The organism is Siphonobacter sp. BAB-5405 (assembly GCF_002872335.1).
Classification (GTDB): domain Bacteria; phylum Bacteroidota; class Bacteroidia; order Cytophagales; family Spirosomataceae; genus Siphonobacter.
In genome coordinates, this window is the sequence record NZ_NJAG01000024.1 from 1 (window position 1) to 50,822 (window position 50,822).

General features: G+C 50.0%; 29 protein-coding genes, 2 tRNA genes, 1 pseudogene and 1 CRISPR repeat array. Of the genes and pseudogenes, 15 read left to right on the forward strand and 17 right to left on the reverse strand.

The window, feature by feature from the left end; translation table 11 throughout:
* The first annotated feature begins 55 nt into the window (after positions 1-55).
* Positions 56-746: a CRISPR direct-repeat array (repeat unit 30 nt; unit sequence GTCTTAATCGTACCTAGTTGGAATTGAAAT).
* Positions 747-825: 79 nt separating this feature from the next.
* The 5 genes from BWI97_RS17370 to BWI97_RS17390 all read right to left on the reverse strand — a co-directional run bounded on the left by BWI97_RS17370 (position 826) and on the right by BWI97_RS17390 (position 9,225).
* Entirely contained in the window at positions 826-3,102 is a 2,277-nt protein-coding gene (locus BWI97_RS17370) for a hypothetical protein (protein WP_102202124.1), read from the reverse strand.
* 5 nt (positions 3,103-3,107) lie between these two features.
* Positions 3,108-4,229 (reverse strand): DUF4249 domain-containing protein, encoded by a 1,122-nt coding sequence (locus tag BWI97_RS17375; RefSeq protein WP_102202126.1) that lies wholly within the window; start codon positions 4,227-4,229, stop codon positions 3,108-3,110.
* On the reverse strand, positions 4,229-6,994 hold the full coding sequence (locus BWI97_RS17380) for a TonB-dependent receptor (protein WP_102202127.1): 2,766 nt from the start codon (positions 6,992-6,994) through the stop codon (positions 4,229-4,231). Before BWI97_RS17380 ends, BWI97_RS17375 begins: the two co-directional genes overlap by 1 nt.
* A complete protein-coding gene (locus BWI97_RS17385; RefSeq protein WP_102202129.1) occupies positions 6,991-7,683 on the reverse strand; it encodes a hypothetical protein in 693 nt (230 codons plus the stop codon). Before BWI97_RS17385 ends, BWI97_RS17380 begins: the two co-directional genes overlap by 4 nt.
* Positions 7,684-8,370: 687 nt before the next feature.
* Positions 8,371-9,225 (reverse strand): sugar phosphate isomerase/epimerase, encoded by an 855-nt coding sequence (locus BWI97_RS17390; RefSeq protein WP_094815539.1) that lies wholly within the window; start codon positions 9,223-9,225, stop codon positions 8,371-8,373.
* 216 nt (positions 9,226-9,441) lie between these two features.
* Between BWI97_RS17390 and BWI97_RS17395 the strand changes: the two genes are divergently transcribed.
* Together BWI97_RS17395 and BWI97_RS17400 are read left to right on the forward strand one after the other, a co-directional pair.
* Positions 9,442-12,858: a ThuA domain-containing protein gene (locus tag BWI97_RS17395; RefSeq protein ID WP_102202131.1), complete on the forward strand. Its 3,417-nt coding sequence runs from the start codon at positions 9,442-9,444 to the stop codon at positions 12,856-12,858.
* 206 nt (positions 12,859-13,064) lie between these two features.
* A complete protein-coding gene (locus BWI97_RS17400) occupies positions 13,065-13,877 on the forward strand; it encodes an outer membrane beta-barrel protein (RefSeq protein WP_146010965.1) in 813 nt (270 codons plus the stop codon).
* 63 nt (positions 13,878-13,940) lie between these two features.
* Here the strand turns inward: BWI97_RS17400 and BWI97_RS17405 are convergent, their stop codons facing one another.
* The 7 genes from BWI97_RS17405 to BWI97_RS17435 all read right to left on the reverse strand — a co-directional run bounded on the left by BWI97_RS17405 (position 13,941) and on the right by BWI97_RS17435 (position 20,929).
* The gene (locus BWI97_RS17405; protein WP_102202134.1) at positions 13,941-15,110 is read right to left on the reverse strand and encodes a DUF6563 family protein; all 1,170 of its coding nucleotides are present in this window, start codon (positions 15,108-15,110) and stop codon (positions 13,941-13,943) included.
* A gap of 194 nt (positions 15,111-15,304) precedes the next feature.
* Positions 15,305-15,378 (reverse strand) — tRNA-Asp (locus BWI97_RS17410).
* Positions 15,379-15,421: 43 nt separating this feature from the next.
* Positions 15,422-15,495: transfer RNA gene (locus BWI97_RS17415), tRNA-Asp, on the reverse strand.
* Positions 15,496-15,654: 159 nt separating this feature from the next.
* Positions 15,655-16,632, reverse strand: coding sequence for a Gfo/Idh/MocA family protein (locus tag BWI97_RS17420; RefSeq protein ID WP_102202135.1), 978 nt, complete (start codon positions 16,630-16,632; stop codon positions 15,655-15,657).
* A gap of 95 nt (positions 16,633-16,727) precedes the next feature.
* Entirely contained in the window at positions 16,728-17,858 is a 1,131-nt protein-coding gene (locus BWI97_RS17425) for an aminotransferase class V-fold PLP-dependent enzyme (protein ID WP_102202137.1), read from the reverse strand.
* A 95-nt stretch (positions 17,859-17,953) separates the two neighbouring features.
* On the reverse strand, positions 17,954-19,858 hold the full coding sequence (gene serA / locus BWI97_RS17430) for a phosphoglycerate dehydrogenase (protein ID WP_102202139.1): 1,905 nt from the start codon (positions 19,856-19,858) through the stop codon (positions 17,954-17,956).
* Positions 19,859-19,948: 90 nt separating this feature from the next.
* On the reverse strand, positions 19,949-20,929 hold the full coding sequence (locus BWI97_RS17435; protein WP_102202140.1) for a YheT family hydrolase: 981 nt from the start codon (positions 20,927-20,929) through the stop codon (positions 19,949-19,951).
* A 116-nt stretch (positions 20,930-21,045) separates the two neighbouring features.
* On the opposite strand from BWI97_RS17435, the gene BWI97_RS17440 reads away from it, so the two are divergent.
* Together BWI97_RS17440 and BWI97_RS17445 are read left to right on the forward strand one after the other, a co-directional pair.
* Positions 21,046-21,630, forward strand: coding sequence for a hypothetical protein (locus BWI97_RS17440; protein ID WP_102202141.1), 585 nt, complete (start codon positions 21,046-21,048; stop codon positions 21,628-21,630).
* 347 nt (positions 21,631-21,977) lie between these two features.
* Positions 21,978-22,586: a trimeric intracellular cation channel family protein gene (locus BWI97_RS17445; RefSeq protein WP_102202142.1), complete on the forward strand. Its 609-nt coding sequence runs from the start codon at positions 21,978-21,980 to the stop codon at positions 22,584-22,586.
* A 224-nt stretch (positions 22,587-22,810) separates the two neighbouring features.
* Here the strand turns inward: BWI97_RS17445 and BWI97_RS17450 are convergent, their stop codons facing one another.
* From BWI97_RS17450 to BWI97_RS17460, 3 genes are all read right to left on the reverse strand, one after another.
* Positions 22,811-24,148: a PAS domain-containing sensor histidine kinase gene (locus BWI97_RS17450; RefSeq protein ID WP_102202143.1), complete on the reverse strand. Its 1,338-nt coding sequence runs from the start codon at positions 24,146-24,148 to the stop codon at positions 22,811-22,813.
* Between the two features lie 26 nt (positions 24,149-24,174).
* Positions 24,175-25,173, reverse strand: a complete 999-nt coding sequence (locus BWI97_RS17455) for a phosphotransferase enzyme family protein (RefSeq protein ID WP_102202144.1) — start codon at positions 25,171-25,173, stop codon at positions 24,175-24,177.
* Positions 25,174-25,261: 88 nt separating this feature from the next.
* The gene (locus BWI97_RS17460; RefSeq protein WP_102202145.1) at positions 25,262-26,656 is read right to left on the reverse strand and encodes a sigma-54 dependent transcriptional regulator; all 1,395 of its coding nucleotides are present in this window, start codon (positions 26,654-26,656) and stop codon (positions 25,262-25,264) included.
* A 460-nt stretch (positions 26,657-27,116) separates the two neighbouring features.
* Between BWI97_RS17460 and BWI97_RS17465 the strand changes: the two genes are divergently transcribed.
* From BWI97_RS17465 to BWI97_RS17510, 10 genes are all read left to right on the forward strand, one after another.
* Entirely contained in the window at positions 27,117-27,653 is a 537-nt protein-coding gene (locus BWI97_RS17465; protein ID WP_094813998.1) for an RNA polymerase sigma factor, read from the forward strand.
* 106 nt (positions 27,654-27,759) lie between these two features.
* Positions 27,760-29,019 (forward strand): efflux RND transporter periplasmic adaptor subunit, encoded by a 1,260-nt coding sequence (locus BWI97_RS17470; RefSeq protein WP_102202146.1) that lies wholly within the window; start codon positions 27,760-27,762, stop codon positions 29,017-29,019.
* 114 nt (positions 29,020-29,133) lie between these two features.
* Complete coding sequence (locus tag BWI97_RS17475) at positions 29,134-29,823, forward strand: ABC transporter ATP-binding protein (RefSeq protein ID WP_094813994.1); 690 nt, start codon at positions 29,134-29,136, stop codon at positions 29,821-29,823.
* Positions 29,824-30,001: 178 nt separating this feature from the next.
* Positions 30,002-32,374: an ABC transporter permease gene (locus BWI97_RS17480; RefSeq protein WP_102202147.1), complete on the forward strand. Its 2,373-nt coding sequence runs from the start codon at positions 30,002-30,004 to the stop codon at positions 32,372-32,374.
* A gap of 140 nt (positions 32,375-32,514) precedes the next feature.
* On the forward strand, positions 32,515-34,923 hold the full coding sequence (locus BWI97_RS17485) for an FtsX-like permease family protein (RefSeq protein ID WP_102202148.1): 2,409 nt from the start codon (positions 32,515-32,517) through the stop codon (positions 34,921-34,923).
* A gap of 149 nt (positions 34,924-35,072) precedes the next feature.
* Positions 35,073-37,490: an ABC transporter permease gene (locus BWI97_RS17490; RefSeq protein ID WP_102202149.1), complete on the forward strand. Its 2,418-nt coding sequence runs from the start codon at positions 35,073-35,075 to the stop codon at positions 37,488-37,490.
* A gap of 79 nt (positions 37,491-37,569) precedes the next feature.
* The gene (locus tag BWI97_RS17495; RefSeq protein ID WP_102202150.1) at positions 37,570-39,966 is read left to right on the forward strand and encodes an ABC transporter permease; all 2,397 of its coding nucleotides are present in this window, start codon (positions 37,570-37,572) and stop codon (positions 39,964-39,966) included.
* Between the two features lie 23 nt (positions 39,967-39,989).
* Positions 39,990-42,428 carry an ABC transporter permease gene (locus BWI97_RS17500; protein WP_102202151.1) on the forward strand — a complete coding sequence of 813 codons (2,439 nt, stop codon included), beginning with the start codon at positions 39,990-39,992 and terminating at the stop codon, positions 42,426-42,428.
* A gap of 223 nt (positions 42,429-42,651) precedes the next feature.
* Positions 42,652-42,948, forward strand: a complete 297-nt coding sequence (locus BWI97_RS17505; RefSeq protein WP_102202152.1) for a hypothetical protein — start codon at positions 42,652-42,654, stop codon at positions 42,946-42,948.
* Positions 42,949-43,013: 65 nt separating this feature from the next.
* The gene (locus BWI97_RS17510) at positions 43,014-45,404 is read left to right on the forward strand and encodes an ABC transporter permease (protein WP_102202153.1); all 2,391 of its coding nucleotides are present in this window, start codon (positions 43,014-43,016) and stop codon (positions 45,402-45,404) included.
* Positions 45,405-45,463: 59 nt separating this feature from the next.
* On the opposite strand, the gene BWI97_RS17515 is transcribed toward BWI97_RS17510, so the two are convergent.
* The gene (locus BWI97_RS17515; RefSeq protein WP_102202154.1) at positions 45,464-47,776 is read right to left on the reverse strand and encodes a tetratricopeptide repeat protein; all 2,313 of its coding nucleotides are present in this window, start codon (positions 47,774-47,776) and stop codon (positions 45,464-45,466) included.
* Positions 47,766-48,782, reverse strand: coding sequence for a hypothetical protein (locus tag BWI97_RS17520; protein ID WP_141217372.1), 1,017 nt, complete (start codon positions 48,780-48,782; stop codon positions 47,766-47,768). Before BWI97_RS17520 ends, BWI97_RS17515 begins: the two co-directional genes overlap by 11 nt.
* Before the next feature lie 583 nt (positions 48,783-49,365).
* Here BWI97_RS17520 and BWI97_RS17525 point away from each other — a divergent pair.
* Positions 49,366-50,822 (forward strand): annotated as a pseudogene (locus BWI97_RS17525) (hypothetical protein); the annotation flags it as partial.

The following is a 50,822-nucleotide window of genomic DNA, read 5'->3' on the forward strand; positions in this document are numbered from 1 at the left end:
ACCTAGTTGGAATTGAAATCGGTGTCAATTCGGTTAAAAACTCAGTTTGAAAATTGTCTTAATCGTACCTAGTTGGAATTGAAATCGAAGAAAGATCAGGCTAAAATTATTTTCGATGAGGGTCTTAATCGTACCTAGTTGGAATTGAAATTTCAATACTCGCTGCCAATTAGAACCGGTTTCGGTAAGTCTTAATCGTACCTAGTTGGAATTGAAATTCCGGAAACTTTTCGGTACAGTTGATTCGGAGCAGAGTCTTAATCTTACCTAGTTGGAATTGAAATTTGATAAAGTATGGAACCCGCTAAAACCCCAGAAAAGAGTCTTAATCGTACCTAGTTGGAATTGAAATCTCCGTTCGGTCGCGGCTCTACGTTCCTTGCGGCTTGTCTTAATCGTACCTAGTTGGAATTGAAATGTTCACGACCGGCATGGATCAGGCTACTCGGCAACGTCTTAATCGTACCTAGTTGGAATTGAAATGCAGGAGTCACATGCTTCCATGTCGATCTTTTGATAGTCTTAATCGTACCTAGTTGGAATTGAAATGGCACCAGCTGCGATGTCAGCCACCGCCTGATAGCGTCTTAATCGTACCTAGTTTGAATTGAAATATGTCCTGGCCTCTGGGAAGGTTTACATACTGCGGAGTCTTAATCGTACCTAATTGGAATTGAAATCCAATATCCCGGCCACGCGGGAGGTTGATGTATTGCGTTTTAATCGCACCTTTTTGGAATTGAAATGTCCACCTTCTGACTCGCTGCTGAATCATGCAGGCATCCTAATCGTACCTCATCGGAATACACCAGACTCAACCGAACCCTACTTCCCCACCTCAAACGTCATCCGCTGACTTCCGGCGTCGCCTTGGGCAGAGAGTCCCTGAATGACTACCTGATACGTACCGGACAGATCGGACGTGTAAAAATCGAGGGCCTGGGTTGCTTTTACCTGCGGAGCCCAGTACAGAAGCGTTCGAAAATCGGCCGTACGGCTCTGGCGTTGCTGAGGCGTGTCGTAACGGGGTGAATAAAACGTTCGCTGGGCCTGTACCCCCTCATAGGAAGTAATCAGTCCCTCGGGCTGAAAGCCGGCCAGGTCACCCTTATAACTCCGGAAACTGACAATTCCCTCAAACAGTAAAGGGCCCAGAAAATACCGCCGGTTCACGACATCGAGCCGTTTGATTTTCAGCGGATCAAGGGCCAGCACTTTGTTTACATCAAAGACCGGCACGCCATCCACCAGTACCAGCGGGGGTTGGGTAAAGCTGTACTCCGCCCGACCCAGCATCAGAAAGGAAAATTGTCCCTGATGCCGCCGCACGTCTACTTCGGGTACGTATTCCCGCATCACTTCCTCCAGTACCGGAAAACGCGTATAGTCATCCAGCTTGTAACTTTTTTCGGGAATTCCGTAAAAAGCCATCGTATCGCTTACGGGCACGGACTGGTACAGGGGCTGATAGGCGTTGCGTACCTGCATCTGAATACTCCGATCCAGCAGGGCATTTTTCAGCGTTCGGTCAAACGAGAAAACGGGTAACGTCCGCGAAGAAAACTGATCCGAAAACGGACTCTCCAATTCCACCCGTTTCAGCGTATCTTCCGTTTGCACCACGACTTCATTCATTGCCTCAAAGTGCTTCATCTGGAAAAAGACTCGCCCGTCCCGATCGCTCAGAGCTGGGTACAGCCAGACGTCCTTGCCCGGAGCCGCCAGATATACCGGCACGTTTGCCACGGGCTGCTGATGGGCCATAACTTTTCCGTAAAGCAAATGAGCTTCGTACTCGGGAATGTAGCGAAAGGGAACGGGATGCATTACCTGCTCCCAGGGAAAGCGACTCCAGCCGTGCGTCAGCATGACCAAGTCAACGTTGGCCGTGGAATCAGTCAGGTAAGTAGCGGGAGCTTCGACCGTACCCTTCAAATCGGAGTTCAGCCAGAGATAACTGTAAATATCTTCACTCGCTTCGTTTTGCAGGGAATCGAGTCGGTACACGGTCACCGAAACGTCCGCCGAGTCGGGCAGTTGCAGAGCCAGGGATATCTTCTCGCGTCGTGCATAAGCCGCCTTATCACTTTTAACGCCAATTTTCATAGCCGGTCGCTCCGGGCGTTTAAAGTACAACCGTTCGCAGAGGGGCTGCTGTTCGGCATTGAATAAGGTCAGGTGCGTAATGCCTTCCAGCAAATCACTTTTTTTAACCCAAAACTGGGTTTTGCCCTGACGAATCACATTGCTTTCACTCTGCTGTACCGACTGCCGGGTGTGTACCAGTAACGACACGCGGGCATCGGGTCCGGCCACGCGTACTTCCAGTTCATCTTTACCCGTATCCTGCAGGGTCAGTACGTAACCCGACTTCTGTACGTCCGGCAGTGTATAGGTTCGCTGGGTTCCGGCGGCATCTTTCACCACTGCCCGGTACGTTTCGCCGGCTTTGGGCGTCAGTACAAAAGACCCCATGCCCAGGTGTTCGGACTGGAAGGTCGCTACCGTTTCATCCGCCGCGTTGCGAATGGTTCCGCTGAAGGTACTTCCGAATCCATTTTCATTGATGCCGCGAAAAGCAACCCGGCCTGGCAGGGATTCGACCAGATGGCCCCCTTCCGGGAAAAACTGAAGATCCAGCTGAGCCTCTTTTTCCTGCGTCGGTACTTTCGTAAAGCTGTTGACAATCGTCAGGGTTTTTTCGTAGTACAAATCCGCACTGAAGTTTTTCATCCAGTTGGTATACGCCCGCACGTGATACCGCCCCGAATTCAGCGTAGCTGGTAAAATGAGCATCCCGTGCCCCTTGCCTTTTTCGAGCGAAACCTTGCTTTGCAAAACCGGCGTGTGACTCGCATCCAGCAATTCGAGATACGCAACCTTACTCAGATCGGCGGGCTGATGCGTCGTGCCATCGACCACGTAGAGTTTAAACCAGAGCGTTTCGCCCACTACGTAAAACGAACGGTCACTGTGCAGATATACTTTTTCCTGAAACGCTTTCTGACTGTATTGTTCAAAGGCCTGCCGAACGGCATCCTGAGCGACTACCGGCCCGGCCCATAACAGCAGACAAAGGCTTATTAACTTTCGTGCAATCATACCATTTAAAACCAGCTAGGTTTATTGAGACTTCCTCCCAGCGAACGGCAATCGGCACAATTACTGGGAACAAACAGGTACCGGGTAGGCATGTCGAGCATACCGATGATTTTTCTACCGTTGTCGGAGGTTAATACCGACTCTTCGAGCGACAAGGTGTCGGGTTCGACACTACAGCGAGGATAGGTGCCGGGGAACCATCCATTGAAATCGATCGGCCTTACCGTCAGGCGGAAGCTTCGTTCGGTACCCGCTGAAAAGAAGCCAAACGCCAGCTCTTCGGGATGACTTTCACAACGGATATTGCCCGTTATCAAGGAAGGCTGCGGATCGAACAGACCGCCCGTTGTTTCGGAAGTTCTGGCCAGCATGTCCCAGTATTCGTAGGCGGCCTGCGTCAGGGTGTACTGTTTCACCAGCAGACTGTATTTGACCAGCAGTTTATTGCTGGAATTATGAATCGCCACCAGCGGAAAACTCTGAATTCGATCCTCGCTAAGTTTGGCCGAAGTCCCGATCAGGATGTTTGTAGGACGGTCCGTTCGCCAGCAGGAGTATACGTCCACAACTCGCGGAACAATCTCCTGCTTCACCACCTCCAGACCCGAATAATAGGCACTCTGGTACTGGTAGGTTTCCTCAATTTTCCAGCGATAAAAACGGCTGTTGTTACTCGGATCGTGGGTATGCACCAGAAAACGCATGAGGTTGTTGGGCCGATCGGGCTGCCAGGTTACGCTGTCGATGGCCGGGCTCTGCCGGGCCGGTACGTAATCGGAGACGTAGGTTTTACCATCCCGCGTTCGAATCTGAATTCGCAGGTTTTCTTCCCCGACGAACCTCCGTGGGGTCAGTATGTAGGTTCCGGGTCTGATTTCCTGGAATACGTGTACCGTGCCCCGGTCTCCTCCCACCTGTATACTCGCTCCCGACTCCACCAGGGATGGCGTATTGTCGTTCACGGGCTGCGTTCGTGACAGCGTAATAACCGTGGTGTCCCCGCCGGTATTCAGAAATCCGCTCACCACCAGATACCGGTTGCTCAGGGAGGTATCGGCAGGTTTGAAGGGATCAATACAGCCACTGACCACCAGCAGGATTCCGAAAAAAAGTCCCCAGTATTTCATCAGAATTTAAAATTATACGTAATACTTGGAATGGGCTGACCGAAGATGGACAGTTGATACCCATTGATTTTCCCGTTTTCGGTAACGAAATAAACCGAATACGGATTTTTACGCCCGAGCAGGTTGTACACCGATAGCGTCCAGGAGCTGTGAGCCAGCTTACGTACCCGGTGATTCCCCTCGATATTGATGCCCACATCGGCCCGGATGTAATCGGGAATGCGATTCTGGTTACGGTCGGCGTAGTACGGTCGCACTACCCCATCCATGACGTACTTGCCCACGGGAGGCGTGTAGGGCCGGCCCGTACTATAGGTAAAGTTGAGCGAAAAGCTCAAACGGCGATTCACTTTATAGTTACTGATCAGGGTGAAATCGTGCGGTTTGTCGTAGTTGGCCGGATAGAATTTACCCCGGTTTGGTGCGTCGGGCGAAGTAGGATCGCTGGCCCGTAACAAGGTCCGCGAGTAGGTATAGCTGGCCCAGCCGTTGAGTTTCCCGCGTAGTTTTTTCAACAGTACCTCCACGCCGTACGCCTGTCCGATGGTTGAAATCACCGCCGTTTCGATCTGCTTATTCAGTATCAGGGAATCGCCACTTTTGTAATCCAGCACGTTTTTGAGGTCTTTGTAATAGCCCTCTACCGACAGTTCAATCACGCCCGCCCGCAGGTTTTTGTAGACGCCCAGCGAATATTGCGTACCCTGCTGCGGCTTGAGGTACGGATCACTCAGTTTCCAGACATCCGTCGGTGAAATGGCCGCCGTATTCGACAGCATCTGAATGTATTGCCGGGTGGTATTAAAACCTGCTTTGACCGATAACGTGGGCGTCGGCATGTACCGCAGGGAAAACCGGTACTCGGGCCCCATGTAATGCTGAATCACCGCTCCCGAGCCGTAAGACCGAAAGCCCGTGATGTACTGCTTGTCGAAGGGCAGGTTTTCGGCGTACTGGGCTACCTGTTTCGGACCGAGGTACTGAAACATGGATACCCGCAGGCCTCCCGTAATGGCCAGTTTCGGAGTTATGTCATACCGCTCGGAGAAATACACCGCTGTTTCCAGTCCCCGTTCAGGCTGAACTTCCTCGGGCATTACCAGCGAAGTTTCTCCTTTCGGGAAAAACGATCCCGGATGTACTTGGTACAAAATGCTGCTGATCCCCATATCCATGGTATGCCGAATGTTGGGAAGGTAGCTCAGATCAGCCTTGACGTTGTACTGACGAATGCCGAATTTGAGCTGGTAGGCGTTTTCGGGGAATTGATCCCCCTGAATATCATAGCGGTAGCGACTGTACGAAGCCGTGAACGTGCCAAACAGCTTGGGATGGAAAATCCGTTTCCACTTCAGAGCAGCCAGCTGACTCTCGTACCGATACACGGTGTCGCTGTTGAATTTAAACTGATCGTTACTGAGATAGCCCGTCAGGGTGAGGCTATTCCGTTGATTGATTTCGTGATTGACCTGTACGTTGACGTCGTAAAAGGAAGCCCGGCTCCGATTGTATCGCACGTCAGAGACCTGCTTGAGCAACCAGTTGGAATACGACGAACGACCGCTCACCATAAGCGAAGTCCGTTCCTTGATCAGGGGGCCTTCGAGCGTCAAGCGACCCGTCAGCAACCCAATGCCTCCGGAACCAGCGAATTTCTTTTTATTGCCTTCTCGCGTCGTAATGTCCAGTACTGACGACAGACGACCTCCCAGGCGGGCGGGCATATCGCTTTTGTAGAGTTCAATTTCCTTGAGAATATCGGGGTTGAAGGCCGAGAAAAAGCCGAACAGGTGCGAAGGATTGTACACCGTAGCATCGTTAAAGAGAATCAGGTTCTGGTCCGTGGACCCGCCGCGTACGTTCAGACCCGTACTACTTTCGCCCACTGATTTCACCCCCGGCAGCGTCAGTACTACCCGCAGGGCATCGGTTTCGCCAAAGGCCGTCGGTACCTGCTTCATGGTCGTAATCGTGAGCTTGGATACGCCCATCTGATTGCTGGCTACGGTAGCATCCAGATCCGATTTTACCTGAATTTCCTTCAGGGCCACGACGTTCTCAATGAGTTCGATGTTCAGCTTTCCGTTTGAATACAGGACAATCTGCCGATGCCCTTCCCGCATGCCTACACTTCGAACGTTCAGGGTATGCCGCCCGCGGGGTAAGGTCAATGTATAGTAACCCAACGCATCGGTTGCAACGCCAATGGACGGCTTTTCGATGAATACGGCCGCTCCGACCACGGGTTCGCCCGTTACGATGTTTCGAACGTAACCGCTCACAGTCGCGACACCTTCCCGAATGCGGTAGGTTTTCACGCCAATATCGTAGACTTTATTTTCGGCCGTCGAGAGCAGACGAGCGGTGATTTCGCGGTCGTGAAAGCTGTACGAAATGCTGGTGTCCACGTCCTGATCTACCTCAAATACACCGATGGGCAGGGACGTGATAATGGGTCGCTCTTTGGTAATGAAAACGTGATGCCGGGCGTCGATGGCGAATTTCAGATCGGTTTCCCGTAGTACTTCCGTCAGAAAGTTCGTCAGGGGCTGGTTCCGTACCTGAGCCGTAATCCGCACACTATCCGTATCGGCTTTGTTGTAATAGAAGTAATAGTCCGAAGAAGCTTCCAGCGTGCGTACCAGTTCGTCGAATTTCAGATCGGTACAACTGCCGTTTACCACCCGTCCATCAAACGTTAATTGTCCGAATGAACGCGATTGAAACACCAGTAAAAGAAAGATGCAGAATAAAAGTGCTCTCATTTGATCTGATCGTAATAAGCGACTACGTTGCGGATAGCGTTTTCGCGGTCCTCTCTAAAATTCAGGGTACGGGCGTATTTTCGAAGCTCTTTTTTACGATCACTCAAGGCCGTTAAAATTGATTTTTTGCTATTTACCGAAATGTATTGATCGCCTTTTAGAAGGTAATAATAATCGTGAGGGGTGTAAATAATCAGAACGCGTTGCTGCGACAAATCTTCCGTTCGATCTTTGGTTCGTTTACAAAAAATTTTCGTTTTTCCGTCGTAAACCAGTTCATAAAAGCCCGGTTTTAATCCCTGTTTTATACGTATAAAGGTATGCGTTCCGATCTTAACGTCTTCAATTAAGCTCTGATCGGGAATAAGGCGATGCAGACCGTCGTGATTTCGCAGGATAAAGAGTTCCCGGTGAATGTCATACAGCAGAGGCAGGTTGTTGTAACGATTTCCGGCATACGTCAGAGAAGCTGACAACCAATCCATTGACTCAAAAAACTGATGACCCTGCGGGCGAAATTCCTGGATGGTGTATTCTTTGCCGTTGTAATAGCTTGCCGTAGGATGGGTAGCTTTTTCGTAAAGTTGCCGGGCGTAGGCCGAAGCTGGAAGTGGGCTACCCTGACTGAATCCATCGGTAAAATGGCCCGTCAAAACGCATACAAAAATCATCCAGTAGATACGGGCCATATCCGTTTTAACGAAGGTTTAGAAGTTCCTTTTTACCAGATACCTGGTTTTCGAATGCTCGAATGTAAGTATTTTCAGGGGAAGCCGTAGGGTTTCTTTTTTGAATAGCGATGCAAAAGCTCTTTTCTGCGACGCTTTATTACACGTTAGGTACGCGACTTACTATTCGTTAAAACCGCGTGTTCAAACCCTTACTATCCGCTAAAAATCTCTTCATACATGGCCCATTCGGTTGGTAATTTCTGCTTCTTTTAAATCAACTCAGGTCTGTTATTACCGGAAATACCCACGGCCCGGCATTACCCATTTCCTGACAGCTTCCCGTTTCTTTGCCTAATTCGCCAGCGTAAGTATCCAATTGATAACATGTGAACGAATATCCGACTAGTGGAGGGCTGTCGTACGAACAAATAGCAGGCCTGCTTATGAGCGTATAGTCTAATCCGTGAAATTACGTTAGCGACGCTGGCTGCTCTTTAAAAGGCAGGAAAAGATTTCCGTCGATTTGTGGTGAATGAAGATTTCCAGAGCTAGTCTGCCCCAGCCCGATCAATGTCCGGTACCAAACGGGAAGTGCCTGCAGGAATGAGTCCTTCCCGCAAGCACTTCTTCAGGTTATGTCCACTAGCATCGGTGTAAACGCCAGCCAGGCTTTGACTACCCAGGAAAAAGCCCCCGGCGTAGCCTCTACTTGTTATACTTCTCCACCATTTTCCGCATAAACTCCAGACTGCCCTTCGCCAGTTCTTCCGCTCCGTACCGCGACGGCCGCCAGAGCGACGTAGCCGAAGCCATGCCTTCGACCTGGGAGGAAAAGTTTTCCAGCACCAGCGGGCCGCTGTAGTTGATTTCCGATAAAGCCCGGAACAGATCGTCCCAGTGTACATTGCCTTCCCCTAGCATCCCCCGGTCACTTTCCGTCATGTGTACGTGCCGTAAGTGGTTACCCGCCTGAACTACAGGTTCGTAGAAATTACGCTCTTCAATATTCATGTGAAAGGTGTCCAGGTGCAGGGCCAGATTGGGATGGTTTACTTTCGCAAGCATCGTTAACACTTCCTCAGCAGACGTGCAGACGTAGCTTTCGTACCGATTGATGGGTTCAATGGCTACGGTTATCCCTAATTGAGCGGCGTAATCGGCTACGTCGGCCCATACTTCGCATACGGTTTGTTCCTCGGCTTCGGTACGGGGCTGTCCGGTAAATACGCCGATGGCCGCGTGCAAAACGCCCACCAGTTGGGTCGCTCCTAGCCCGGCTGTTTTCTCAAGAGCCGTTTTGATTAGTTGTGTCGCTTCTTTGGGGTGAAAGGGAATGTGGTACGGTTTTGACAAATTCAGGCCGCATACGACTCCGATACCTGCCTCACGAAGCTGGGACTTCACCACCGGGGCATCAAACTCCATGCTGGTTGGCAAGAGGATTTCCAGCAGATCAAAACCAGCTTTGGCCGTTTGGGCAATGGCGTATTTTCCGGATTCAGCCGTCCAGACGGGATGAACCCAGGACAGCAGCGAAGCTCCCAATTGAGATTGTATCATGTCGCGATTGATTCGTAAATAGGCGGCAAGATACAGGAAGTCGTCCACAGATATACTCCTGCCAAAACTCCAATCCTTATTTTCACGTTTTCGTTATGATAGTATTATTTAGATTAAAAGTTTAACATTACTCACGTTAAAAGCTTGAAATCAACACCATCTTCCCGAATTTGCACGCTTATTCGATTTCTCCATCTTTCAAATCTATTTTATTCCATGAGCGTATCTACTTGGCGACGCCTGCTAGTGCTGGGGTTGTTGTGGTTGCCTACCCTAGTTTGGGCTCAGAATCTCGACAATCCGCTGAAGGGTCAGCGGGTACTGGTTTTTTCTAAAACGGTGAAGTTTCGGCATAGCTCCATTCCTCAGGGCATTCGTTGCGTAGAGGCTTTAGGTCGTAAGCACGGCTTCACGGTGGATGCTACCGAAAACTCCACCGCTTTCACCGAAGACAATCTGAAGAAATATAAAGTCGTCGTCTTTCTGAGTACGACGGGCGATGTGCTCAACGACAGCCAGCAGGCGGCTTTCGAGCGGTACATTCAGGCGGGTGGTGGCTACGTGGGTATCCACGCGGCGGCCGATACGGAATACGACTGGCCCTGGTACGGGAAAATGGTCGGTGGCTGGTTTCTCTCCCACCCCGGCAATCCGAACGTGCGGACGGGCGACATGACCGTACGTGATAAAAACCACCCGGCTACGGCGGAATTACCAACGACGTTTAAACGGACGGATGAATTCTACGATTACAAAAACGTGAATCCCGACATCAAGGTGCTGATTACAGTAGACGAAAAATCGTACGGAGATGCGAAGATGAACGCCGGCGAGAATCACCCCATGGCCTGGTACCACGAATACGACGGCGGCCGGATTTTCTACACGGCTTACGGCCACACGGACGAAACATTCATGGAGCCGCTGTTCCTGCAACACCTCTGGGGCGGCTTACGCTGGGCCGGAGCTGGGATGCCCGTCGATTATAAAAAAGCGAAGACGCAGCGGGCTCCCGAGGAAAACCGCTTCTCCCGCGAGGTACTCGATGAAAAGCTGTACGAACCCACCGAGCTGGCGGTACGCGATGGCAAGGTATTCTTCACGCACCGTCGGGGCGAGATTCGTTACTACAACCCAAAGAATTCACCCAAGGTGAAAACGCTCGATACGGTTAGCGTTTTCTCGACTTTTGAGTATGGGTTGATGGGCCTGAATCTGGACCCGAAGTTCGAAGAAAATCACTGGATGTATATGTATTATTCGCCCTCGGCCAGCCATTACGGAGCCGATACGGCGAACCGACTGGTACGGGTGAAATTCAACCCCACGCAGGAAACGATTGACTGGAAAACCGAACAGGTGCTGCTTCGCGTGCCCGTGAAACGTTCGGGCTGCTGCCACACGGGTGGTTCAATTGAGTTTGATAAAGTGGGTAACCTCTATCTTTCGACGGGTGATGATACCAACCCTTTCGATTCCGATGGATTTAGTCCCAGTGACGAACGCCCCGACCGCCGGGGCTGGGATGCCCGGGCGACCTCTTCCAACACGAATGACTACCGCGGAAAAATTCTGCGTATCAAGCCGAATGACGACGGAACTGCGGGGTACAGCATTCCCGCCGGTAACCTGTTCAAGCCCGGCACCGACAAAGCCTTACCCGAAATTTACGTCATGGGTAACCGGAACCCGTACCGGATTTCAGTAGACAAACACACGGGTTATCTGTACTGGGGTGAAGTAGGTCCCGATGCGGCGAATAATATTGAAGGTCGCGGTCCACGGGGGCACGATGAGGTAAACCAGGCTCGCCAAGCCGGGTACTTTGGCTGGCCGCTGTTTGTGGCGGACAACCGGGCGTACAACCGCTATAATTTCGAAAAGAAGCAATCCGGAGAAAAGTACGATCCGGCCAAGCCGATTAACGATTCGCCGCACAACACGGGCCTGAAGGAATTACCGCCCGCTCAGAAACCCATTATCTATTATCCGTACGCCGATTCACCGGAGTTTGGGGAAATCGTAGGTAAAGGCGGTCGTAACGCGATGGCCGGACCAGTCTTCTACGCGGAAGATTACGACGCGAATTCCAAGGTACGCTTCCCAGACTTTTATCAGGGAAAATTCTTTGCCTACGACTGGGTTCGGGATTACATCAACGTCGTAACCCTGAAGCCCAACGGTGACCTCCAGAGCATGGAACGTTTCCTGCCCGACTGGAAATTCTCCCACCCGATTGACATGCAATTCGACCGGGATGGTTCCCTGTACATGCTGGAATACGGCCCGAACTGGTTTGCCCAAAACGATGATGCCCGCCTGACGCGGATTACGTACAACGCGGGTAATCGTCCGCCCGTAGCCGTGGCCAGTGCCAGCAAAACGGCCGGAGCCGCTCCGCTACAGGTAACCCTCTCCAGCAAAGGTTCCATGGATTACGATGGCGATGCCTTGCGGTACGAGTGGACTGTAAACGGTAAAAAATTCACTACGCCAACCGCCTCGTATACATTCGCGAAGCCGGGCATCTACAAACCCGTTTTGAAAGTAACGGACGCGGCCGGAAAGGTCAGCCAGAAAACGCTGGAAATTCAGGTTGGTAATGAATTGCCGAAAGTAGAAGTAGCCGTAAAAGGCAACCAGACGTTCTACTTCGACCAGCAGCCCGTAGTTTACGAAGTAAAAGTATCCGACAAGGAAGATGGCTCGCTGGCCAACAAAAAAATCGCGGCAGAAGACGTAAACGTAGACATCAATTTCCTGGAAGGATACGACAAAACCGTCATTGCCCAGGGTCACCAGATGAATACGAGCTTCTCGACGGGCAAACGCCTCATGGAGCTTTCGGACTGCAAAGCCTGCCACGCCATTGACAAGAAATCCATTGGTCCCGCGTACCGCGATGTAGCGAAGAAGTACAAAGGCAAAAATGCCGAAGCAAAACTGGTAGCGAAAGTCATCAACGGTGGTGCGGGCGTATGGGGCGAACAACCCATGAGTGCTCACCCCCAGCTTTCAAAAGCCGACGTTAGTGAAATGGTGAAGTATATTCTCAGTTTAACGGACGACAAAAAGAAGAGTCAGCCGCTGAAGGGCAACTACACGCCGGAGGACAATGGCAAGAATGGTACGTACATTTTTGCGGCTAGCTATACGGATAAGGGCAACGGCAGCATTGCTCCGCAAACCGCCCAACAGGCCGTAACGCTACGGAGTGCGAAAGTACCCGCTCTAAGCAATGATGTATCCAAGTACATTCAAACGTCGAAGTCCAAAGAACTGAAGAAAGATCTGGCCGTAGCGACGACGAGTGGTAGCTATCTGGGATTCAGGAAAATCGATCTGTCGGAGATTACGTCTGTCGTCTTTAACGCCTATACCGCACCCGGCAAAGCCAGCGGCGGTCAGGTCGAAATCCGCCTGGGCTCCCCCACCGGAAAACTGATTGGTCAAACCAGTATTCGGGAGACGGGCCAGATTCAGGCTCTGCTCACGGGCGTGCCCACTAGTGGGTTGACGGACGTCTACTTTGTATTCCTCAATCCCGATGCCAAAGACGATCAGGACCTGTTTGCTCTGGACACCATCGAGTTTCAGAAAAAACGAACCGAACACTCATCAATGGGTAAATAAGGTACCAATTCATTGATTTAAATCCGGGCGAAGCATTCGTCCGGATTTTTTTATTTTAAACCGTTTAGTAATAAATCAAAGCCGTGACTTCCTGATTCACAACCCATTATCTTTCACAATCTTTCTACTGCATCCATTCTGTTTCAGCAAGGGTTTCGGTTTGGAATCGTTTTTTAAGTGTTTTTCCTCATTAATCCAACTCGCTTATGAAACGTTTCTCTCTCATAGCCCTTCTTTTGTTCACGGTAGTTTCTTTCGTGGAAGCTCAATCGTATCGACGGTATTCTCCGTATGACCGAGGTTATTCCTCCTACGACCGCCGGTCTTCCGATCGTCGGTACTCGTCAGATGACCGTCGGTACTCCTCATACGACCGTCGTTATTCTTCCTATGACCGTCGTCCCCGGTATGATCGCTATTCGTACTCCCGTTCCCGGTATAAAAAAGAAGATTATCGGGGTCGCAGTTACTTGGGCGTAAAGGCCAGCGGTAATCACTCGTTACTGATCAACAAAACGCTTCCGGTGGAATTGGGGCTGGCTCCCGAATATGATGGTGGGCTGGTCTTTAATTTCTCGCTGGGGAACGTACTTTCCTTACAGCCAGAGATTCTGTACAGCCGAAACTCACTGGTTACCTACAGTCGGGGTGGGGATTTGAAAACAACTACTTCCAGTATCGATGTGCCGGTATTGTTCCGGTTCTCGTTCGGTAACAAAACGCAATTCTTCATTAATGCCGGTGCAGCAGCCCGTTACGCCTTGGAAACGAAGGAACGCTTTGCCGGAGGAATGGAACAAACCACTGATTACGAAGGTCAGGATTTTAATCAACGCACGACGTACGGAGCTGCCGGAGGCATGGGTATCGCTCTCAATAGTTACGGAGGACAGTTTTTCATCGAAGCTCGCGGCTACTATCCCATGGGTAGTTTCCGGGATGGATGGCTGGAAGGCAGCGAAAACCGTCGTCTGAACGTAGGCCTTTCGCTGGGGTATCTGGCACGGTTCGGTCGCTAATTTTTTCATACTTAGTCACAAAAATAGCCGGGCAATTGACCCGGCTATTTTTATGTTCAATGATCAATGAAATGCATTCGCCGACTTCTGATACGATAGACGATTCAGGTAAACGATACAGGAACGCCAGACGGCTATGCTTCTTCGCTTTTTTTTACCTAAATATCGTTCTTTAGCCTCGGTAAACTCTTCGAGAATTTCCAGAATTCCCTTATCGTTGCAGACGTAGGTTTTTCCCGTTTTAAAGTCAATAATAAAGCCCTCCCCTGCGTTGGCATTCATTTGTGAAGCAGCCAAACCTGCGATAGCTCCGCCAATTAAGCCCCCGCCTATTCCAACAATCATCATCCCATTCGCAGCCGGATTTTGCGTTCCCAGATAATCTTCAATCAGGAAAAAACGGCCCGTTTCACGTACGGGAGCAAAGTAATGGACCATCTGTCGGGATTGATACTGAGCGGAGGAGATGTACAATTGCTGCCCATCGGAATAGGCAAACACTCGCTTTTTTCCAACCACATCTACCAGATTTTTGATCTTGATCTTGTGATCCTGAAAATCACTTATTTTCAATCGTTCAGCCGCAATACCGGGTCTAGCCTTCAATAGTTCGCCTACATTCTGATAAAGTCCAGCCGGAAAGGTTTGCATTTCGTGCAGGGATGCTACCTCCGCGTTCAATTCGACACCGATCTCGTATAATTCTCCGGGATTTTTCTTCCAGTCCGAAGTCGTAACGTTTCCCAGAAAGAGCGTTAGCCATTGCCTGATACGGTTGGGATGTGCTGCGGTTACGTCCATTCCTCCAGACTGCACCCGATCAGACAGGGTATAGAGTGCTCGTAGCTGACCCGTCGTATCGCGTCGGCATAAAGTCATGGTTGCTTCTACAAAACCCTTTTCAGAGAGGGCTTTTGTTTCTTCGCCAACCCAGAAATCGGAGATGATCAGGATCAACGGTTCACCCGTGGACGAATAGTTTCTTTCCAGATATTGATCAACATAGGACGCAAGTCCATCCGGAAAGTTGATTTCTACTTTTTTGTTCCCCAGACCTTTCTGAATTACTCCGATATGATCCCTAAAATGCCGGAGATCAATCACCGTTTCAATTTTAAAACTGTCCTGGCGAACGGGCAGAGGTTCCTCCGGTAAAGTGATGAGTTGCTGGGCATGGGCATGACAAACGGCCCAAAGAATGGCCAAAACCAGGAAAAGGTTTTTGCGTAACATGGATTAAGAAGGGGACAGTATAGGTTAGGAATGCAAAGGGTATATTGAAAGGCAAGTATAAGCAGTAACTAAAGATTATTTCTTCGGAAATGGAGGAATGGCTACGAGAAAGCTTTACCATCAATAACCTTGAGCCGGGCGACCAAAAGGCCTAACAAGCAAAAAGCCTGAGAATATACATTCTCAGGCTTTTGCGGTCCGGACGGGGCTCGAACCCGCGACCCCCTGCGTGACAGGCAGGTATTCTAACCAACTGAACTACCGGACCCTTTGGGTACTCGTACTTTACTCGTTACATGCGTCAGCTGTTGCGGTCCGGACGGGGCTCGAACCCGCGACCCCCTGCGTGACAGGCAGGTATTCTAACCAACTGAACTACCGGACCATTCTCTTTGTTCTGACGACTTATCCGTCGAACTGGGTTGCAAATATAAGGGCCTAAAAAGGCGTTTGGCAAGTCCCAGAGCAAAGAAAATTCATTTTTGACTTTATTTTCTTTCGGCCAGATTGATTACCAACCATTTACCGACGAAAAATTTTTTAACTATTTTTCGTCACCCGGATAAACCACTCCAATCTGACGGCGAATTTCTACCAGACTCTCCATTAATTCGATACTGAAGGCGTGCGGCAATAACGGACTTTCGGTCAACCCCTGACGAATGCAATCCTGCACGTGTTCGGCTTCGTAGGCATAGCCCCAGCCCTTCCGCTCCGTTGAAATGCTCTGGGGCATCGCCTCTTCCGGATAAAACGTCAGGCCCGTGGTTTCGTGAAAACGGCTTTGAATAAACAATTGCCCCTTGCTACCGTAAATCGTGCAGGTCGTATCGGTTTTCGCCGCAAAGGTGGAAAACAGACTGGCCGTTGCTCCGCTGGCATACCGCAGGGCCATGGAACAGTTCATGTCCACCCCCGTTTCGGTCAGCGTACCGACGGCTTTGATTTCGTCGGGAACGCCCAGCAGGAGCTTGCTGATGAAGAGTGGGTAGAGTCCGATGTCGTACAAGGAACCACCGGCCAGATCTCGATTAAACAATCGTTTGGTAACGTCGTATTCGGCTTTAAAGCCAAAATCAGCCTGTACGTGGACAACCTCTCCAATCTGACCCGACTGAACGATTTCCAGCGTTTGCAGGATAGCCGGATGGAAACGTGACCAGATGGCTTCCATCAGAAACAATCCTTTTTCCTTCGCCAGAGCGGTCATTTCCCGTACCTGTTGCGTATTAAAAGCAAAAGCTTTCTCGCATAGCACAGGCTTACCAGCGTTCAGACACAATAGCGTATGCTCGTAGTGTTCGGAGTGCGGCGAAGCGACGTAAATGACGTCTACCTTTGGATCAGCCACCAATTCCTCATAGGATCCGTAGGCTTTTTCCACGCCAAATTCTTCCGCGAAAGCCAGGGCCCGATCCAGGCTGCGGGAACCAACCGCCGCGATTCTAGCCCCCGGAACGTACTGTAAATCTTCCGCAAATTTGCGGGCAATGTGCCCCGGTGCAAGTATTCCCCAATTCATAGTGTTTGTTGATAGTTACTGGTTGTTTGTTGCTGGTTTGGTCAGGTACTTCGAAATCGTTCAAACATTCTCAAACGCAATCAAACCTTCGAGTGCTAAACCGGCTTCATCGCCTGTAAAAGCGTTTCTACTTGTTCCATTGATACCGCAGGGAAGTTGGCGATCCGCACCTGCGTTTCCTTCGCTTTACCGTAGCCGCTGCCCAGGATCATACCCTGCGTTTTCAGTCGTTCGATGAGTTGTTTCGAAGGTTCGGTGGTATTGGCAACGGCAACCGTAGGACTGCGGTGTTCCGGATTTTTCACGTAAGGTTCGTAGCCTTCCGTTTTTTCCAGGAAATCGTAAATCTTCTTCGCTTTGGCATCCGTCTCCTTCCGAATCGCTTCTACGCCGATGCGGTTCATGTCTTCGGCGACTTTACCCAACAAATAAATATTCCAGACGTTAGGCGTCTCGGGCGTTTCGAAGTTTTTGTAATTTTTCCAGAGACTCGGCAGGCTATGGTATGAGCCAATGCTGAGGTCTTTCTCGCGTAACTGCTCGGCTTTAGCAAGGCATTTTTCACTGGCGATCCAGACGCCCAGTCCGGCTGGCAGACCAAAGGATTTCTGAACGGAGAAAAAGGCCGAATCCACTTCTTCAAAATCCAGGGAATGATACGGAGCCGAGGAAACCATATCCACGCAGAAAAGCTTCGAACGGTAACTACGCTTGAGTTTGTTAATATCTACGCCCCGCATCTGTACGCCCGTCGAGGTTTCGTTGGCCGTCAGACATACCAGTTCCACGTAATCCGGAATTTTCACTTTTCCGTTATTCTCCTCGCCTTTCGCTGCGGTACCGTCGGTTACTTTCACGAAATCTTCGTAATCGAAGCCATGCCCCAGCGGCTTTTCGAAACGGTGCGTAAACTTTTTCAGATCATTGGCCGTATCGTAAAATTTCTGCGAAAATGAGCCATTGATGCAGTGAAAGCTTTCGAACTCTACGCAGTTCTGAATCATCCGTTCCCAGATTTCTGTGGCCGAGCCTGTAAACAGGATGGCGTGCGTCGCGGGAATATTCAGTAAGGTCCGGAGTTGCTCGTCGGTATGCTGGTAGATTTTCCGGAAAGCGGCTGAACGGTGGGAAATAGACCCAATGTGTTCGTCCAGAGCCGTTTTGATGTGCTGACTGACGGTCGGATACAATTCCGCCGGACCGGGGGTAAAATAGACTTGAGCCATGAATAATGGAAATAAAAACCGTACTGATGAAAGACCAACGTTCGCTTCTCACCTTGGAAAAGCGAACGTTGACCCGTACTCCACACTGGTACGTTTTAGTATAACATCCGAAACTTGATCGTCTCTTCGATTTCTTTCAATTCCTGTACGATTTCCTTCGAGTAATTTTTCGCTACGTCGGTAATTACGTAACCAATTTTCTCGGACGTTTTCAGGTACTGACCCACAATGTTGACGCCGTACTTGGCAAAGATGCCGTTCACTTTCGACAGTACGCCGGGTACGTTTTGGTGAATGTGCAGGAGTCGGTGAGCATCGTGCAGCGGCGGCAGGGTTACTTCGGGGAAGTTCACCACCCCGTAGGTACTACCGGTGTTGACGTAGCTGAGCAGTTTGTTCGGCACGAACTCGCCGATGCTGGCCTGAGCCTCTTCCGTGCTACCGCCGATATGTGGCGTCAGGATGACGTTGGGGAGGCCGCGTAATTCGCTTTCAAAAACCTCATCGTTGGTTTTGGGCTCCTGCGGGAATACGTCCACGGCCGCTCCGCGAATCTTTCCTGACTTGATGGCGTTGGCCAGTGCTTTCACGTCCACGACGTGCCCGCGGGAAAGGTTCAGGAATACGACGCCGTCTTTCATCTGGCTGAATTCCCTCTCACCGATGAGCATGGCGTTCGTTTTGCGACCATCCACGTGCAGGGTTACGACGTCCGACTGGCTCAGCAGTTCTTCCAGCGTATGGCACTGACGGGCGTTGGAAAGCGGAAGTTTTTCCACGAGATCGAAGAACAGTACTTCCATACCCAAAGCCTCGGCTACCACAGACAACTGGATACCGATGTTTCCGTAGCCAATCATACCAATTTTCTTGCCGCGAACTTCGTTGGAATTGTTGGCCGACTTGTCCCAGACGCCGTTGTGCAGTTTGACGGATTTCTCGTAAATGCCCCGCATCAGCAGGATCATTTCGCCGACTGCCATTTCTACTACTGACCGCGTATTGGAATACGGAGCGTTGAATACGGCCACGCCGCGTTCTTCCGCCGTGGCCAGATCAATCTGGTTGGTACCGATGCAAAATGCCCCAATGACCATCAAACGCGGAGCATTTTCCAGTACGCGTTTCGTGACCATGGTTTTGGAACGAATCCCGAGGATACTAACGTCCTTGATTTTTTCGATCAGTTCGTCTTCATCCAGTGCCCCTTTCAGGAGTTCTACCTGGAATCCTTCGCGACTGAACATCTCCACCGCCCGGGCGTGTACGTTTTCAAGCAGCAATACTTTCAGCTTGCTTTTGGGGTACGACTGACTGCGGCTTAAGTTATTGAGATACAGAAATTCATCGAGGGACGTCACGATGTGATCGGCCTTTTCGATGACTTTCTGACGTTCGATGTTTTCGGTAAAGGCAAAGAACTTATTGGCCAGTCCCGATTCGCGTAATTCGTAATCGGTATAGCCGTCGCCGATGACGTATACGTCGCCGGGCAGACTCAGTTGTTGCAACAGCCGTACTTTACCTCCGTTTTTGGAAAGAACGTTGGTATCGTCATAACCGATGATGGTGCCAGCCTCGTCGAAGCGGAAGGTATTGGCAAAGACGTGATCTTCGCGAACGCCCATTTCCGTAACGATGGGTTCGATAAATTCCCGGAAACCACTCGATACGATGTAGATCTGGTCGCGGTATTCACTGATAAAATCCTTGTTTCGGGTAAACGAATCCGAGACCTTTCCCCGCAGAAAATCCACGAGTAGCTCGACGTGTTCGCGGCTGGCACTCAGCAGTTCGATCCGCATCTGCAGAGCCTGTTCGAACGAAAGCTCGCCCGCCATACCCCGATCGGTAAGTTCTTTAATTTTTCCCACGACCTCGTCGCGGTTCTTCTGCCCGGCCAGGCTAATGGCCGCCAGCTCATCGAGTCCTTCAACTTTCGTGAACGTTGAATCGAAATCAATCACGAAGTAGGTTTGTTCCAGGGTTTTTGTCAACATAATCAAATGGACCGCTGCTTACACGGATGATTAATCAATTTTGCAGTCCCTACCTAAGGGTGTTGCATCCTGCAATAACTCTGTATTAGATTAGTACGCTTTTAATAAATACCTTAAGGCCAAGTCCTCCGACCACAGAATACCTTGATACCCGGCCTGATAAAATCCACAATGCCCCCCCTGCGGTGGAGCCTGAAACCAGACCTGTTTTAACGTTTTTATGCGTGCATACGGGTAGCAATCTCTGGAGAGAAAGGGATCGTTCTGGGCGTTAACGATCCGGGTAGGCAGCCGGATTTGATCCAGGAAGTATAACGAAGAATTGGCTTCGTAGTACTCTTCTGCGTCTTTGTACCCGTGTAGTTGTGAAGTGTAAAAATTATCGAAATCGCGAATGGTACGTACTTTATCCACGTGACTGGCATCGACCAGTTCGGGAAGCAGGGCGGCTTTCTGCCGGATTTTATCCTTCAGCGACCGATTGAAACGGTCCGTATACACCCAGGCCTGCCAGCGTTCGAGGTACGCACTTCCGCTCGACAAATGCAAAGGTACGGAGAAGACTAGTGCTTTGCGGAGTTCGGGGTACGCATTTTGTCCCAATTCACCCAAATATTTAAGCGTCAGGTTGCCTCCCAGGCTAAAACCCATCAAATACACGTCCGGATAGCCTTTGGTTAATGCGTAGCGAACAACGGTGTCCAAATCATCCGTGGCTCCGCTGTGGTAAAAACGTGGCAGGCGGTTCATTTCGCCCGAGCAACCCCGGAAATTCCAGGCCAGGCAGTCGAAGCCATTCGCGTTGAGGTGCTTGACCATACCAAGGATGTACTGGCTGGACGAATTACCTTCCAGTCCGTGACTGAGAATGACCAGCGGTGTCTGATTGAAAACGGGTTGCTGCGTGAATCGCCAGTCTAAATCCAGGAAGTCGTCGTCGGGAGTAGTGATGCGTTCGCGTTCGTACACGACCCCGGTCACTTTGCGGAATAAAGCGGGGAAAATGCTTTGGGCATGTCCATCAGGCAGCCAAAACGGGGGACGGTAATCGGATTGTTCAAGTAATGGCATGGGGAACGCCGACCAATGTACCCCACAAAGGTAGCAGCTTATTCGGTTTCCGCGGTACGTAACCATCCTGGTACATCCTTTTCCTACTGAATTTATATACTACAAGCCCTTTTGCCTTGAAAAAACTCCTCTCCTTACTGGCCTTGTGCGTAGGTACGCAACGGCCATCGAAAGCTCAAACCGAAACCCTTCGCTCCTTTGATCAGCAGCGGGTCGATCTCACCCAACGGGGTATGTACGTGCTAGGGGGCTGGGCTGTGGGAAACCTGGTCTATAGTGCTACCCAGCTCGGCAAAAGCAGCGGCGAAGCCAAAGCCTTTCACCAGATGAATATCGGCTGGGCAGCCATTGATCTGGTCCTGGCGGGGGCCAGTCTGCTCAGTAATCGCAAGCCCCTCCCCGACCGCTCCGCAGATGAAGTATTGAAGCAGCAACGGAAATTCGAGAAAATCTTTCTGATCAATACGGCTCTGGACGTGGTGTACGTGGGTGGTGGCGTGCATCTGAACCAACGCGGAGAACGTCAGGATAAAGCTCAGCTTCGCGGGTTCGGGAAGGCGGTGATCCTTCAGGGAGCTTTTCTGTTTTTGTTCGACGGCGTAATGTACGCTGCTCACCGAACGCATTACCGGAAGAACGATTCGCTCTGGAAAAACCTGGAACCGGCGGATGAAGGTGTGGGAGTAAAGGTGAAGTTTTAACCGGGGGTTAGTTTGGTTGAAAAGTTTCGCAACCCGACCCCCTGGGGTTGCACCCCAGGCTACTGATGGTTGAACCCCGCTGGGGTTCCTGGGTGTTCGGATGTGAGGTTGACTTGAAAACGTTGGTATAAACTAGCGTTTGAAGCTTATACTAGCCTGTATTCCATCATCCAATTGAACGGGTTCACACCTCTCCAACCATTCAACCCTTACACGATTCAAACTTCACCTCACATTAAACCTTACACTATCTCGAACCTCAAACTTCACACTACCCCAACCACTCCTTCCAACACGAACAGAAATACCTATTTTTGCCAAAATCCGGTCAAATCCGGTACGGGTGTATGCTGGAATATAGCTGGTTTATTGACTACGCGGGAACGGTTTCGTTTGCGGTTTCGGGTTCTTTTGCGGCGATGCAGCGTCGGCTGGACCCGTTTGGCGTGTTGATTATTGCGTTCGTAACGGCCGTCGGTGGGGGTACTATTCGTGATATACTGCTGGGCAATACGCCCGTTACCTGGATGCGAACCACAACTACGCCCCTGGTCATTCTGATGGCCGCTCTGGTTTCGATGTTTCTGCGGCGGGGTACGGAACGGCTTCAGAAACCGTTGTTACTCTTCGATTCCCTGGGACTCGGCTTTTTTACGCTGGTGGGCATCGAGCAGGCCAGTCGCTACGGCCTGCATCCGGGCATTTGCGTTGCTCTGGGAACGATTACGGGGTGCTTCGGCGGTGTGATCCGGGATATTTTATTGAATGACATTCCCATCGTATTTCGGCAGGAGATCTACGCTACCGCCAGCATTCTGGGCGGCATCTTGTACTACTTACTCCTGGAATTTTCGCTCACTATACCGCTGGCTAAACTCCTGACCATCGGATTCATTTTTGTCTTTCGACTACTGGTCGTCAGGTACCGCTGGGCGTTGCCGCGGTTTTATGAGTAAGTGTTGATTATGAGTTGTTGGTTGATGGTTATTAGTTGTTGGTAGGGAGATACTTGAATTTAGCGTGAGTGTTGAGGCCTGGAATGGATTTTAAAAGCCTGGCTTTTATTCATTCCCTGATAAATAATCAATTGATCTATCTTTCACCTCCCCTACCCCTCTCCTCGATTAATAAACAACGATCAACCATCCACTGAAAACAGAAAATTAAAAACTGAAAACTGTTAGAACCGCAACGTAAACACCGTCCGTACCCCTGGCTCGGATTCTACCCGTAGCGTTCCCCGATGTTGTAACATGATTTGTCGGGACAGGCTCAGCCCAATTCCCGAACCGCCCTGCTTGGTCGAAAAGAAAGGAACAAAGATCTTGTCCATTGCTTCAGGAATGATGCCTTTGCCCGTATCCGCTATCTGAATGGTTACCCGCTGCGTTTTGTCGTTTTCGCCAATCAGTTCCAGACGAGCGTTGGGCACTCCATCCATCGCCTGAATACCATTTTTAACGAGATTGATCAACACAAATTCCACCAGTTGCGGATCGGCCGTTACTTCCAGGGTCTCAGGTTCAACGCGTAGCACCAGTTCAACGTTTTTATCGGCTAGTTCGCTTTTGTACAAGCTTGCCACGTTCTGCAAAATCGTACCGACCGATACCACTTTGAAGTCGGGCTTGGGCAAGCGGGAAAAGCGGCGGTACGCATCAATCAACTGCATGAGGCTTTCGCTGCGTCGTTCCATCACCGCCAGCGAGTCCATTAAATCATCGTACGTTTCCTCGGTCAGTCGCTGATCGTTCTCCCACTCCGATTGCAACAACCCTTTCAGCGAGCCCGACAGCGAGTGAATGGGCGTGATGGAGTTGACAATCTCGTGCGTTAACACCCGCGTCAGGTTTCGCCAGGCGTCGAATTCCTGATTCTGAAGTTCCGATTGAATGTCTTTCAGCGATACCAGCTTGAGTTTCTGATCTTTCCGTATGAACTCCGTTACGGCGTAGGCCAGCGTTCGTTCTTCGCCCGTCAGCGTCAGTCGTAACAGACCCGTGTCGCCCGAAGAAGAGGTTTCGAGGGCTTCCACCAGAGCCGGTGAAGTACTGTTCAGGTCCTTCAAATTCCGAATTACAACCAGGTTCAGCAGCCGCTTGGCCGCCGTATTGACCGTTTCGATGTGCCCGTCTTTTCCAAACACCAGCAAACCGACGCTCAGGTGCTGAACAATCGTTTCCAGGTAACGTACCAGTTCTTCTTTTTCTGATCGGTTTTTACGGTAGGAATCGATCACTTCCTGTACCAGAAAGTCATATTCGGGCGAGCCGCCCAGATACCGCGTCGTATAATTTCGGGTAAAATCGGCGTAGCGGATGGCTTCGAACAGATCCATCACCCGCCGATTGGCCTTTTTCAGATACGAAACCAGATCAAAACTCAAATACACCAGCAGCAGTACCAGCACGCCCTTGGTCACAATCAAACGGGTATTGAACCAGAGGTACGCCAGCAGCATACTTACCAGTACAATAATGACTACCCGGAAATAAATCTGAAACGTAAAATTCCTCATGGGGTGCGGCTAAAAACGTCGATGCATTAGAAGGTACTGTATAGGTTCATATACTGTTGAATCAGGTTGATCCGGTCGTGTATATACCTGGGACTAAAGAAGGTGTTCGACCAGTCCTCAAAATTTTCGCACTGAAACCCCAGATAGAAAAGCCAGAAGGCGAAACCCAGGTACGGGATGGCCTGTAACTCCTGTTCTGAAAAAGCTTTCTTTTCCCGGTACGCGTTGATAAAGACTTCAAACTGTCGATCGGCTTCTTCCCTACTGATTTTTTTGAAGAACGTATGAAAGAAAAAGTGGATTTGAAAAGACATCAGGTCATTGGCCAGAAAGCCTTTTCCGGCAAAGTCGTAATCAAAAACGGTAAGCGTATTCTGCTCGTCAAAATGAAAGTTCTTGGGCAGATAGTCGTAATGGCAGTAGCCCGTACTGAATCCTGCCGTATCAAAACGCTCCAGCTCGTCTTTTACCCGTTGAGCGGTTTCTTCCAGATACGCGTATCCTTCCGGAAAATGCTCAAAAAAGGGCCTGATTACTTCCAGGGGACGATTCAGCGTCGTTTCCAGATCGTAGGGCTTACGTGGATGACGCAGTTCCAGCTGACTGGTGATTGTATGGTTGAACGCCATTTCATGCCCGATGATTCGTAACTGCTCGTCGGAGAAATCATAGACATTTTCACCGTTTGCGTAGGTAAATAGTACCCCGTTTCGAATGCCTTCGGCGGCCTGAAAGGACTGAATGGCTTGCCCCTTTAGATCGGGTATCGGATAGGAAACGTGGGCTCCTCCCGTCCGTAACTGATTCAACAATTCTACTTCACCCTGAATTTCCGGTAAGGATCGATGGGCATCCCGGTAGATCTTGAAAATGGCTTTTCCCTTGGCATGTTCCACCCGATAGGTGTCGCTAACGCCGCGTAACAGAAGTGCACAGCGAACGTCCGAAAACCCGTACGCTTCAGCAAGGTAGGTTCCTAAGGCACGCGACGACAAGGTAGAGTATTGAGTGGGGAACAGAGTCATTAAAGTTAATTTTCGCTACGATGGATACGAAGACGCGGAGGGTTACAAGGGTCTTTCTTTAGGCTATGGAATCGTATACTGAAAGGGATTAAAGCCCGTATTTCTCCAGTCGCCGGTACAGTGAAGCCCGCGTTAGTCCGAGTTCAGTTGCCGCTTTGGAAATATTGCCGCTGTGTTTGTTGAGTACCTTTCGAATGATGGCTTTTTCCAGTTCGTCCAGGTTGAACTGATCCAGGGAAAGCGTTTCGCCATTGGTCTGCTTTTCCGGTACTTTCTGAGCCGTGGAAATAAACAGATCTTCGGGTTGCAGCATATCCTTTTCGCACATGATAACGGCCCGCTCGATGGCGTGTTGCAGCTCGCGAACGTTACCCGGCCAGCCGTACTTGGTCATGCGTTGGATGGCCGCCGGACTTACGTCCTTGATGCGTTTGCGGTACTTCTGGGTGTACACCCGCAGGTAATGATGAGCCAACAGTTCAATGTCTTCGGGGCGTTCGCGGAGGGCCGGAATCCGGAGTTCAATGGTGTTGATCCGGTACAATAAATCCTGCCGAAACTCGCCTTTGCTCACCATTTCGGCCAGGGGCATATTGGTCGCACAGATGAGTCGAATGTCAATGGATTTAGGCCGATTGGAACCTACCCGCGTGACCTGCCGGCCTTGCAGTACCGTCAGCAGTTTGGCCTGCATGGGCAAGGGAATATTCCCGATTTCATCCAGGAAAATGGTGCCCCCATCGGCGGCTTCGAAGCGTCCGGCCCGGTCTTCGCGGGCGTCCGTAAAGGCTCCCTTCACGTGTCCAAAGAGTTCGCTTTCGAACAGATGTTCGCTGATGGCTCCCAGATCCACACTGATAAAGGCCTGTCGCGAACGATTGGAGTTTTGGTGCAGGGAACGGGCAATCAGCTCTTTTCCCGTACCATTCTCCCCCAAAATCAACACGTTGGCGTCCGTAGCAGCCACTTTCTGGATGGTACCGAAAACCTCCCGCATGGCTGAACTTACGCCTACCATTTCACCAAACCGGGCCTGCTGATCGCGGGCAATGATGGCATTTTGCGACTTGAGTTTTTCGACTTCCAGTTTCGACTTCCGCAGGGAAAGGGCGGACAACAGCGTCGCGAGCAATTTCTCGTTACTCCAGGGTTTCAGGATAAAATCCGTTGCCCCGGACTTTACAGCCCGCACGGCCATTTCTACGTCGCCGTACGCCGTAATAAGCAGCACAATCGCCGCCGGATCGATTTGCAGAATTTTATCCAGCCAGAAAAATCCCTCCGTTCCCGAGGTAACGTCCTGCGTGAAATTCATGTCCAGCATGATCACGTCGTATCCTTCCTGACGCAATAGGTTGGGCAGGTTTTCGGGATTTTTTTCAGTATCAACGCGGGTAAAATGTTGTTTCAACAGCAGACGGGCTGCCTTTAGAAGGTCTTCGTTATCATCGACGACCAGGATTCGAGCGGGGGTTAATGGCATTCTATACTTTTAGTTTGCAGTTGTCGGTTTTCAGCAGTCCCCGCATTGCATACGGGGCTTATTTACATTGAACCCCTCCGGGGTTCGTCCTACCTTATTATTCCGTTTTCGTTTGAGAAACCCAGCACAACTGGCGAGACGTGTAGTGGATAGCATTTGCTACGGACTTTTTAAGTTGGTAGGCTGTGCCTATCCTACTGGATATAACCTATCCTGTCTTCTCTTAAAATCATACCATTTCGGGAAATCACGGGAAAGCTAGCAAAAACTGTCCGAATCCGTACAGTAGCTGTACGCAGGCGTACACTATTTTCGCAAAAAAAGCCATTTCCAGCCAACTGAGGGCATTTTTAAAAGTTTGGCACACCTTTGGCATTAGAGAGGTCAAGGGTTTAGTAAGCGTAACCGGCGAACGACCCTAAACAGCCGTTCGCCGGTCTTTTTTAATTCAACTATCGAAATGGAAACTCTTTGCAAAACTGATCGTACCGCCTTAGTAGAAGCCTGCCGACAAGGGGACCGCTCGGCTCAGTACGAACTGTATCGCCTGTATTCCAAATCGATGTACAACGTTTGCTACCGAATCCTGAACCATACCGCCGAAGCCGAAGACGTATTACAGGATGCCTTTGTGAAGTTTTTTCAACGCATCCACGAATTTCGGCAGGAAAGTACGGTGGGAGCTTATCTGAAGCAGATTGTTGTCAATGAAGCTCTCAATCGCCTGCGTCAGCGTCGGGTACAGCTGGTAGAAATCGAAGAAAGTTTCGACATGCCTTACGAAGCCGCCGCCGAACCCGACGAATGGGAAATCTCACACGTACGGGCTGCGATGATGAAGTTACCCGATGGTTTCCGTACAGTCCTCACGCTCCATTTGCTGGAAGAGTACAGCCATGATGAAATTGCCGAAATGTTACAAATCTCCGCCTCCACGTCCCGCACCCAGTTCATGCGGGCCAAGAATAAACTGAGAGAGATGTTAAGCCAATATTGAGTTTTTAGTTTACCGTTTTCAGTTTCCAATTAATCAGCTTCCTGCTCAACTGAAAACGGCAAACCGACAACCGCAAACTGTATAACCAATTAACCATTTTTTCCCCGTGGATAAGAAAATTGAAAGAAAATTCTGGAACCGTAAACGTGTCTTTTTTTTAACGGGCGGTTTGCTCCTGGTGTCGCTCACGTTGTGGGCACTGGTATTCCGGGATAAGCGTACACAACTACGGGTCGAGACGGAAAAGCTGACCGTATCGAGTGTTTCGCAGGGTGCTTTTAACGAATTCATTCCCGTCAACGGTACGGTTATTCCCATCCAGAGCGTGCAGCTGGACGCCGTCGAAGGCGGTTCGATTGAGAAAATCTTCAAGCAATCGGGTGATATGGTGAAGGCGGGCGACGTGATTCTGCAACTCTCCAATACGGAACTGAAATTGAACGTACTGACCCGGGAAACGGCTTTATACGATCAGTTGAACAACGCCCGTACCTCCCGTCTGCAATTGCAACAGAATACACTGGCCCTCCAGAATACGCTGGCTGAGATCGATTATCAGGTAAAAATCAAGGAACAGCAACTGAATCGGAACGACCGGGCCTCCAAGTATCTTTCGGAGAAGGAAATGCAGGATGTTCGTGAAGAAGTATCCTATCAGAAACGCCGTCGCAACGTTACGCAACGTTCGTACATGCAGGATTCCCTGATTCGGATTCAGCAAAATTCGCAGCTGTCTCAATCCGAAAAACGGATTTGGGAAAGCATTCAGAACGTAGGTCAGATGCTGGACAACCTGCTGGTCAAGGCTCCCATCTCTGGTCAACTTTCAACGGCTACGGACTTGCAGATCGGTCAGTTGATTACGAAAGGTACCAAGATCGGTCAGGTCGATATTCTGGACAAATTCAAAGTACGGGTGCCCATCGACGAACTGTACCTGCCCCGAATCGTGAAAGGACTGGAAGGTTACGCGGATCTGGATGGAAAAGAATACAAACTTGTGGTTGACAAAGTGTTCCCCACGGTTACTAACGGTCGTTTTGAAGTCGATATGCTTTTTGCTCAGACGGCTCCTACGGATATTCGTCGCGGTCAAACCTTACGCATTCGTCTGGAACTGGGTAAACCCGAACAGGCGGTACTGCTTCCCACGGGTGGTTTCTACCAGCAAACGGGCGGTAACTGGGTATTCGTGGTGGAAGCCGGTGGTCAGCGAGCCGTACGCCGCAATATCCAACTGGGACGCAAGAACCCGACATACTACGAAGTACTGGATGGCCTGAAACCCGGTGAAAAAGTCATCACCTCGAGTTACGAGTTCTTCGGCGACAATGAAGTACTCAATCTCAATGAAAAGCAACCGTAACGTTTATCAACCACCGATTTCACGGAGTTACTTCGTGAAATCGGTGCCCAACTTTGAGTCACTCTGTGGTTAATCCTTTACCATTCATCTGAAGTTCAACACACACGTACAACCATGATCCAAATCAAAAACCTCCGAAAAGTTTACCGTACCGAAGAAATTGAAACAACGGCTCTCGATCATGTGAATGTGGAAATTGCCGACGGCGAATTTGTCGCGATCATGGGTCCGTCGGGTTGCGGAAAATCGACTTTACTCAATGTATTGGGTATGCTGGACAACCCTTCCACGGGCGAGTACAACTTCTGGGGCGAGGAAATTTCAAAATACTCGGAACGCCAACGGGCGAAGCTCCGTAAGGGAAACATCGGTTTCGTATTTCAGAGCTTTAACCTGATCGACGAACTGACCGTATACGAAAACGTTGAACTTCCCCTGCTGTACCTCGGCAAATCGGCTTCCGAACGCAAAGAACTCGTTGAAACGGTACTGACCCGCATGAACATCATGCACCGGAAGGATCACTTCCCCCAGCAGCTTTCCGGTGGTCAGCAGCAACGGGTAGCCATCGCCCGGGCCGTAGTTGCCAAACCCAAGCTGATCCTCGCCGATGAGCCGACGGGTAACCTCGATTCGACCAACGGCGAAGAGGTAATGAAACTCCTCCAGCAACTCAACGAAGAAGGCACGACCATCATCATGGTAACGCACTCACCCTACGATGCCAACTACAGCCACCGGATCATCAACCTCTTCGACGGCCACGTGGTGACGGAAAACGTGAATACGAAGTTTCATATCTAGGTTTTGAGTTTGGGGTTTAGGGTTTTGAGTTTTAGGTGCGGAAACTTTCTTTGGAATGACTCTGCGGTCCTTTTTCAGTATTCTGCATTTCAACCTTTTAAACCCAAAACACTAAACTCAAAACGACAGCATCGGCCGTTCTAAGCCCACAACTCCAAACCTCCTTTCCCCTTCAGCTATGGTCTCCAACTACTTCAAAATTGCCTTTCGTAATCTCTGGAGAAACGGTGTTTTTTCGGTGATCAACATTGTTGGTCTGGCTCTGGGTGTGGCCTGTAGTTTGCTGATTGGGCTTTGGGTACAGGATGAACTGGCGATGGATAACTACCACGCCAAAAGTCCGGTGCTGTACCGAATCATGCAAAGCCAGACGTTCAACGGCGAAACCAATGCTGGTCCGCATACACCGGGTTTGCTCAGTTACGAGTTGAAGAAGAAGTTTCCGGAAGTGGTCCATGCGTCGGGTTTCACCTGGGAGAATGAGCTAAACTTCACGGTCGGTGATAAATTCAACAAGCAGAAAGCCCGCTGGGCTGGTGAAGACTGGTTCAAGATGTTTTCGATTCCTCTGTTGGCGGGTACGCCCGCCACGGCCCTGAAGGCCCCCGAAAGCGTGGCGATTTCCCGGAAACTGGCTGATAATTACTTCGGCAGTCCGCAAAACGCCCTGGGTAAAACGGTCGAAGTAGCGGGACGTGACATTCCCTATAAAGTCACGGCCGTTTTTGAAGATTTACCCGCTCAGGCCTCCGAAAAATACGATTTCCTGCTTACCTGGGAAGACTTCCGCAAGCGAAACAACTGGGTCGAACAATGGGGTAACAATGGTCCCCGTGTATACTTTGAGCTTCGCCCGGATGCGAATACGGCCAACGTAGAAAAGCGGCTGAAGAAATTTTTGAATAACTACCGCAAGGAAGAGTACCCCAACACCCTGTTCATGCAACGCCTTAGCGAATCGTACCTCTACAACGATTGGCGGGGTGGTACTCAAAACGGCGGTCGTATTGAATACGTGCGTTTATTCAGCGTGGTCGCTGTATTTATTCTGCTCATTGCCTGTATCAACTTTATGAATCTGGCGACGGCCCGCTCCGAACGCCGTAGCCGCGAGGTGGGCGTTCGGAAAGTGATGGGAGCCGTCCGGGAATCGCTGATCGGGCAGTTTCTGGCCGAATCGTTCCTGATTACTGCACTGGCCGTACTGGTAGCTATTGGTCTGGTGGAACTGGTCCTGCCTAACTTCAATGAACTTACCGAAAAACAACTGGTTTTAAATTATACCCAACCGGGCACGTATCTGATTTTGCTGGGCGTAACCCTCCTAACGGGTCTCATTGCAGGTAGCTATCCGGCGTTTTACCTGTCAGGCTTCAATCCGGCTCGTGTACTGAAAGGTCGCCTGAAGTTCTCCCGGGGTAGTAAGCTGTTCCGTCAGGGACTCGTAGTTTTTCAGTTTACGCTTTCCATTCTCCTCATTGTCGGTACGATCATCATCTATCGACAGGTGAGTTTCATTCAGAATAAAAACCTTGGCTACGATCGCGAGAACCTGATTTACATTCCGATGGAAGGCGAGTTATCGACGAAGTACCGCACCATCCATCAGCAACTCCTGCATATGCCGGGGATTCAGTCCATCAGTACCATCAACCAGGTACCCGGTGAATTTGGCAGCAACACCACGGGCGTAAACTGGCCCGGAAAAGATCCGGAATCCCGTCCGCTGTTTGAGGCAACGGGTATTGGGTATGACGGGCTGAAAACCCTAGGCATCAAGCTCTTGTCGGGTCGGGAATTTTCCGAAAAATACGCTACTGATTCCGCCGCGTTCCTGATCAATCGTGAAGCCGCTGCCCTGATGGGGTATAAAGATCCCGTCGGCAAGCCCGTTACCTTCTGGGAGCGTCCGGGCACGATTATCGGTCTGGTGGATGAGTTCCATTTTCATTCGCTCCACGAACAAATCAGACCCTTGATTCTGCGGCTGGATGCGGGCTGGTCAACCTCCTACTACGGAGCCATGATGGTCCGGACCCAACCGGGGCAAACCCAGCAGGCCATTGCCAGTCTGGAAAGCATCTGCAAACAGGCCAATCCCAAATTCCCCTTCACTTACCGTTTTGCTGACGTAGAATACGGCAAGCTGTACCGTTCCGAACAGGTCATGGGAACCCTGGCTAAAGTTTTCGCCGGACTGGGCATCTTCATTTCGTGCCTGGGCTTACTGGGACTGGCCGCCTTCACTGCCGAACAGCGAACCAAAGAAATTGGCATTCGAAAAGTACTGGGAGCCAGTGTATTCAGCGTCATCTCTTTGCTTTCCAAAGACTTTGTCAAGCTCGTGGGTATTGCCTTCCTGCTGGCCTCGCCGGTCGCCTGGTGGGCCCTGGGCGATTACCTCGACAAGTTCTATTACCACGTAAATCTCGACTGGTGGGTATTCGCTGGAGCGGGCCTACTGGCCCTGCTCGTCGCCCTGCTCACGGTGAGTTCACAGGCTTTCCGGGCGGCTACTGTCAACCCGGTGAAGAGTCTGAAAAGTGAGTAATGGCTCGTTGGTGGTTGTTTGTTGTGGGTTGTTAGGTCGTTTGCCATGTTAAAAGTCAACGTTGATAAACACCTTCTTCAGCCCAAAACAAACAACTATCAACGAACAACAAACAACCAAAGACTAATGCCCCAGCAGCCATGTTACAGAACTATCTCAAAATCGCCTGGCGGAGTTTATGGAAAAACCGGCTGTTTTCCATGGTCAATCTCGTGGGGCTGGCTCTGGGGCTTACAGCTTCGCTGCTCATTCTGGAATACGTCAGTTTCGAGAAAAGCTTTAATACCTTTCATCCGCAACTGCCCAGCCTGTATCGAATCCTGATGAAAGATCAGGCGGGTACTACCCAGGGAAGTTCGGCTCCGGGCATTATTCTCCGGGCAGATTTCCCAGAAATCAAAGGCTACTGCCGCCTGGCCGAGGGCATTTCAAACGGCATCATCACCGTTGCAAACCAGACCTTTCGGGAAGAACATTCGGCTTACGCGGATGCTTCCCTGTTTAAGCTTTTTCACTTCCCGCTGCTATCGGGTTCCGCTCAGGAGCTTAATAAACCTCTCACGGTAGCCCTGTCCACCCATCAGGCCCGTACACTCTTTGGCAGTACCGACGTCGTGGGCAAAAGCCTGTCACTGGCCAATCAGTTCGGAAAGCTGGAGTACGCCGTAGTGGCTGTATACGAAAACATGCCCGAAAACTCGGATCTACAGGTGGACCTGGTCCTTTCCCTGGCGACTTTACAAAACCCGGCCCTTGTGGCGTCCAATAGCTGGGTCGACCCGACGGGCGTGGGGGCACAGTTTCTGACGACCTACGTGCGACTCGCTTCGCAAAGTTCGGTGAGCCACGTAGAAGCCAAATTTAATGCCCTGCTCAAGACCTTACCCACCGGAGCCACGGACGAAATCCGATTACAGGCGGTTTCGTTTCAGCACCTCGGTTCCTCCCTCAACGACTCCTACCCCACCTACGGTAACCTGGGGTTCGTGTACATCCTAACCGGCATTGCCTTACTGATTTTACTGATTGCCTGGTTCAACTACGTCAACTTGAGTACGGCATTATCCACCAAACGGTCCAAAGAAGTAGGCGTTCGGAAAGTCATTGGTGCTCACCGCAACCAGTTAATCACTCAGTTTTTGGGCGAATCCATGATCCTGAATCTGACCGCCTTTCTACTGGCTCTGGTTCTGGTGGATCTGCTTCAGATTCCCTTTAATCTACTGATCAAGAAAAATCTTTCGTTATCCATCCTGTTCCACTCTTCGTTCGGACTGTATGGTCTTCTGTTCTTCATCGCCGGAAGTGTGCTTTCAGGAGCCTACACGGCCTTCATTCTGAGTGGCATTAATCCTATTTTGAGTTTAAAAGGCGGTTTTTTGAAATCGGGACGGGCTTGGCTACGACAATCACTCGTGGTCTTTCAGTTCAGCATTTCCATTGCCCTGATTGCCGCTACGTTCATCGTCTATCATCAGTTGCACTACATGCAGCGTAAAAATCTGGGCATGAACCTCCAGCAACTGCTGGTGATGCAGGGACCGGAAGTAGGGCGGGAAGACAGTCTGTTTCAGGACCGGGCCGTAGGTTTTCGGAACGCCGTGAGTCAGTTGGCGTTCGTATCGTCCTTCAGCAATACGGGAAATGTTCCGGGTAATGGCTTTAACTTTTCAACGGAGAATGTCTTACGGACCGACCAGACCACCGCAGGGGCTCATACCAGTTACAAAGTCTTAATCTGCGATGACCAGTATTTTAAAACCTACGACATCGCTTTAGCCACCGGCCGTGCGTTTACGAAAGGGGAAACCGAAAAATCCTGGAGAAACGTAGCTCAGGTGGTACTGAATGAAGCCGCCGTTGCCCGCTTATCCGCTACGCCGACGAGTATCCTTGGGAAAACCATCAGCTTTAACGGGCAATCCGTGGAAGTGATTGGAGTCGTTAAAAATTACCATCATCTGGGTTTAAAGGAAGTCATTCAACCCATCGTTTTCTGGCCGCAGCAAAATACCACCTACTTCACGGCTCAGATTTCCACGGATCAGCTACCGAAACACCTGAGTCAGATTCAAACCCTGTACGAACGTTTTTTCCCAGGTAATCCCTTTTCATTTCATTTCGCCGACGAACAGTTTAACTACCAATACCAGACGGAGCAGCAATACAGCGAATTGTTTACGCTGGCGGCTGGACTATCCATCTTCATCGCCTGTCTGGGTCTGCTTGGACTGGCCGCTTTTAGTGCCGAACAGCGAACCAAGGAAATTGGTATCCGGAAAGTACTCGGAGCCAGTGTCGTGCAGCTTTCGGCCATGCTTTCCAAAGATTTTGTCTGCCTGGTTCTGATTGCTCTCCTCCTCGCGGTTCCGCTGGTTTGGCTGGCTATGGAACGCTGGCTGGAACAGTTTGCCTATCACGTCTCGGTGCAGTGGTGGATCTTCGCCGGAGCTGGACTCCTGACCCTGACGATCGCTTTACTCACGGTTGGTTATCAGTCCATTCGAACGGCCTTGATCAATCCGGTGAAGAGTTTAAAAAGTGAATAAGGATGGTTGTTGGTTACTGGTTGATGGTGGTTAGGGGCTCATAAGTCAGGGCCTTTTCGAAGAGACTGACACGCCTCTTTCTCAAAAACAACTCCACCTCAAACTACTAAAAACCAACAACAAACAACGACATAACCATCAACCAATGTATGTTATCTAATTATCTAAAAATCGCTTTTCGAAACCTCTGGCGAAATAAGACCTACTCGGCCATCAACCTGTTTGGGCTGGCCTTTGGCATCGCGACATGCTTACTCATTACTTTCTACGTGATCGATGAGCTGAGTTACGATCGCTTTCTGGGTAATGCCGATCGGGCGTATCGCATCAATACGGATATTAATTTTGGTGGTTCCGAATCCCATACGGCGGCTACTGCGGCTCCGATGGGACCGGCCCTGGCCCAAGTCTACCCGGACATTGAAGCGGCGGCCCGTATCCGCGATCAGGCTCCGGGCATGATTCGAAAAGGGACGGAGAAAATTCAGGAACGATCCGTCTACGCCGATTCCACGCTCTTCGACGTACTGGGCCTGACTGTCCTTGCGGGCAATTCCAAAACCGCTCTCAATCAGCCTCATACAGTAGTGATTACCCGCCGCATGGCCCTGAAGTATTTTGACACTCCGGAAGCCGTCGGTAAAACACTGATACTGAACGAAAACGATCCGTATAAAGTCACGGGTGTGATCGAAGACCTGCCCCGTACCTCCCACCTTAACGCGGATCTGTATTTCAGTATGCTGGATCACGCCGACAGCAAGGAAAATAGCTGGCTGAGCCACAACTACAGTACGTACCTTTTGCTCAAGCCCGGCGTATCGCCTCAGCAGGTCGAAGGACAGATTCGGCAGCTCTTTCTGAAACACGGCGGTCCGATGATTCAGCAGTGGCTGGGCAAGAACGTAGCCGAGCTGGAGGCGGGTGGCAGCTACGTCCGCTATACACTCTTGCCGGTTCCGGACATTCATTTACATTCCAATCGCGTGGATGAAATGAATCCCTCGGGTAACATTCAGTACGTTTACATCTTCTCGGCCATTGCCATCTTCATACTTTTCATTGCCTGCATCAACTTCATGAACCTGGCGACGGCCCGTTCGGCTCACCGGGCCAAGGAAGTAGGCGTACGAAAGGTACTAGGTTCAGCAAGTGCCCACCTGATCGGGCAGTTTCTGACGGAATCCATCCTGCTCAGTTTCATGGCTTGTAGCATTTCTTTATTATTGGTGGAACTGGCCTTGCCCGCTTTTAACCAATTAGCCGACAAACAGCTTTCGCTTAATTTCATTCGTGACTGGTACCTACTGCCCTTCCTGCTAACCTTTGCCCTGTTCGTAGGCGTACTAGCAGGCAGCTACCCGGCTTTTTATCTGTCTTCTTTCGAACCCGCCAAAGTACTGAAAGGCAAGCTTACCGCCGGGATGCGAAGCGGCTGGCTGCGGAGTTCGCTGGTCGTTTTCCAATTTTTCGCCTCGGTATTCCTGATCATCTGTACCCTGGCAATTCATCGGCAACTCAACTTTATCCAGCAGAAACAGGTGGGTTTTGATCGCGAGCAAGTCCTCATGCTTGATGGCGTCTATGGTCCCCAGGTACAGGCCTTGAAAAACGAAATTTTACGCATCCCCGGCGTACAAAGCGGAACGGTTACGGGCTACCTGCCGACCCCTTCGTGGCGGGGAAACGATTCGTTTTTTCCGGAAGGTGAAATAACCCCGGAACGGGCCGTGCAGATGCAAACGTGGTACGTAGACCCGGACTACATGAAAACCATGGGCTTACAGTTGTTGGCGGGACGGAATTTTTCCAATCAGATGGCGACGGATTCTTCGGCGGTTATTCTCAATGAAACCGCGGCGAAACTCTTCGGGTATACGAGTCCGACGGGTCGGAAAATTGCGGAAATTGAAGATCTACGAACGGGCCGAACCCGGGAACTACACATCATCGGCGTCGTAAAAAACTTCAACTATGAGTCCCTCCGCGAGAACGTCGGAGCTTTGTGCCTCCTACTCAACGCCAATCCGGCGGGCTACGCTACCTTTCGACTGAAAACCCAGCAACTGCCCGAAACCGTAGCCAAAATTGAACAAACCTGGCAACGCGTGTTGCCGGGGCAACCCTTCCGGGCTCAGTTTATGGACGAAGCCTTCGACAGTATCTACCGCAGCGAGCAACGCGTCGGAAAAGTCTTTCTATCGTTTGCGATCACGGCTATTGTCATTGCCTGTCTGGGTCTATTTGGCTTGGCGGCGTATTCGGCTGAACAGCGGACCAAGGAAATCGGCGTACGGAAGGTACTGGGAGCCACCGAACTGCAACTCGTCGCTCTGCTCTCCAGCGATTTCGTGCGGCTTATTAGCATTGCGTTCCTCATCGCCGTTCCCATTGCCTGGTACGTCATGAACCAATGGCTCGAAGGCTTTGCCTACCGCAGTTCACTGAGTATCTGGATCTTTCTTGGAGCGGGAGCCGCTTCGCTCTGTATTGCCCTGCTGACGATTAGTAGTCAGGCGATTCGGGCGGCGTCCATGAACCCTGTCAAGAGTCTAAAATCAGAGTAAGTTTTCACCCTACGGCTGAACGTCAGCCGTAGGGTTTTGCCGTATTGATTCTTTCGTAATTCCCTTTGTTTCTGCGTCTATGTTTCAGAACTATCTCAAACTCGCCCTCCGCAATCTCTGGAAAAGTCGCCTTTTTACCGGCCTGAACATGCTGGGCCTTTCGCTGGGTCTGACGGTATCCTTGCTGCTCTTTTTGTACATCAAAGATGAATTAGCCTTTGATCGATACCATCGACAGGCCGAGCAGATTTATCGGGTGAATCTGGCGGTGTCGTTTGATGGTAAGGAGGAGAAATGGGCGACGGCTCCGAACATCATCGGCCCAACCATGCAGGAGAAAATTCCCGGCGTGAAGCAGCAGGTTCGGTTTCTGAAACACAACTTTGGCGAATCGGCTTTCATTACAACGGGCGAAAAGAAATTCGTTGAGAAAAGCCTGTACTGGGCCGATTCCACGCTTTTTAAGGTATTTGATCTTCCACTCGTGCAGGGCAATCCCCAAACGGCACTCGAAAAACCGAATCAGGTACTGATCAGTCAGCGTACGGCGGAACGCTATTTCGGCAACGAAAATCCGCTGGGTAAAGACCTCAAAGTCGATAACCGCACGACCCTGGAGGTAACGGGCGTCTACGCCGATTTTCCGGACCACTCTTCGTTCGATGCCAACCTGATTGGTTCGTTCGCTACGGAAACCTGGGCGTATAAAAACCTTTCCTGGAGCAATGCCAGTTTTGAAACCTACGTCCTGTTAAATCCTCAGACCCAGCCTACTTCGGTCGAGCGGCAGTTGGATAAGCTGATTAAACAGAATGTTCCCGAAGAGAACCGTTACTATACCGCGTACCTGCAACCCTTAACGGACCTTCATTTACATTCCGAAGACGTTGCCCACGTGTACACCCAAAAAATCGGTGACCCGCAACAGGTACGGATTCTGGTTGTACTGGCCTTTGTGGTACTGGTCATTGCCTGTATCAATTACATGAATCTGAGCACGGCTCGCTCGCAGCAACGTTTTCGGGAGGTGGGCATTAATAAAGCCCTGGGAGCTTCCCGCAGTTTGGTTGCCCGTCGGTTCTATATCGAAACGGCGATTCTGGTGTTGCTGTCCATTCTTTTGAGCATCGCTCTGCTGGAAGCTTTTTTACCGATATTCAATCGTCTCGCTTCGCGGAACCTTACGGCTCATGCGGTTCTGTCGCCCGAAGTCATTGTCGGATTAGTATTGACGGGCACCCTCGTGACCCTGATTGCCGGTTCGTACCCGGCTTTATACCTATCGTCCTACGCCCCTAAGAACCTGTTACAAACCAATTTCCGGGCCAATACCGGAGCCGGATTGTTCCGGCGTAGTCTGGTCGTCATCCAGTTTACGGCTTCCATAGTGCTCGTCATCAGTAGTATCATTTTCTACCAGCAGCTTCGGTTTGTACAACATCAGAAGCTGGGGTATCAGCCCGAACAGGTGGTAGCGGTTACTACCGTTGCGGCGGAGTCCAAAACGCAGATTGACGGACTCATGAACCGCGTCCGCTCCCTTCCCGATGTGGTGGAAGTATCCCGGGCCCAGACGTTTCCGGCCAGTGGTGGCAGTGGTCGTTCCCTGCGAAAGAGTCTACAGTCGTCGGAAGAATTCAAAATGACGACCAATCACGCGACGCCGGATTTTGTACAGGTACTTGGCCTGAAACTGATTGCGGGAAAAACCCTTCCCTCGATTCCTAAAGATGCCAAAGACACGACGGTCCAGGTCGTATTGAACCGGAAGGCGGTAGCTTTTCTTGGATATACGCCGGAAAACGCCATCGGTCGCAAAGCGTACGGGCTTTTCGGTGATAACAATACGGAGATTGTGGGCGTAGTCGAAGACTTTCATTTTGAAAATTTCCATCAACCCATCGGGGGTTATGCCTTTCATAATGCCAATACTGAATCGTATCGCTACCTGCTGGTGAAACTCCGCACGCAGCGGCTGACGCAGGCCATGTCGCAGCTGGAAAATGCTTTCTCGGAGAGTCTGCCGCAGTCGGCTTTTGAATACACCTTTCTGGATCAGTACCTAAATAATCTCTACCAGACCGAACAGCGAACAGCCCAGGTCTTGCTGGTTTTCTCCATCCTGACCATCCTCGTTGCCTGCCTCGGTCTGTTTGGACTGGCGGCGTATGCAGCCGAGCAACGGACCAAAGAAATTGGCGTTCGCAAAGTACTGGGAGCCAATGAATTTCAACTCGTCACCCTGTTATCCAGCGACTTCCTCAAACTCGTGGGCCTTGCCTTCCTGATTGCCTCGCCGCTAGCGTGGTGGATGATGAATGAATGGCTGACCAGCTTTGCCTATCGCATCCAGATTAGTGGCTGGGTCTTCGTGGCTGCCGGATTGCTGGCCTTGCTGATTGCTCTGCTGACGGTCAGTAGTCAGGCCCTGCGTGCGGCGTTGATGAACCCCGTTCGAAGTCTGAAAAGTGAATAATATTTCCCGTAAATCCTGAATCGATGCTCCGCAATTACATCCAAATCGCCCTACGGAACTTATGGAAAAACAAGTCTTTTTCCCTGATTAATATCGTCGGCCTGGCCGTGGGTATGGCCTGCTGTATGCTCATTTTACTGTACGTGCAGCAGCAACTGAGTTACGACCGTCATCACGAAAAGGCGGATGATTTGTACCGTCTGGTAACGGAATTTGTCACCGAAAGCAAAACCGAACGGGCTCCCACGAGTGCGGCTCCGGTAGCAGCAGCTCTCAAAAACGAGTTTCCGGAAGTCGAAGAAGTCACCCGCGTATTCATTCCTTTTTCGGAAGATAAAGCCATTCTCAGACGGATGGAGGGCGGTCGTTCCGTACAAACTTTTTACGAAAGCAAGGGAGCGTACGCCGATCCTACGTTTTTCAAAATCTTTACGTATTCATTCTTGGAAGGCAACGCTCAGCGAGCGTTAGATCAACCCAATACGGTCGTGCTTTCCAAAGCAGTGGCCCAAAAGCTTTTTGGTAACGCCTCGGCCCTGAATCGCGTCATTCGGATTAGCAACAGTAACGGCGATCTGGATTTTAAGGTAACGGGTGTCTTTGAATCCAAAGGCCCCTCCCACCTGGATACGCACTACCTCATGTCCCTGCAAACGGGCGAGCTGGGAGCCTTTGTCCGAAGCATCCAGAATTTCGCGGTGAACAACATGTTCTATACCTATGTCAAGCTTCGGCCCGGCAGCGATGCCAAGGCTCTGGAAGCCAAGTTTCCGGACTTCATTCGAAAATACATGGGCGAAGATTTAAAGAAGGTCGCTTTTCGTAAGAACCAGTACCTGGAATCGGTTTCACGCATTCACCTGCATACGGAAGCCGAAGGCATGTTCAACAAAAAAGGGAATAGTCAGTTGGTGTATATCCTGGCTACGGTAGCTCTTTTTACGCTACTGATTGCGTGTATCAACTTCATGAACCTGAGTACGGCCCGTTCGGGCAAGCGGGCGGCCGAAGTGGGCGTACGTAAAGTCATGGGGGCCGAAAAGCAAACGCTGGTGGGCCAGTTTCTGGGTGAATCGATGCTGATTAGTCTGCTTTCACTCACCATTGCGGTTTTACTGGTGGAACTCAGCCTACCTCTCTTTAATCAGATTGCCGGTACAAATCTGGACGTATCTCTGACGAAAGATTACGACAAGCTCCTGTTGTTTGTGGGCCTGGCTTTACTGACGGGCCTCGTGGCGGGCAGTTATCCGGCCTTTTATCTGTCCTCATTCAATCCCGCTCAGGTCTTGAAAGGCAAAGCCAGCAACAGTCTGGCCGTGACGCAATTGAGGAAAGGGCTGGTCGTCTTTCAGTTTGCCCTATCGATTATGCTGATTCTAGGTTCACTGGTGATCTGGCGGCAGATGCGTTTTCTTCAGGAAAAAGACCTGGGCTTTGTGAAAGATCAGCAACTGGTAGTCCCCCTGCGTACCTCCCAAGCTAAACAAAATTATCAGATATTCAAACAAGCCGTTGACAAACAGGCAGAGGTAGTGGCATCCGCGGCGGCTACAAGTTATCCGGGCGTTTTCGTGGCGGGCGATCAGAATTTCATACGATTGGGCCAAAACATTGAGCAGGCCGTAAACGTAAAGATGAATCACGTCAACTACGATTTTCTGGAAACCATGGGTTTCCATTTGCTCAGTGGACGATTTTTCTCGACTAAATTTCCGGCGGATACCGCCCAGCGAATTATTCTCAACGAAACGGCAGTAGCCCGGTTAGGCTATACGCCGCAGAATATCCTCGGTCAGCGAATCCGCTGGAAGGGTCCGAACGAACAACTGGATTATCAGGTAGTAGGCGTGGTTCAAAATTTCAATTTCATGGGTCTGCAACAGCCCATCAATAGCTTTGGATTTACGCTGGCTCCCTGGGGTCTTAATTACATGGTAATCCGGACGAATACGCCGCAAGTGAAACGGCTGCTGGCTTCGCTGGAAAACACCTGGAAAAGCCTGAATGCGGATGAGCCTTTTGAGTACAGCTTCCTCGATCAGGATTTTCAGCGTAATTACGAAGCCGAGCAAACCATGGGAACCATGATTGGCTACTTTACAGCGATCGCCATTCTGATTGCCTGTCTGGGTTTATACGGACTGGCGGCGTTTACGGCGGAGCAGCGAATCAAAGAAATCGGGGTTCGGAAAGTACTGGGAGCTAGTGTCGGTCACATCGTAGGTCTGCTTTCGAAAGACTTCATGACACTCGTCCTGATTGCCTATGTGCTGGCCGTACCCATCTCCTGGTACCTGATGAACGAATGGTTACAGGCCTTTGCGTTCCGCATTAACCTGAGCTGGTGGCTTTTTGCCGGAGCGGGCGGCATTGCGTTTCTGATTGCTCTGGCCACGGTCAGTAGCCAGACGATTCGGGCGGCAATGGTCAATCCGGTACGTAGCCTGAAAAGCGAGTAACCCGTTTATTATCGGCCAAACGCTCCTTGTAACCAACGGGTTTATCAAAAGCTCAGCCGCCTCTACTCCATGTCCGAAACTGTACATCGACCGTTCAGTTTCGGACATTTATCTTTTAATACTTTATTGATTATCAGTTCATTATCAACACCATGCTTTAACTGGCATACTTTTAAAACATAGCCCTTTACCTGATCGTATTACTTCTTAACCAGCCGTACGTATGTCCTACATTGCAATACCTCTGCCTTCGTTGCCCGGGAAACAGGAAATTGAAATTTCGGTAAGCATCAACGGTCAAAAACAGGACTTGCATTACCGGGTCGAGCTGTTTCGCTGGGACGACTGCTCGACGCCCTCATTCAACCGCGTGGAATGCCTGCGGGAAATGCTGACGACTTACGATCAGGAATGGTCGTTGTACTACATTGGGGCTCCGACGGATGACTTTGTACCCATCACGTTCGTCAAGAAAGATGGTTTGACGAAGATGAGAACCGTGGAAATTATAGAGAGCTAACCCTCCTTTTGTCCACTAGAAAACCCCATAAGACACGATTTTTCGCGTCACTACCGATTACACGTATGCTACGGAACTACTTTAAAATCGCTTTACGAAGTCTGCTCAAAAACCGCCTGTTCACGTTTGTCAACCTGTCGGGCCTATCCGTAGGCATTGTGGCCTGTTTGCTAATCAGCCTGTACGTGCTGCACGAACTGAGTTACGATACCTTCCACGAAAAAGGCGATCGGATTTATCGCGTGGTTACGGACATTAAAACCCCCACGGAAACGATTCATCCGGACATTACCTCCGGACCGATGGCTCCCGCCCTCAAACAGAATTTCCCCGAAGTAGAAGCCTATACGCGGCTCTGGGGACGCACGGCGGTATTCGCCCGCAACGACCAGAAGTTTCAGGAAAACCGGATCTACATGGCCGATTCCACGCTGTTCGACGTCTTTACGTTTCCCTTGCTACAAGGGGATGCCCGCACGGCTTTGAAGGCTCCGTTTAGTGCCGTACTCACACAGAAAACCGCGAAAAAATACTTTGGGGACGAAAATCCAATGGGACAGACCTTGCGGATGGAAGGCAAGTTTCCGGTGAAAGTAACGGGTGTACTGAAGGACATTCCCGAAACCAGCCATATTCCCTTTGATATGCTGCTTTCGATGTCTACCCTAACGCGGGAATTACAGCCCAACGTGGACCAGCAGTGGAGCAACTTTGTGTTTTACTCGTACCTCTTACTGAAGAAAAACACGAACGCTCAAGGTCTGGAAGCCAAAATCCCGGCTCTCCTCGACCGACTGGCGGGTAAAGAACTGGCTCAGTTTCAGATGCACTACACGCTACGTTTGCAGCCTTTGCAGGACATTTATCTGAAGTCCGATCGCGGTGCACCTGAGCAGGGAAGCCTCAAAAACGTGTACATCTTTTCGGTCATTGCGGCCTTTATTCTGCTGCTGGCCTGTATCAATTTCATCAACCTGACGATTGCCCGGGCGAGTGAACGAGCCAAGGAAGTGGGCGTACGAAAAGTCGTGGGAGCCGAGCGGCAGCAGCTTACTTTTCAGTTTCTGAGCGAATACGTACTGCTCAGTTCGCTGGCTTTTATCATAGCGGTATTACTGAGTGAACTGATCCTGCCCTTGTTCAATGAATTTTCCGGCAAGACCATTCTTACCTCTACCCTCACCCACCCTACGGTCTGGCTCATTCTGCTATTGCTGGCCGTTATCGTTGGCCTACTAGCGGGTCTGTATCCAGCTTTGGTGCTGTCGGGAATGAAGGCGATTACGGTGCTGAAGGGTCGCTTTGCCACCAGTCGGCAGGGACTGATTCTTCGGAAATCACTGGTCGTCTTTCAGTTTGTGATTTCCGTAAGTCTGATCGTGAGTACGCTGGTGGTGTACACCCAGCTCAACTACATGCGGGGCCAGTCGCTGGGCTTTGCTAAAGATCAGATGCTGGTGCTTAACCTCAACGATCCGGGTTACCTGGACCGGCACAGCGAGTCCTTGCTACGACAATTAGGCAACGTTGCCGGGGTTGAATCCGTTACGCAATCCTCGTCCGTACCCGGTAGTGGAGCCCAGGGAGCCTACACCAATCTTGAAAATAAGTCGGGCGATATGCAGGCCGCGAACATGGACCTTTATTCCATCGATTATACCTTCCTGAAACAGTATCAAATTCCCTTACTGGCCGGGCGGCTGTTCTCCCGCGATTACGCCACGGATTCCACGGAAGCTTTGATCGTGAATGAAGCTACCGTTAAGAACTTCGGCTACGCTTCGCCCTCGCAGATCATCGGTAAGAAATTTGACCAGTGGGGACGCAAGGGACGCATTATCGGCGTGGTGAAAAACTTTCATTCGGCCTCTTTACGGGAGGCCATTACGGCGGCTACGTTCCGCATCAATCCCCACGAATGCCAGCAGATTTCCATCAAAGTAAAGGCCGCTCAGCTGCCCAGTACGCTTGCAACTCTGAAGACCGTCTGGGAGCGGGCGGTACCGGATCGACCCTTCGATTACTTCTTTATCGATCAGTCGTTCAATGATAAATACAAAGGCGAAGAGCAGTTTGGCCGCTTGTTTATCTACTTTGCCAGCATTGCCATTTTCATTGCCTGCCTGGGTCTGATTGGCCTTACTTCGTACGCTACCTTTCAGCGAACCAAGGAAATCGGCGTACGCAAAGTACTGGGGGCCAGCTCCTTCCAGATTACGGCCCTGCTTTCGCGGGAATTCATCAAGCTGGTCCTGATCGCCATTCTGATTGCCAGTCCACTGGCCTGGTACGCCATGAATCGCTGGCTCGAAGATTTCCATTACCGGGCGGCCCTCCCCTGGTGGACCTTCCCAACGGCGGGCATACTGGCACTGGGCATTGCGATTCTGACAGTCAGTTCGCTGACGCTGAAAGCCGCCACGGCTAATCCGGTGAAGAGTTTGAAGACGGAGTAAGTACAAAAGAGGAGCGGTCAGAATCTGAATTCTGACCGCTCCTCTTTTAGTACGGATACCTACGCGTAAAAGCGTTGCTTTTCTTTTACCTCGGCGACAATCGCCTCTACGGTAGATTGCACTTCGGGTGGGATGCGTAATTCCAGATTATTCTCCACCTGATTCGTTAATAACAGGGTAGCGTAATACAGGAGAATATACTTTTCCCGTAATACATTTCCTTTTTCTTCCTGGTGAAACAACGAGAGAACGAGTTGTTCCTGTTCGAAATAAAGGAGATGTCTAAGTAAGAAATCTACATCTTTTGAATCCGCCTTAAATGCTAGTTCCGCTACGCGTTTATCCACATTATTGAATATATTATTCCATACTTCTAATACAATTTTTAACACTAAAACTTGATCATCTTCTAATTCTAATCCTTTTATTAGTTCATAAGCGTGGCCCTTTTGGATATTCATTTCAAGGTACAAAATAGCCAAATTATACAAGGCATTAATGTTCCCTTTCGCAATGGCTTGCAAATAGTATTGCTCCGCCTCTTCCTGCTTACCCTGCTCCTCGTATAGAAGAGCCAAATTGTATAATGAACTAGTATGTTCTTTCTCAATGGCTTGCAAATAATATTGCTCCGATTTTTCCAGTCTACCTTGTTCATTATACAAATGAGCCAAATTGTATAATGAATCTGTATCTCCCTTAGCAATAGCTTGCAAATAATATTGTTCCGATTCTTCTAACCTACCTTGTTCACTGTATAGGATAGCCAGGTTATTCAATGAATCAATATGTCCTTTAGCAATGGCTTGCAAATAATATTGTTCCGATTCTTTCAACATACTTTGTTCATCATATAAAAAAGCTTTCATGAAGAACTTAACTCCATCTTTTTCATTTTCTATACCATCTACTAACTGATGAGCCTGCTGATATTTCTTTTCCTGTATTAAGACGGATATAGTCTTTGCTATTTCAACAAACTTCTCCGGCATGCCTAATAAATCATTCTTTATGGGGTTAGCCTGTAAAGCCGCGGTTAGATCAATCATCTGATCCCGTTCCCGAGTTCCAATATGTTTGGACTGAGCCAAGGCTTTGGTTAGAACAATTGCCCGATCGTAAGGCAATTCGTTATTGCTCAACCGTTGTAGATGTTCTTCTACTAATCCTGACCATTGGTTTTCATCATACCAGGCTTCCAGAAAAAGCGTCAGCCATCTAGCCCGGCGTTTCTGTTCGGGATTCCCCTGCGTAATCATGAGCCACATGTTGAAGAAACGCTCCGACAGGCGGTACAGATTGTTCTTCTTACTCGTAGCTATTACCTCAATAATGCCTGCATTGGAAAGCTGCTTCAGGTGAGCGGAAATCAATTTACTCTCCATTCTGCACTTTTCCACCAGTTGTTTTACGGAGCAGGCCTCCCAGAGAAAAGCCATTTCCTGTACGATTTTCCGGTGAGCGGGGGGTAAATGATTCAGGCGTTCCTGATACAGGGGAGTAACGTTATCCATGACCTTTCGCAGGTAATCAAACCCATAGAGCGTGGAATCTTTCAGTAAGATCTGGATGAAAAACTGGAGCGTTCGAGGCAGACCATCCGTTAGCAGGCGAATGGTTTCAATTTTACCGGGATATTTCTGAGAAAATTCCCAGAGCTGGGGCAACTCCATTTGCTCGCTCCAGTGGTGCAGCAAACGGTGGATCTCTTCGGAAGACAGGGCTTCCAGCCGATGCCGCCGGAAAAACTCGTAAAAAGGCTGGTCGTATTTCCAGAACTGCTCATCCATACGGGTACTGCCACCAATGATCACCAGACCGTTGTCATTCAATAGAATTTCCCGCAACAGATGGCCTTCCCCACCGAAGTTTTCCAGAATTCGATCCAAATTGTCGAGCAGCAGAACGATCCTTTTTTGCTTCGCCTGTACGAGTTGATGGATCTCAGCGTACAGGTAGCGGGTATAACTTTGATTGTCGTCAAAGCTTTCGAAACTTTGCAGATCAAGCGTAACTTTCCACTTTACGCTTAACTCCCGCAGTACTTCCTCCCACAAATCAAACAGTCGGTAAATGCCCGCCTGTTCTTCCGCCAGATTCACGGCCAGGTACTGATCCGACAGTACCTCATCAATCTCAATCTGAATCCGTTTTAATAACGTCGATTTCCCGCTTCCCCGCCTGCCCAGTAATAATTCGTGCTGCAAAGGGTCTTGCGGACCTTTGTTACGTAAATCTTCTATAATGAGGCGGAACTCTCCCTGGCGGATGACAAAGTTGTTTTTTAGCGACTGCGAATCGCTATTAGCCGACTGGTACAGGTTCAACTGATCTACGAACCAGTTTCCGGTTTTATGTTCACTAGTTTTCATCGTAGATAGGATTGTTTCGTTTCCAGAATGCTTTTAGAAAGGGAGATAAGAATACGTACTGATCGGCCTCTTCAATCAGGTATCCGTCTTTTATTAATCCGTCCATCAATTCGATATAATCCTCTTTTTTATGATGATGGGAGGCCAGATCATATAGTTTTCGGGCGTTGATTCGATCCCGATGAGCTATATACGTTAATACTTCATTGAGAAATGGAGCGTCTGTACCCATGTAATCGAACAGACGATTTTTCCAGTCCCGGAAATGATCGTTGTTCCTGATGATTTCATTGAATGCCTGATCAATCGTATCAGTTGTAATCACAGCATTACCTTTCCTTTTGGCATCACGGTTAATCGCATCCAGCATCAGGTTGATAAAGAAAGGCAGGTAATAATGCTGTATTTTTCCCAGAAGATAATCGGCAAGCTGGGTATCGTATTGTACCGTTGCAGAGTTGTCGGTGGCCCATTGAATATAGGTTCTGGCCTCTTCCACCGTAAGGGATTTAAAACCTACCTGACTTATATCATTCAGATCAGAGCTTCGATTTTCGATGGCTTTTACTACGTGGTGAATTCCTATGGAACCCGCCAGTACAAAGGCAATATGACTAAACCGCTGTTCCTGTCGCCACCGCCTGAAATTTTTAAGAATTGAAATTGCCTGCGAGCTTTTATCCGTTTTATGAAGGGTGTAAAGTACTTCGGGTAACTCGTCTATAAACAGCACAAGTTTGATACCTTCTTCCTGGAGCTTCAAAGCGATTCGTTCAATCTCTACTAAGTAGTCAATTGATCCACTATCGAGCTTTACTCCCTGCAAGCCTATTTCTTTTATTCGTAATTCCCTGAAAAAAGAGCCTACCCACGTCAGTACCTGGACTTTTCTTTCCAAACACGTAATCATGAGTTCGTAAATCTGCCGGTATACCCGTTCTTCGGAGTCGAAGCCCTGTATATTCCGAAATTGAGCCAGGTATCCATCCACACAATTATCAGCCATGTATCTCATAACCGACGATTTACCTACGCGTCGGGGAGCGGCTAATAGTACATGATTTCCCTTTTCCAATTGCTCCCACACTTCTGTAATAATCTGGGGACGATGATAATAGTAGTTACCGGTCGCCGTATTGCCTATAATAATTTTAGGGCTTTGCCAGGTTGGCTCCACTTTTGACAATAATTTTATTGTTAAATGATCTTGACAACAAATTTATTGTCTTTTTAATTTAACAACAAAGTTATTGTCAAAATAAAAAAATAAGCTCTGGTTTTAGATTAAGGATTTGTCTTTAGCTGAAACTGAAGATTTCCTTCCCCTGACTTAACTAACGCTAACGGGGCTCTTTTTACCCAGGGCTTTAACATACGTACAGTCAAATACGTTAGCTGCTAAATTTATTCCTAACTGAAACACGAATTTGGTGGTCTAATTATAAGTCATTACTCTTAACTCATTGATAATTAGTACTTATTATTTATTCGAAAATACCTGCTTAGGTACGAAATCCCCACTTTTTCAGGTACAATTTTTTTGGCAGAAAATCTTCTTTTCAATTTGTCTATTATTAACCCCGTCCTCTATGTACTTTGTACGTTTACCTCTGCAGTGCCTGCTGCTCTGTCTTCTATTGCCCCTGCTTCTTCGCGGTCAGGTTCAGATTACCGACGTTGGTTCACCCGGGTTTTCAGCAGGAGATGCCCGTTTCACTTCGCTTAAAATTGCTCCCGACGGTACCCCGTTTCTGGCTTATCAGGACGTAGCCAATGGCTACCGGGCTACGGTTCAGCGTTTCGATGGTACAGCCTGGCAGGTGGTGGGTACACCTGGTTTCTCTACCGCCGAAGCCTCGTACACCTCACTCGCCATTGCACCGGATGGAACTCCGTATATTGCTTATCGGGATCAAAGTACAATCAACCGCATTACGGTTCAACGGTTCAACGGTTCCACCTGGGAGCCCGTTGGTCAGGCCGGGTTTTCGGTTCAGGCCGTTGAATACACTTCTTTAGCGTTTGCTCCCGACGGAACACCCTATGTCATTTATCGTGGTGATTCGAGGGATGCTACCCGGGCAGTCGTACAACGCTTCAATGGTACTAGTTGGGAACTGGTAGGACCGGATGGCATCTCGCCCGGTCAGGTTAAACAAACCTCCATCGTTATTGCCGCCGACGGTACGCCTTACGTTGCGTACCAGAGTTTACAGGATGGAGCCAATGGGATTGTACAACGTTTTAACGGTACCAGTTGGGAAACCCTGGGGACGATTCCTCACGTAGATTTTCCTTCGCTTGCCCTGGCTTCGGATGGAACGCCCTACCTCACTTACATTAACACGGCCAACGGAGATAAGGTGAATGTTCAACGGTATACCAACGGATCCTGGGAACTCATCGGCGACGGAATTTCAAGAAGCAATGCCCGTTTCACTACGATCATTATCGGCCCCGATGGCAATCCTTATGTCGTTTATCAGGACGGATTTTATGTGAACCGAAGTACCATTCAGCGGTACAGACAGGGTCAGTGGGAAGATGTAATTGCTCCTGGTTCTTCACGTGATCAGATGGACTTTATTTCGCTGGCTACGGTAGGCGGTATGGACCCGAGCCTGTATATCGGCTTCCGTGACTGGAGTCTGCAAACCAAAGCGTCTGTCCAACGAGTGTATCTAAACAATGCGGCTCCCGTTACTTTAAATAGCTTTAAGGCCCAATTGCAACCCGACCAGCAAGTACTCGTAACCTGGGGTACCTCGCAGGAATTGAACGCCAGTCACTTCGAGGTAGAGCGTCGCAGCGAGCATACAACCTTCGAAGCCATTGCTACCGTACGAGCCGCTGGAACCACTACCGAAGCTCATTCGTACCGCTTTGTGGACGAGAAGCCGCTTACGGGTACTAGTTACTATCGCCTCAGACAGGTAGATTTCAATGGTAAAAACGAAATATTCCGGGCTGCCAGCATTAATCGTCAGGAGGGTGCCTGGTCCGCTCTGGCGTATCCGAATCCTAATTCCGGCCGTTCAATTTCCAT

Bases quoted from the DNA above. Each gene is read 5' to 3' on its own strand.
- BWI97_RS17370 (WP_102202124.1), bottom strand. From the start codon at position 3,102: ATGATTGCACGAAAGTTAATAAGCCTTTGTCTGCTGTTATGGGCCGGG.
- BWI97_RS17375 (WP_102202126.1), bottom strand. From the start codon at position 4,229: ATGAAATACTGGGGACTTTTTTTCGGAATCCTGCTGGTGGTCAGTGGC.
- BWI97_RS17380 (WP_102202127.1), bottom strand. From the start codon at position 6,994: ATGAGAGCACTTTTATTCTGCATCTTTCTTTTACTGGTGTTTCAATCG.
- BWI97_RS17385 (WP_102202129.1), bottom strand. From the start codon at position 7,683: ATGGCCCGTATCTACTGGATGATTTTTGTATGCGTTTTGACGGGCCAT.
- BWI97_RS17390 (WP_094815539.1), bottom strand. From the start codon at position 9,225: ATGATACAATCTCAATTGGGAGCTTCGCTGCTGTCCTGGGTTCATCCC.
- BWI97_RS17395 (WP_102202131.1), top strand. From the start codon at position 9,442: ATGAGCGTATCTACTTGGCGACGCCTGCTAGTGCTGGGGTTGTTGTGG.
- BWI97_RS17400 (WP_146010965.1), top strand. From the start codon at position 13,065: ATGAAACGTTTCTCTCTCATAGCCCTTCTTTTGTTCACGGTAGTTTCT.
- BWI97_RS17405 (WP_102202134.1), bottom strand. From the start codon at position 15,110: ATGTTACGCAAAAACCTTTTCCTGGTTTTGGCCATTCTTTGGGCCGTT.
- BWI97_RS17420 (WP_102202135.1), bottom strand. From the start codon at position 16,632: ATGAATTGGGGAATACTTGCACCGGGGCACATTGCCCGCAAATTTGCG.
- BWI97_RS17425 (WP_102202137.1), bottom strand. From the start codon at position 17,858: ATGGCTCAAGTCTATTTTACCCCCGGTCCGGCGGAATTGTATCCGACC.
- serA (WP_102202139.1), bottom strand. From the start codon at position 19,858: ATGTTGACAAAAACCCTGGAACAAACCTACTTCGTGATTGATTTCGAT.
- BWI97_RS17435 (WP_102202140.1), bottom strand. From the start codon at position 20,929: ATGCCATTACTTGAACAATCCGATTACCGTCCCCCGTTTTGGCTGCCT.
- BWI97_RS17445 (WP_102202142.1), top strand. From the start codon at position 21,978: ATGCTGGAATATAGCTGGTTTATTGACTACGCGGGAACGGTTTCGTTT.
- BWI97_RS17450 (WP_102202143.1), bottom strand. From the start codon at position 24,148: ATGAGGAATTTTACGTTTCAGATTTATTTCCGGGTAGTCATTATTGTA.
- BWI97_RS17455 (WP_102202144.1), bottom strand. From the start codon at position 25,173: ATGACTCTGTTCCCCACTCAATACTCTACCTTGTCGTCGCGTGCCTTA.
- BWI97_RS17460 (WP_102202145.1), bottom strand. From the start codon at position 26,656: ATGCCATTAACCCCCGCTCGAATCCTGGTCGTCGATGATAACGAAGAC.
- BWI97_RS17465 (WP_094813998.1), top strand. From the start codon at position 27,117: ATGGAAACTCTTTGCAAAACTGATCGTACCGCCTTAGTAGAAGCCTGC.
- BWI97_RS17475 (WP_094813994.1), top strand. From the start codon at position 29,134: ATGATCCAAATCAAAAACCTCCGAAAAGTTTACCGTACCGAAGAAATT.
- BWI97_RS17480 (WP_102202147.1), top strand. From the start codon at position 30,002: ATGGTCTCCAACTACTTCAAAATTGCCTTTCGTAATCTCTGGAGAAAC.
- BWI97_RS17485 (WP_102202148.1), top strand. From the start codon at position 32,515: ATGTTACAGAACTATCTCAAAATCGCCTGGCGGAGTTTATGGAAAAAC.
- BWI97_RS17490 (WP_102202149.1), top strand. From the start codon at position 35,073: ATGTTATCTAATTATCTAAAAATCGCTTTTCGAAACCTCTGGCGAAAT.
- BWI97_RS17495 (WP_102202150.1), top strand. From the start codon at position 37,570: ATGTTTCAGAACTATCTCAAACTCGCCCTCCGCAATCTCTGGAAAAGT.
- BWI97_RS17500 (WP_102202151.1), top strand. From the start codon at position 39,990: ATGCTCCGCAATTACATCCAAATCGCCCTACGGAACTTATGGAAAAAC.
- BWI97_RS17505 (WP_102202152.1), top strand. From the start codon at position 42,652: ATGTCCTACATTGCAATACCTCTGCCTTCGTTGCCCGGGAAACAGGAA.
- BWI97_RS17510 (WP_102202153.1), top strand. From the start codon at position 43,014: ATGCTACGGAACTACTTTAAAATCGCTTTACGAAGTCTGCTCAAAAAC.
- BWI97_RS17515 (WP_102202154.1), bottom strand. From the start codon at position 47,776: ATGAAAACTAGTGAACATAAAACCGGAAACTGGTTCGTAGATCAGTTG.
- BWI97_RS17520 (WP_141217372.1), bottom strand. From the start codon at position 48,782: ATGGCTGATAATTGTGTGGATGGATACCTGGCTCAATTTCGGAATATA.